49 protein-coding genes and 2 pseudogenes (2 of these 51 only partly in view) are annotated in these 57,671 nt (G+C 59.1%); 32 read left to right on the top strand and 19 right to left on the bottom strand.

Annotation, left to right across the window (positions count from 1 at the left end):
* From rlmF to JQ845_RS02345, 5 genes are all read right to left on the bottom strand, one after another.
* Window positions 1-872, bottom strand: the 5' portion of a protein-coding gene (gene rlmF / locus JQ845_RS02365) for a 23S rRNA (adenine(1618)-N(6))-methyltransferase RlmF (protein ID WP_003440138.1). The gene continues 145 nt to the left of window position 1, outside the view; 872 of the gene's 1,017 nt are visible here — the first part of the coding sequence; its start codon is at window positions 870-872; its stop codon lies beyond the left edge, outside the window.
* Between the two features lie 98 nt (window positions 873-970).
* Window positions 971-3,817, bottom strand: a complete 2,847-nt coding sequence (locus tag JQ845_RS02360; RefSeq protein ID WP_003440140.1) for a valine--tRNA ligase — start codon at window positions 3,815-3,817, stop codon at window positions 971-973.
* A 173-nt stretch (window positions 3,818-3,990) separates the two neighbouring features.
* A complete protein-coding gene (locus JQ845_RS02355; protein WP_003440142.1) occupies window positions 3,991-4,374 on the bottom strand; it encodes a hypothetical protein in 384 nt (127 codons plus the stop codon).
* 7 nt (window positions 4,375-4,381) lie between these two features.
* A complete protein-coding gene (locus JQ845_RS02350; protein WP_003440143.1) occupies window positions 4,382-4,822 on the bottom strand; it encodes a DNA polymerase III subunit chi in 441 nt (146 codons plus the stop codon).
* Between the two features lie 62 nt (window positions 4,823-4,884).
* Window positions 4,885-6,375, bottom strand: coding sequence for a leucyl aminopeptidase (locus tag JQ845_RS02345; protein WP_203008091.1), 1,491 nt, complete (start codon window positions 6,373-6,375; stop codon window positions 4,885-4,887).
* Window positions 6,376-6,693: 318 nt separating this feature from the next.
* Between JQ845_RS02345 and lptF the strand changes: the two genes are divergently transcribed.
* The 8 genes from lptF (at window position 6,694) to pdxJ (ending at window position 15,712) form a co-directional block, all read left to right on the top strand.
* Window positions 6,694-7,812, top strand: a complete 1,119-nt coding sequence (lptF, locus tag JQ845_RS02340) for an LPS export ABC transporter permease LptF (protein ID WP_003440150.1) — start codon at window positions 6,694-6,696, stop codon at window positions 7,810-7,812.
* Entirely contained in the window at window positions 7,805-8,866 is a 1,062-nt protein-coding gene (gene lptG / locus JQ845_RS02335; RefSeq protein WP_003440153.1) for an LPS export ABC transporter permease LptG, read from the top strand. Before lptF ends, lptG begins: the two co-directional genes overlap by 8 nt.
* 162 nt (window positions 8,867-9,028) lie before the next feature.
* On the top strand, window positions 9,029-10,828 hold the full coding sequence (gene lepA / locus JQ845_RS02330) for a translation elongation factor 4 (protein ID WP_029612404.1): 1,800 nt from the start codon (window positions 9,029-9,031) through the stop codon (window positions 10,826-10,828).
* 5 nt (window positions 10,829-10,833) lie between these two features.
* On the top strand, window positions 10,834-11,688 hold the full coding sequence (lepB, locus tag JQ845_RS02325) for a signal peptidase I (RefSeq protein ID WP_010655992.1): 855 nt from the start codon (window positions 10,834-10,836) through the stop codon (window positions 11,686-11,688).
* A 261-nt stretch (window positions 11,689-11,949) separates the two neighbouring features.
* Complete coding sequence (rnc, locus tag JQ845_RS02320) at window positions 11,950-12,639, top strand: ribonuclease III (protein ID WP_003440162.1); 690 nt, start codon at window positions 11,950-11,952, stop codon at window positions 12,637-12,639.
* Complete coding sequence (era, locus tag JQ845_RS02315) at window positions 12,632-13,534, top strand: GTPase Era (RefSeq protein WP_010655991.1); 903 nt, start codon at window positions 12,632-12,634, stop codon at window positions 13,532-13,534. Before rnc ends, era begins: the two co-directional genes overlap by 8 nt.
* Before the next feature lie 694 nt (window positions 13,535-14,228).
* The gene (gene recO, locus JQ845_RS02310; RefSeq protein WP_010655990.1) at window positions 14,229-14,918 is read left to right on the top strand and encodes a DNA repair protein RecO; all 690 of its coding nucleotides are present in this window, start codon (window positions 14,229-14,231) and stop codon (window positions 14,916-14,918) included.
* A gap of 50 nt (window positions 14,919-14,968) precedes the next feature.
* Window positions 14,969-15,712, top strand: a complete 744-nt coding sequence (gene pdxJ / locus JQ845_RS02305) for a pyridoxine 5'-phosphate synthase (RefSeq protein WP_003440201.1) — start codon at window positions 14,969-14,971, stop codon at window positions 15,710-15,712.
* Window positions 15,713-15,749: 37 nt separating this feature from the next.
* Here pdxJ and mltF read toward each other — a convergent pair whose 3' ends face one another.
* Window positions 15,750-17,207, bottom strand: a complete 1,458-nt coding sequence (mltF, locus tag JQ845_RS02300) for a membrane-bound lytic murein transglycosylase MltF (RefSeq protein ID WP_010655989.1) — start codon at window positions 17,205-17,207, stop codon at window positions 15,750-15,752.
* Window positions 17,208-17,492: 285 nt separating this feature from the next.
* Between mltF and purL the strand changes: the two genes are divergently transcribed.
* Window positions 17,493-21,389 (top strand): phosphoribosylformylglycinamidine synthase, encoded by a 3,897-nt coding sequence (gene purL / locus JQ845_RS02295; protein WP_010655988.1) that lies wholly within the window; start codon window positions 17,493-17,495, stop codon window positions 21,387-21,389.
* A 4-nt stretch (window positions 21,390-21,393) separates the two neighbouring features.
* Complete coding sequence (locus JQ845_RS02290) at window positions 21,394-21,705, top strand: YqfO family protein (RefSeq protein ID WP_003440210.1); 312 nt, start codon at window positions 21,394-21,396, stop codon at window positions 21,703-21,705.
* Between the two features lie 111 nt (window positions 21,706-21,816).
* Here JQ845_RS02290 and nagE read toward each other — a convergent pair whose 3' ends face one another.
* The 7 genes from nagE to JQ845_RS02255 form a co-directional block, all read right to left on the bottom strand.
* Complete coding sequence (nagE, locus tag JQ845_RS02285) at window positions 21,817-23,520, bottom strand: N-acetylglucosamine-specific PTS transporter subunit IIBC (protein WP_202210993.1); 1,704 nt, start codon at window positions 23,518-23,520, stop codon at window positions 21,817-21,819.
* A gap of 31 nt (window positions 23,521-23,551) precedes the next feature.
* A complete protein-coding gene (gene ptsP / locus JQ845_RS02280; RefSeq protein WP_203008089.1) occupies window positions 23,552-26,068 on the bottom strand; it encodes a phosphoenolpyruvate--protein phosphotransferase in 2,517 nt (838 codons plus the stop codon).
* A 36-nt stretch (window positions 26,069-26,104) separates the two neighbouring features.
* Window positions 26,105-27,115: an SIS domain-containing protein gene (locus JQ845_RS02275; protein WP_010655985.1), complete on the bottom strand. Its 1,011-nt coding sequence runs from the start codon at window positions 27,113-27,115 to the stop codon at window positions 26,105-26,107.
* 13 nt (window positions 27,116-27,128) lie between these two features.
* Complete coding sequence (gene nagA / locus JQ845_RS02270; RefSeq protein ID WP_003440214.1) at window positions 27,129-28,226, bottom strand: N-acetylglucosamine-6-phosphate deacetylase; 1,098 nt, start codon at window positions 28,224-28,226, stop codon at window positions 27,129-27,131.
* Window positions 28,227-28,253: 27 nt separating this feature from the next.
* On the bottom strand, window positions 28,254-28,985 hold the full coding sequence (locus JQ845_RS02265) for a GntR family transcriptional regulator (protein WP_003440215.1): 732 nt from the start codon (window positions 28,983-28,985) through the stop codon (window positions 28,254-28,256).
* Window positions 28,986-29,267: 282 nt separating this feature from the next.
* The gene (locus JQ845_RS02260; RefSeq protein WP_003440216.1) at window positions 29,268-29,834 is read right to left on the bottom strand and encodes a L,D-transpeptidase family protein; all 567 of its coding nucleotides are present in this window, start codon (window positions 29,832-29,834) and stop codon (window positions 29,268-29,270) included.
* 35 nt (window positions 29,835-29,869) lie between these two features.
* On the bottom strand, window positions 29,870-30,427 hold the full coding sequence (locus JQ845_RS02255; protein WP_003440217.1) for an NUDIX hydrolase: 558 nt from the start codon (window positions 30,425-30,427) through the stop codon (window positions 29,870-29,872).
* A 144-nt stretch (window positions 30,428-30,571) separates the two neighbouring features.
* On the opposite strand from JQ845_RS02255, the gene JQ845_RS02250 reads away from it, so the two are divergent.
* The 5 genes from JQ845_RS02250 to purT all read left to right on the top strand — a co-directional run bounded on the left by JQ845_RS02250 (window position 30,572) and on the right by purT (window position 33,879).
* Window positions 30,572-31,174 (top strand): CoA pyrophosphatase, encoded by a 603-nt coding sequence (locus JQ845_RS02250; protein WP_003440220.1) that lies wholly within the window; start codon window positions 30,572-30,574, stop codon window positions 31,172-31,174.
* 40 nt (window positions 31,175-31,214) lie between these two features.
* A complete protein-coding gene (locus tag JQ845_RS02245) occupies window positions 31,215-31,736 on the top strand; it encodes a gamma carbonic anhydrase family protein (protein ID WP_003440222.1) in 522 nt (173 codons plus the stop codon).
* Window positions 31,736-31,942, top strand: coding sequence for a DUF1289 domain-containing protein (locus tag JQ845_RS02240; RefSeq protein ID WP_203008087.1), 207 nt, complete (start codon window positions 31,736-31,738; stop codon window positions 31,940-31,942). The genes JQ845_RS02245 and JQ845_RS02240 overlap by 1 nt, the downstream gene beginning before the upstream one ends.
* Before the next feature lie 204 nt (window positions 31,943-32,146).
* Window positions 32,147-32,623 carry a 7-cyano-7-deazaguanine/7-aminomethyl-7-deazaguanine transporter gene (locus JQ845_RS02235; RefSeq protein WP_003440227.1) on the top strand — a complete coding sequence of 159 codons (477 nt, stop codon included), beginning with the start codon at window positions 32,147-32,149 and terminating at the stop codon, window positions 32,621-32,623.
* 74 nt (window positions 32,624-32,697) lie between these two features.
* Entirely contained in the window at window positions 32,698-33,879 is a 1,182-nt protein-coding gene (gene purT / locus JQ845_RS02230; RefSeq protein WP_003440230.1) for a formate-dependent phosphoribosylglycinamide formyltransferase, read from the top strand.
* A 90-nt stretch (window positions 33,880-33,969) separates the two neighbouring features.
* Here purT and JQ845_RS02225 read toward each other — a convergent pair.
* The 3 genes and pseudogenes from JQ845_RS02225 to JQ845_RS02215 all read right to left on the bottom strand — a co-directional run bounded on the left by JQ845_RS02225 (window position 33,970) and on the right by JQ845_RS02215 (window position 37,269).
* Window positions 33,970-35,287: pseudogene (locus JQ845_RS02225) on the bottom strand (MFS transporter).
* A gap of 278 nt (window positions 35,288-35,565) precedes the next feature.
* Window positions 35,566-36,255: pseudogene (locus JQ845_RS02220) on the bottom strand (transporter associated domain-containing protein); the annotation flags it as partial.
* A gap of 201 nt (window positions 36,256-36,456) precedes the next feature.
* On the bottom strand, window positions 36,457-37,269 hold the full coding sequence (locus JQ845_RS02215) for a cytochrome C assembly family protein (RefSeq protein WP_003440240.1): 813 nt from the start codon (window positions 37,267-37,269) through the stop codon (window positions 36,457-36,459).
* 208 nt (window positions 37,270-37,477) lie between these two features.
* Between JQ845_RS02215 and ffh the strand changes: the two genes are divergently transcribed.
* The 6 genes from ffh (at window position 37,478) to JQ845_RS02185 (ending at window position 41,568) form a co-directional block, all read left to right on the top strand.
* Window positions 37,478-38,854: a signal recognition particle protein gene (gene ffh / locus JQ845_RS02210; RefSeq protein WP_003440242.1), complete on the top strand. Its 1,377-nt coding sequence runs from the start codon at window positions 37,478-37,480 to the stop codon at window positions 38,852-38,854.
* 249 nt (window positions 38,855-39,103) lie between these two features.
* A complete protein-coding gene (rpsP, locus tag JQ845_RS02205) occupies window positions 39,104-39,355 on the top strand; it encodes a 30S ribosomal protein S16 (RefSeq protein ID WP_003440261.1) in 252 nt (83 codons plus the stop codon).
* Between the two features lie 5 nt (window positions 39,356-39,360).
* A complete protein-coding gene (rimM, locus tag JQ845_RS02200) occupies window positions 39,361-39,900 on the top strand; it encodes a ribosome maturation factor RimM (protein ID WP_003440264.1) in 540 nt (179 codons plus the stop codon).
* Window positions 39,901-39,902: 2 nt separating this feature from the next.
* The gene (trmD, locus tag JQ845_RS02195; RefSeq protein WP_003440270.1) at window positions 39,903-40,655 is read left to right on the top strand and encodes a tRNA (guanosine(37)-N1)-methyltransferase TrmD; all 753 of its coding nucleotides are present in this window, start codon (window positions 39,903-39,905) and stop codon (window positions 40,653-40,655) included.
* Window positions 40,656-40,700: 45 nt separating this feature from the next.
* On the top strand, window positions 40,701-41,051 hold the full coding sequence (rplS, locus tag JQ845_RS02190) for a 50S ribosomal protein L19 (RefSeq protein ID WP_003440273.1): 351 nt from the start codon (window positions 40,701-40,703) through the stop codon (window positions 41,049-41,051).
* 94 nt (window positions 41,052-41,145) lie between these two features.
* Entirely contained in the window at window positions 41,146-41,568 is a 423-nt protein-coding gene (locus JQ845_RS02185; RefSeq protein WP_003440275.1) for an acyl-CoA thioesterase, read from the top strand.
* 38 nt (window positions 41,569-41,606) lie between these two features.
* On the opposite strand, the gene JQ845_RS02180 is transcribed toward JQ845_RS02185, so the two are convergent.
* Window positions 41,607-43,406, bottom strand: a complete 1,800-nt coding sequence (locus JQ845_RS02180) for a cation:proton antiporter (RefSeq protein ID WP_203008085.1) — start codon at window positions 43,404-43,406, stop codon at window positions 41,607-41,609.
* 120 nt (window positions 43,407-43,526) lie between these two features.
* On the opposite strand from JQ845_RS02180, the gene xerD reads away from it, so the two are divergent.
* The 5 genes from xerD to JQ845_RS02155 all read left to right on the top strand — a co-directional run bounded on the left by xerD (window position 43,527) and on the right by JQ845_RS02155 (window position 48,853).
* Window positions 43,527-44,423: a site-specific tyrosine recombinase XerD gene (gene xerD, locus JQ845_RS02175; protein WP_003440282.1), complete on the top strand. Its 897-nt coding sequence runs from the start codon at window positions 43,527-43,529 to the stop codon at window positions 44,421-44,423.
* A 147-nt stretch (window positions 44,424-44,570) separates the two neighbouring features.
* Complete coding sequence (locus tag JQ845_RS02170) at window positions 44,571-45,302, top strand: thioredoxin fold domain-containing protein (protein WP_003440287.1); 732 nt, start codon at window positions 44,571-44,573, stop codon at window positions 45,300-45,302.
* 136 nt (window positions 45,303-45,438) lie between these two features.
* Window positions 45,439-46,743, top strand: a complete 1,305-nt coding sequence (locus JQ845_RS02165; RefSeq protein ID WP_003440289.1) for a homoserine dehydrogenase — start codon at window positions 45,439-45,441, stop codon at window positions 46,741-46,743.
* 106 nt (window positions 46,744-46,849) lie between these two features.
* Window positions 46,850-48,259 (top strand): threonine synthase, encoded by a 1,410-nt coding sequence (thrC, locus tag JQ845_RS02160; protein ID WP_003440291.1) that lies wholly within the window; start codon window positions 46,850-46,852, stop codon window positions 48,257-48,259.
* A 186-nt stretch (window positions 48,260-48,445) separates the two neighbouring features.
* On the top strand, window positions 48,446-48,853 hold the full coding sequence (locus JQ845_RS02155) for a response regulator (protein WP_203008252.1): 408 nt from the start codon (window positions 48,446-48,448) through the stop codon (window positions 48,851-48,853).
* Between the two features lie 262 nt (window positions 48,854-49,115).
* On the opposite strand, the gene JQ845_RS02150 is transcribed toward JQ845_RS02155, so the two are convergent.
* Together JQ845_RS02150 and JQ845_RS02145 are read right to left on the bottom strand one after the other, a co-directional pair.
* Window positions 49,116-49,898 (bottom strand): TIGR02285 family protein, encoded by a 783-nt coding sequence (locus JQ845_RS02150; RefSeq protein WP_003440294.1) that lies wholly within the window; start codon window positions 49,896-49,898, stop codon window positions 49,116-49,118.
* Between the two features lie 38 nt (window positions 49,899-49,936).
* Entirely contained in the window at window positions 49,937-51,136 is a 1,200-nt protein-coding gene (locus tag JQ845_RS02145; RefSeq protein WP_003440296.1) for a CaiB/BaiF CoA transferase family protein, read from the bottom strand.
* 172 nt (window positions 51,137-51,308) lie between these two features.
* On the opposite strand from JQ845_RS02145, the gene JQ845_RS02140 reads away from it, so the two are divergent.
* The 6 genes from JQ845_RS02140 to JQ845_RS02115 form a co-directional block, all read left to right on the top strand.
* Window positions 51,309-51,851: a YaeQ family protein gene (locus JQ845_RS02140; RefSeq protein ID WP_003440298.1), complete on the top strand. Its 543-nt coding sequence runs from the start codon at window positions 51,309-51,311 to the stop codon at window positions 51,849-51,851.
* A gap of 178 nt (window positions 51,852-52,029) precedes the next feature.
* Window positions 52,030-53,739: a single-stranded-DNA-specific exonuclease RecJ gene (gene recJ, locus JQ845_RS02135; protein ID WP_003440300.1), complete on the top strand. Its 1,710-nt coding sequence runs from the start codon at window positions 52,030-52,032 to the stop codon at window positions 53,737-53,739.
* Window positions 53,740-53,883: 144 nt separating this feature from the next.
* Window positions 53,884-54,990: an NADH:flavin oxidoreductase/NADH oxidase gene (locus tag JQ845_RS02130; protein ID WP_003440303.1), complete on the top strand. Its 1,107-nt coding sequence runs from the start codon at window positions 53,884-53,886 to the stop codon at window positions 54,988-54,990.
* Between the two features lie 36 nt (window positions 54,991-55,026).
* On the top strand, window positions 55,027-55,746 hold the full coding sequence (locus tag JQ845_RS02125; protein ID WP_010655980.1) for a tellurite resistance TerB family protein: 720 nt from the start codon (window positions 55,027-55,029) through the stop codon (window positions 55,744-55,746).
* Window positions 55,747-55,923: 177 nt separating this feature from the next.
* Window positions 55,924-57,546 carry a methyl-accepting chemotaxis protein gene (locus tag JQ845_RS02120; RefSeq protein WP_202210990.1) on the top strand — a complete coding sequence of 541 codons (1,623 nt, stop codon included), beginning with the start codon at window positions 55,924-55,926 and terminating at the stop codon, window positions 57,544-57,546.
* A protein-coding gene (locus tag JQ845_RS02115) for a chemotaxis protein CheW (RefSeq protein WP_003440313.1) crosses the window boundary here: on the top strand, window positions 57,546-57,671 show its beginning. 390 nt of this gene lie beyond the right edge of the window; 126 of the gene's 516 nt are visible here — the first part of the coding sequence; the start codon lies at window positions 57,546-57,548; its stop codon lies off the right edge, out of view. The genes JQ845_RS02120 and JQ845_RS02115 overlap by 1 nt, the downstream gene beginning before the upstream one ends.

Genomic DNA, 57,671 nt, shown 5'->3' with positions numbered 1-57,671 from the left:
GCCGGCAGGTTGGACGCCTTGGACACCAGTACGCTGAACCACAGGATCTGACGGGCCACATGCACGCTTTCGCGGATCAGTTGGGTCACAAAGCGCTGCTCGCCGCCTTCACACCACAATTCGGCCGCCTGGCCACCAAAGTTCAGAACCGGCAGCTTGCGCTTGGGATCTGCCTTGCCCAGTGCGCGCCATTTACGCTCACTGCCGCGTGTAGCTTCGTCCAGGGAGGCGTGGAACGGCGGGTTGCACATGGTCAGGTCGAAACGCTCAGTGCTCTCCAGCAGGTCCAGCAGGATCTTCTGCGGGTTAGGTTGCAGGCGCAGGCTGATGGCTTTGTTAAGACCGTTGGACTGCACAATCGCCTTGGCCGCCTTGACTGCAGTCGGATCGACTTCAGTACCCAGGAACTGCCAGCGGTACTCGCTATGGCCGATCAGCGGGTAGACGCAGTTGGCGCCCATGCCGATGTCCAGCACGCGAACGTTCTGCCCGCGGGGGATTTCGCCGTCGTTCATGCTGGCCAGCAGGTCGGCCAGGAAGTGCACGTAGTCGGCGCGTCCCGGAACCGGCGGGCACAGGTAGTCGGCCGGGATGTCCCAGTGGGCAATGCCGTAGAACGCCTTGAGCAGGGCGCGGTTGAACACGCGTACCGCGGTCGGGTTGGCAAAGTCGATGCTCTCTTTGCCGTACGGGTTGATGATGACGAATTCGGCCAGTTCAGGGCAGACCGAAATCAGTTGCGGGAAGTCGTAACGGCCCTGGTGACGGTTGCGCGGGTGCAGGCTGGGCTTGACGCGCGGCTCGGCCGGTTTGGCCTCGGCAGCGGACTTGGGCTTGTGGCGTGTGGCTTTGGAAGTGCGTGGGGTCGTCATGTTCAATTCATTCCACAAAAGCAATCGCGGGCAAGGCCGCCCCAGCAGGGTTGAACCCTGCGGGAGCGGCCTTGCCCGCGATCAGGTGCGCAGCGTTATTACAGGCTGGAAATCCGCGCGTGCTGTTCTGCCAGTTTGCTCAAGGCCTGTTCGGCTTCGGCCAACTTGGCACGTTCTTTCTCGATGACTTCGGCCGGAGCCTTGTCAACGAATGCGGCGTTCGACAACTTGCCGCCAACGCGGGCAACTTCGCCGTGCAAGCGCTGGATTTCCTTGTCCAGGCGCGCCAACTCTGCATCTTTGTCGATCAGGCCGGCCATTGGCACCAGCACTTCCATCTCGCCAACCAGAGCGGTGGCGGACAGCGGTGCTTCGGCGCCGTCTTGCAGCACGGTGATGGATTCGAGTTTAGCCAGCTTTTTGAGCAGGGCGTCGTTCTCGGTCAAACGGCGCTGATCTTCGCTGCTGACGTTTTTCAGGTACAGCTGCAAAGGCTTGCCAGGACCGATGTTCATCTCGCCACGGATATTGCGCGTGCCGAGCATCAGGCCCTTGAGCCATTCGATATCATCTTCGGCAGCCTGGTCGATGCGGGCTTCATTCGCCACCGGCCATGGTTGCAGCATGATGGTCTTGCCTTCGACACCGGCCAGCGGCGCGATGCGCTGCCAGATTTCTTCGGTGATGAACGGCATGAACGGGTGTGCCAGGCGCAAGGCCACTTCCAGTACCCGCACCAGGGTGCGACGCGTGCCACGCTGGCGTTCAACCGGAGCGTTTTCGTCCCACAGCACAGGCTTGGACAGTTCCAGGTACCAGTCGCAGTACTGGTTCCAGATGAACTCGTACAGGGCTTGAGCGGCGAGGTCGAAGCGGAACTGGTCGAGGTGACGGGTCACTTCGGCTTCGGTGCGCTGCAGCTGCGAGATGATCCAGCGGTCAGCCAGCGACAGTTCGTAGGCTTCGCCGTTCTGGCCGCAGTCTTCGCCCTTGTCCAGCACGTAGCGCGCGGCGTTCCAGATCTTGTTGCAGAAGTTGCGATAGCCTTCAACGCGGCCCATGTCGAACTTGATGTCGCGACCGGTGGATGCCAGCGAACAGAAAGTGAAGCGCAGGGCGTCGGTGCCGTAGCTGGCGATGCCGTCAGCGAATTCGTCACGGGTCTGTTTTTCGATCTTCTTCAGCAGTTTTGGCTGCATCAGGCCGGTGGTGCGTTTGGCCACCAGGTCTTCGAGCTCGATGCCGTCGATGATGTCCAGCGGGTCCAGGACGTTGCCCTTGGACTTGGACATCTTCTGGCCCTGACCGTCACGTACCAGGCCGTGTACATACACGGTCTTGAACGGAACTTGCGGGGTGCCGTCTTCATTTTTCACCAGGTGCATGGTGAGCATGATCATCCGGGCAACCCAGAAGAAAATGATGTCGAAGCCGGTAACCAGCACGTCAGTTGAGTGGAAGGTTTTCAGCGCGTCGGTTTTTTCCGGCCAGCCCAGGGTGGAGAACGTCCACAGACCCGAACTGAACCAGGTGTCGAGCACGTCGTTGTCCTGTTGCAGCGCAACATCCGGGCCCAGGTTGTTCTTGGCCCGGACTTCGGCTTCGTCGCGGCCTACATAGACCTTGCCCGACTCGTCGTACCAGGCCGGAATCCGGTGGCCCCACCACAGCTGACGGCTGATGCACCAGTCCTGGATGTCGCGCATCCACGAGAAGTACATGTTTTCGTACTGCTTGGGTACGAACGCGATGCGGCCATCTTCAACGGCGGCAATGGCCGGTTCAGCCAACGGCTTGGTCGATACGTACCACTGATCGGTCAGCCACGGCTCGATGATGGTGCCCGAACGGTCGCCCTTCGGTACTTTCAGCGCGTGATCGTCGACGCTCACCAGCAGGCCTGCGGCCTCGAAGTCGGCGACGATTTGCTTGCGCGCTTCGAAGCGGTCCAGACCGGCGTACTTGGCCGGCAGGGTGCCGTCGATGGTTTCGTTCAGTTTGCCGTCGAGGTTGAACACCTGGGCGGCAGGCAGTACCACCGCGTTTTTGTCGAAAATGTTCAGCAGCGGCAGGTTGTGGCGCTTGCCGACTTCGTAGTCGTTGAAGTCGTGGGCCGGCGTGATTTTCACACAGCCAGTGCCGAATTCAGGATCGCAGTAATCGTCAGCAATGATCGGGATGCGACGGCCAACCAGTGGCAGCTCGACGAATTTGCCGATCAGGGCCTTGTAGCGTTCGTCTTCCGGGTTTACCGCAACGGCAGCATCGCCGAGCATGGTTTCCGGACGGGTGGTTGCAACTACCAGGTAGTCCAGGCCTTCAGCGGTTTTGGCGCCATCAGCCAGCGGGTAGCGCAGGTTCCACAGGAAACCTTTCTCGTCGTGGTTTTCCACTTCAAGGTCGGAAATGGCGGTGTGCAGCTTGGTGTCCCAGTTGACCAGGCGCTTGCCGCGATAGATCAGGCCGTCTTCGTGCAGGCGCACAAAGGCTTCCTTCACGGCTTCGGACAGACCGTCGTCCATGGTGAAGCGTTCGCGGCTCCAGTCTACGGACGAGCCAAGGCGACGAATCTGACGGCTGATGTTGCCGCCGGACTGATCTTTCCATTCCCAGATCTTGTCCAGGAACTTCTCGCGGCCCAGGTCGTGGCGGTTCAGACCTTGTGCTTCGATCTGACGCTCAACCAGCATCTGGGTAGCGATACCCGCGTGGTCGGTGCCCGGCTGCCACAGGGTGTTGCGACCCTGCATGCGGCGGAAACGGATCAGGGCGTCCATGATCGCGTTGTTGAAGCCGTGGCCCATATGCAGGCTGCCGGTGACGTTCGGCGGCGGAATCATGATGGTGTACGGGTCGCCCGCGCCTTGCGGGGCGAAATAATTCTGTTCTTCCCAGGTTTTGTACCAGGAAGTTTCAATGGCGTGCGGCTGGTAGGTCTTATCCATGCGCGGCGGGACCCTATTGGCATTAATTCAGGAAAGCCGGCAAGTATAGCGGGGCGGGAGGCAGAGGGCGAGTTGTGCAGGGAACCTATTGCTTCTGCGGGAACGCTGCAGGGTAAAACCTGTGGGAGCTGGCAAGTCAGCTCCCACAGGAGCGGCATGTGCTACATCGCCGATCAGCTCTGATGCTGGGCGAGCAAGCGCTCCATATGTGCATCGAGGCGGCGTTTGATTTCGGTTTCGATGTGCGGGGCGAAGTCGTTGATCACGTCTTGCATGATCGCTTGCGCCGCAGTGCGCAGCTCTTTGTCCAGATGAACCAGCAGTGCGTCCGGCGCTTTTTCGGCTTTGGGGGCTGGCGCTATGCCGGCCAGCGGTATTTGCGCAGGTTCGGGCTCTTCGCTGATCACTTCAGAGAGCAACGGAATTTGCGCTTCTTCGCCACCCACCATTTCAGTCAGCAGGGGAGGTTGCAGATCTTCATCTCCCAGCAGCTGGCGAATGGATTCAAGATCATCGAGCAGGTGTGCGGCTTTTTGCGGCGAATTGGAGGTGTCCATCGTGTGCTCAGAGTCGTTGTAGCTTGTGGTCTTGCAGAGGATAGCCCTGTTCACGGTAGAAGCGGAAACTCTCCCGTGCGGCCAGTCGGACGGCGGGGTCTTCGACCACGACTTCAGCCACGCGGGCGAAGCGTTTGAAGAATTCGGGGACTTTAAGGTCCAGGTTGATCAGTAAGTCCTGATGGCTGGCTGGTGCCTCGCCCAGGCCCATCAGTATCACGCCATCGGGCTGGTCTTCAGCGTTGCTGTGGGGGACGAAGCTTTCGCCCTTGAAGCGCCACAGACGCTCATCCAGATCCTGGCGTTGCGCTGCATCGCTGCAGTGCAGGTACACCCGGTGCCCGAGGCGCCAGGCTTTGTCCGCGAGTTTGCAGGCAAAATCCAGGCGTGCCGAAGGGTCGGCGCTGGGAAGGATATAAAAGTCGACTTTGCTTAATTCTGGGGTCATTGCAATTCCTGAATCGGGGCCGCGCCGCTATTAATAAGCAGCGCAGCCTTCGATTGTCAGCTTCAAGCGTTGGCGCGATCCAGCAGGTACTGAGTCAGCAGTGGCACAGGGCGGCCGCTGGCGCCCTTGTCCTTGCCGCCGCTGACCCATGCGGTACCGGCGATGTCCAGGTGCGCCCAGTGGAAGGCCTTGGCAAAGCGCGACAGGAAGCAGCCGGCAGTGATGGCGCCGGCCTTAGGGCCGCCGATGTTGGCCATGTCGGCAAACGGGCTGTCCAGTTGTTCCTGGTACTCGTCGAACAACGGCAGCTGCCAGGCGCGATCGTCGGCTTGCTTGCCGGCTTCCAGTAGCTGGCCGATCAGTTCGTCGTTGTTGCCCATCAGGCCCGAGGTGTGAGCACCCAGTGCAACCATGCAGGCGCCGGTCAGGGTGGCGATGTCGATCACGGCCTGGGGCTTGAAGCGTTCGGCGTAGGTCAGGGCATCGCACAGCACCAGACGGCCTTCGGCGTCGGTATTGAGGATTTCCACGGTTTGCCCGCTCATGGTGGTCACGATGTCGCCCGGACGAGCCGCGCCGCCGCTTGGCATGTTTTCGGCGCAGGCCAGAATGCACACCAGGTTGATCGGCAGTTTCAGCTCGAGCACGGCGCGCAGGGTGCCGAACACGCTGGCAGCACCGCCCATGTCGTACTTCATTTCATCCATGCCGGCACCCGGCTTGAGGCTGATGCCGCCGGTGTCGAAGGTGATGCCCTTGCCGACCAGTACAAACGGCTTCTCGGATTTCTTGCCGCCCGAGTAGTTCATCACGATCAGGCGTGGCGGCTGGTCGCTGCCCTGGCCGACGGCGTAGAACGCGCCCATGCCCAGGTCCTTGATTTTTTTCTCGTCAAGGATCTCTACTTTCAGGCCTTTGTGTTCCTTGCCCAGCTCTTTGGCCTGTTCGGCCAGGAAAGTCGGGTGGCAGATGTTGGGCGGCAGGTTGCCCAGATCGCGGGTGAACGCCATGCCGCTGGCAATGGCCTGGGCGTGGCTCACGCCACGCTGAACTTCAGCCTGTGCAGCCTTGATGGTCAGCAGGGTGATCTTTTTCAGGGCGCGGGGTTCTGCTTTCTGGCTTTTGAAACGGTCGAAGCTGTATTCGCCGTCGGCCAGGGTTTCTGCCAGCAGGCGGGTTTTGCCGTAGCTGTCGCGACCCTTGACCACCAGTTCGTCGAGCGCCAGCACGGCATCACTGCCGCCCAGGCCTTTGAGTACGTTAAGTGCGGTGCTGATGATTTTGCGGAACGGACGGTCGCCCAGTTCTTCATCCTTGCCGGTGCCCAGCAACAAAACGCGTTCGGCTTTCAGGTTCGCCAGGCTGTGCAGCAGCAGGCTCTGGCCGGTTTTGCCGGTGATGTCGCCACGCTTGAGTACGGCGCTGATGGCGCCGCCGGTGAGTTCGTCAATGGCCTTGGCGGTGTGGTCGAGCTTGCGGCCTTCACCGATGGCGACCACGAGAGTGGCCGTTTTCAACGTTTCTGGGCTGACGCTTTTTACAACCAGTTCCATGTCCGGGTCCCTGAATCAAATGGTCAACGTGCGCACAAACGGCAGTGTTTGCTTGCCTGATAAATGAGGCGCCTCACCTGTGATCCAGGCGGGCGTCAAGGCAGGCAGTTTGAACCCCGTCAGTCGGGCCTGACAACCCTCGCTTGCGCGCATATTGCAGCTTTGAATACTTGGGTGAGCATGCGCAGTGACAGGCGGGGTCATTCACAGGATAATGCGCAATCTTTTTCAATGGCCCGGCTCATCCATTTGAGCCTGTGTCGACTGGTTATGTCGCTTGTTTGGCCGCCTTAGCCTGACGACCCTGGAGTGTCTGGTTTGATCGTCTTCCGTTATCTGTCCCGCGAAGTCCTGCTTACATTGAGCGCTGTCAGCGCTGTGCTGCTGGTCATCATCATGAGCGGTCGTTTCATCAAATACCTGGCCCAGGCTGCATCCGGGGCTATGGATCCGAGCTCGTTGTTCTTGATCATGGGCTTTCGTCTTCCGGGCTTTATGCAGCTGATTCTGCCTTTGGGGCTGTTTCTGGGCATTTTGCTGGCATACGGGCGCATGTATCTCGAAAGCGAGATGACCGTGCTGTCGGCCACCGGTATGAGTCAGCAGCGCTTGCTGGGCATTACCATGGTGCCGGCTGTCATCGTCGCCCTGATTGTGGCCTGGTTGAGCCTGAGTCTGGCCCCGCAAGGCGCCAATCAGTTTCAGCTGCTGCTGAACAAGCAAGATGCGCTGACCGAATTCGACACGCTGGAGCCGGGCCGCTTTCAGGCATTGAATGACGGTTCGCGGGTCACTTATACCGAACAGTTGACCAATGACCGGACCCACCTGAACGGGGTGTTCATTACGCAGAAGCCCGCGGCTCAGAACGGCAAGGATCGTGGCATTACCGTGCTGGTGGCAGAGAAGGGGCGTCAGGAAGTGCGTGCCGACGGCAGTCGCTGGCTGATTCTGGATAACGGTTACCGTTATGACGGTAACCCGGGGCAGGCCGACTACCGTGCCATTCAGTACGACACCTATGGTGTGTTGCTGCCCAAGCCTGATGTCAGCGATGAAGTGACCGACCGCGATGCGATGCCGACCATGGATCTTGTCGGTAACCCGGATATTCGTGCGCAAGCCGAACTGCAATGGCGTTTTTCCATGCCGCTGCTGGTCTTTATCGTGACGCTGATCGCGGTTCCGCTGTCTCGCGTCAATCCGCGTCAGGGGCGCTTCCTCAAGCTGTTACCAGCCATTCTTCTTTATATGGCGTATGTGACCGCTTTGATTCTGGTCCGCGGTGCCCTGGAAAAAGGCAAGATTTCACCGGCGCTCGGTTTGTGGTGGGTGCATGGCCTGTTCCTGATCATTGGCCTGTTGTTGTTTTACTGGGAGCCTTTGCGCTTGAAACTGGCGAATCGCCGTAGCGTGAAGGAGATGGCCCGTGGTTAAGCTCGATCGCTATATTGGTAAAAGTGTGTTCCTGGCGATCCTGGCGGTAACCGGGATCATTCTGGGGCTGGCGTCGCTGTTCGCGTTTATCGATGAGGTAAAGAGCGTCTCCGATACCTACACGATCATGGACGTTTTCAGTTTTGTCATGCTGACAGCGCCGCGCCGCATGTATGAAATGTTGCCGATAGCGGCGCTGATCGGCTGCCTGATTGGTCTGGGCAGTCTTGCGAGCAACAGCGAACTGACGATCATGCGTGCGGCCGGTGTGTCCACCGGGCGTATTGTCTGGGCGGTCATGAAGCCAATGCTGGTGCTGGTGCTGGCCGGCATCCTGATCGGCGAGTATGTCGCCCCGGCAACTGAAACCGTTGCCCAGGCCAACCGTGCACTGGCCCAGGGTGGCGGTGACGCACAAAGCTCCAAGCATGGTCTGTGGCATCGCCAGGGTGATGAGTTCATCCATATCAACGCTGTTCAACCAAACGGCATGCTGTTGGGCGTAACCCGCTACCGGTTTGATAAAGAACGTCATCTGCTGTCGGCGAGTTTCGCCAAGAAGGCCCAGTTCGATCAGGATCAATGGTTGTTGAGCGATATTGCAACCACGGTTTTCCATGAGCGCAGCACTGAAGTCATCAAGGTGCCTGAAGAGCGTTGGGATGTTTCGTTGAGTCCGCAGTTGCTCAATACCGTGGTCATGGCTCCGGATGCGCTGTCCATCAGCGGCCTGTGGAATTATATCCACTACCTGAAAGATCAAGGTCTGAACAACGGCCGTTACTGGTTGGCATTTTGGGTGAAAGTGCTGCAGCCACTGGTTACGGCGGCGCTGGTATTGATGGCCATCTCCTTTATTTTCGGGCCGTTGCGTTCCGTCACCCTGGGGCAGCGCGTGTTTACCGGTGTATTGGTGGGCTTTGCTTTCAAAATCGCGCAAGACTTGCTGGGGCCGGCCAGTCTGGTGTTTGGCTTCTCACCGCTGTTTGCGGTACTGCTGCCGGCCGGTATTTGTGCGCTGGCCGGTATCTGGCTGTTGCGCCGGGCACGTTGATGAACTGCTCTTGATGCAATCAAAAGCCTCTATCACGCGATAGGGGCTTTTTTGTGCGGGGCTATTGGCCTGCGGACGTGACGCTTGGCGCGCGGATCAGGTACAATTCCCGGCTATTTTTCGGCGGGCAGTCTGCCTGCGACTTTTTTTGAGTGTTGACCCGTGAGTGATTTGAGTCATATCCGCAATTTCTCCATCATCGCCCACATTGACCATGGCAAGTCGACGCTGGCCGATCGTTTTATTCAGATGTGCGGCGGCCTCGCCGAGCGCGAAATGGAAGCCCAGGTTCTGGACTCCATGGACCTCGAGCGCGAGCGCGGGATCACCATCAAAGCCCACAGCGTCACCCTGTATTACACGGCCAAAGACGGCAAAACCTATCAGCTGAACTTCATTGATACCCCGGGCCACGTTGACTTCACCTACGAAGTCAGCCGGTCTCTGGCGGCGTGTGAAGGTGCGTTGCTGGTGGTCGATGCCGGGCAGGGCGTAGAAGCCCAGTCCGTAGCCAACTGCTACACCGCCATCGAGCAGGGCCTTGAGGTTATGCCGGTCTTGAACAAGATCGACTTGCCCCAGGCCGATCCTGATCGCGTCAGGGATGAAATCGAAAAAATCATTGGTATCGATGCCACTGATGCCGTGACATGCAGCGCCAAAACCGGCCTGGGCGTCGACGAAGTGCTTGAGCGCCTGGTGCAGACCATTCCTGCGCCGACCGGCAACTACGAAGATCCGCTGCAAGCGTTGATCATCGACTCCTGGTTCGACAACTACCTGGGCGTTGTGTCCCTGGTTCGCGTGCGCCACGGCCGCGTGAAAAAGGGCGACAAGATCCTGGTCAAGTCCACCGGCAAGGTGCATCTGGTCGACAGCGTGGGTGTGTTCAACCCCAAGCACACCGCGACCACTGATCTGAAAGCCGGTGAAGTAGGCTTCATCATCGCCGGTATCAAGGACATTCACGGTGCGCCAGTGGGCGACACCCTGACCTTGAGCTCCACCCCGGATGTTGACGTACTGCCAGGTTTCAAGCGGATTCAGCCGCAGGTCTACGCGGGCTTGTTCCCGGTCAGCTCTGACGACTTCGAAGATTTCCGCGAGGCCCTGCAAAAGCTCACGCTGAACGACTCGTCGCTGCAGTACACCCCGGAAAGCTCCGACGCCCTGGGCTTCGGCTTCCGTTGTGGGTTCCTCGGCATGCTGCACATGGAGATCATCCAGGAGCGCCTTGAGCGCGAATACGACCTGGACCTGATCACCACGGCGCCTACCGTAATTTTTGAGCTGCTGCTCAAGACCGGTGAAACCATTTATGTGGATAACCCGTCCAAGTTGCCGGACGTGTCCTCCATTGAAGACATTCGCGAACCTATCGTTCGTGCCAATATCCTTGTGCCTCAAGAGCACCTGGGTAACGTCATTACCCTGTGCATTGAAAAGCGCGGCGTTCAGCATGACATGCTGTTCCTCGGCTCCCAGGTGCAAGTGACTTACGATTTGCCGATGAACGAAGTGGTTCTGGACTTCTTCGACCGTCTCAAATCCACCAGTCGCGGCTATGCTTCGCTCGACTACCATTTTGACCGTTATCAATCGGCCAACCTGGTCAAGCTTGATGTCTTGATCAACGGCGAGAAGGTTGACGCACTGGCTCTGATCGTTCACCGCGACAACGCTCACTACAAAGGGCGTGCGCTGACCGAGAAGATGAAAGAGCTGATTCCGCGTCAGATGTTCGATGTGGCAATTCAGGCTGCCATTGGTGGCCAAATCATTGCGCGCTCGTCTGTTAAAGCGCTCAGAAAAAACGTACTGGCCAAATGCTACGGTGGTGACGTTAGCCGTAAGCGCAAGCTGTTGGAAAAGCAGAAAGCCGGTAAAAAACGCATGAAGCAAGTGGGTAACGTGGAAATTCCACAAGAAGCCTTCCTTGCAGTGCTCAGGTTGGATAGCTAGGTCCTATGTCACTAAATTTCCCGCTGTTGCTGGTCATTGCTGTTGCCGTGTGCGGTTTGCTGGCGCTGCTCGATTTGGTCTTCCTGGCACCTCGCCGGCGCAAGGCCATTGCCAACTATCAAGCCAGTGTTACACCGGCTGATGCGCAGGTAATCGAAAAGCTCAACAAGGAACCGTTGCTGGTTGAATACGGCAAATCGTTCTTCCCTGTGTTGTTCATCGTGCTGGTATTGCGTTCGTTTCTGGTTGAGCCGTTCCAGATTCCGTCCGGCTCGATGAAGCCAACCCTGGATGTGGGCGATTTCATCTTGGTGAACAAATTTTCCTACGGGATCCGCTTGCCGGTTCTCGATACGAAAATCATCGAGGTGGGTGATCCGAAGCGGGGCGATGTGATGGTGTTTCGCTACCCTAGCGATCCGACGGTCAACTACATCAAGCGTGTAGTCGGCCTGCCGGGCGACAAGATTCGCTACACCAGCGACAAGCATTTGTACGTCAACGATCAACTGGTTGCCGAGCAACTGGTGGGAACGGAGCCGGGCACCCTGGGCAGCGCGGAGCTCTACAAAGAGAAGCTGGGCGAAGTCGAGCACATGATCCGCAAGGAAATGAGCCGTTATCGCGCGCCGCCTGACAAGGAGTGGACGGTTCCGGCCGGTCACTACTTCATGATGGGTGACAACCGCGACAACTCGAACGACAGCCGTTACTGGGATGATCCGAACATTCCCAAAGACGAACTGGGCATGGTTCCCGACAAGAATATCGTCGGCAAGGCCTTCGCTGTCTGGATGAGCTGGCCGGAACCCAAGACAAGCAACCTGCCGAACTTCTCGCGGGTTGGATTGATCAAGTAGCCAAGACGGCGCTGTTAATAACAGCGCCGAATGCTTTTCAGGCGTCCGAATAAATTCGGAGGTCAGCGGTTCTTAAGGTCGTCATGCCGCTTCAGGCATGCCGGCCAACAGTATTCAGGATGTGGATTTGAACAAAGCGTTAAGTGTGACGGCGGCGAACAGCCTGTTCCCTGTCCATTTGCTATGCGATAAACGAGCATCACTGATCCCTAATATCGGTCCGGTGGTGACATTCGGCCACGAACTCAGCGTGGGTAAATCGTGAGTTTTTCTTTAGAGCGTTTAGAGCGTCAGCTCGGCTATACCTTCAAAGACCAGGAGCTGATGATTCTGGCCCTGACACACCGCAGTTTCGCGGGGCGCAATAACGAGCGTCTCGAGTTTCTGGGGGATGCCATTCTTAATTTTGTAGCCGGCGAAGCGCTGTTTGACCGCTTTCCGCTGGCCCGGGAAGGCCAGCTGTCGCGCTTGCGTGCCCGCCTGGTGAAAGGTGAAACCCTGGCCGTCCTGGCCCGTGGTTTTGAACTGGGCGAGTATCTGCGCCTGGGCTCGGGTGAGCTCAAGAGCGGTGGTTTTCGCCGTGAGTCGATTCTGGCCGATGCCCTCGAAGCGCTGATTGGCGCCATTTACCTGGATGCGGGCATGGATGCCGCCCGTGACCGCGTACTGGCTTGGCTTGCCAGCGAGTTCGAGACCCTGACCCTGGTCGACACCAACAAAGATCCAAAGACCCGCCTGCAAGAGTTCTTGCAGTCACGTGCCTGTGATCTGCCACGTTACGAAGTGGTAGATATCCAGGGCGAACCGCATTGCCGCACATTCTTCGTTGAGTGCGAAATTGCCCTATTGAATGAAAAAAGCCGGGGTCAGGGTGTGAGCCGTCGTATTGCCGAACAGGTAGCGGCCGCCGCAGCACTGATAGCCCTTGGCGTGGAGAATGGCCATGACTGATTCAACTGCAACACGCTGTGGCTATGTCGCCATTGTTGGTCGACCAAACGTGGGTAAATCCACACTGCTGAACCACATTCTGGGTCAAAAGCTGGCGATCACTTCGCGCAAGCCACAGACCACCCGCCACAACATGCTGGGGATCAAGACCGAAGGCAACGTGCAAGCGGTCTATGTCGATACCCCGGGCATGCACAAAGGTGGCGAGAAAGCCCTGAACCGCTACATGAACAAAACTGCATCGGCTGCGTTGAAAGACGTTGATGTGGTGATTTTTGTCGTTGATCGCACCAAGTGGACCGACGAAGACCAGATGGTCCTCGAGCGTGTCCAGTACGTGACCGGTCCTTTGATCGTGGCCCTGAACAAGACCGATCGCATTGAAGACAAAGCCGAGCTGATGCCGCATCTGAGCTGGCTGCAGGAACAACTGCCGAACGCCCAGATCATTCCGATCTCCGCTCAGCATGGTCACAACCTTGAAGCCCTTGAGCGTGTGATTGCCGATCATCTGCCGGAGAACGAGCACTTCTTCCCGGAAGACCAGATCACTGACCGCAGCAGCCGCTTCCTGGCCGCAGAGCTGGTACGTGAGAAAATCATGCGCCAGATGGGTGCCGAACTGCCGTACCAGATCACTGTCGAGATCGAAGAGTTCAAGCAGCAGGGCAAAACCCTGCACATCCACGCATTGATTCTGGTTGAGCGTGATGGCCAGAAGAAAATCATCATTGGCGACAAGGGCGAGCGTATCAAGCGCATCGGTACCGAAGCGCGCAAGGATATGGAACTGCTGTTCGACTCCAAAGTCATGCTTAACCTGTGGGTTAAAGTGAAAGGCGGCTGGTCCGACGACGAACGCGCCCTGCGTTCCCTGGGCTACGGCGACCTGTAACAGGCTGTAATCTGCGGCGCGACAATCGCTGGCAAGCCAGCTCCCACAAAGACTTGCGTGGGTTGGCAGGTTAGCTCCCGCAAGGTCAGATCAAGGCCTGTGTGGGTTAGCAGGTCAGCTCCCACAAGGTCAGTTCAAGACTTGTGTGGGGTGGCAGCTCAGCTCCCACAAGGTCAGTTCAAGACTTGTGTGGGTTGGCAGGTCAGCTTTCACAAGGTCAGTTCAAGACTTGTGTGGGTTGGCAGCTCAGCTCTCACAAGATCAGTTCAAGACTTGTGTGGGCTGGCAGGTCAGCTCCCACAAGACAGGTTCAAGGCTTGTGTGGGTTGGCAGCTCAGATCCCACAAGACTGGTTCAAGACTTGTGTGGGTTGGCAGGTCAGCTCCCACTAGATAGGTTCAAGACTTGTGTGGGTTGGCAGCTCAGATCCCACAAGACTGGTTCAAGACTTGTGTGGGTTGGCAGGTCAGCTCCCACTAGATAGGTGTAAGACTTGTGTGGGTTGGCAGCTCAGCTCCCACTAGATAGGTTCAAGACTTGTGTGGGCTGGCAGGTCAGCTTTCACAAGGTCAGTTCAAGACTTGTGTGGGTTGGCAGCTCAGATTCCACAAGACGGGTTCAAGACTTGTGGGAGCTGGCTTGCCAGCGATGGCTCCCTGGAAGTCGTCCAGGGTTTTCAGGATTAAAACTGTCCATGTCCAGCAAAACCCCCATCCCGCAACTCGCTTACGTCCTGCACAGTCGCCCCTATCGTGAAACCAGTGCCCTGGTGGATTTCCTCACGCCCCAAGGCCGGCTGCGGGCGGTGCTGCGCAGTGCGCGCGGAAAGGCCGGGACTCTGGCGCGACCCTTTGTCCCGCTGGAGATCGAGTTTCGTGGGCGTGGCGAGCTGAAAAACGTCGGACGCATGGAAAGCGCCGGTATTTCAACCTGGCTCAATGGTGAAGCGCTGTTCAGCGGTCTCTACCTTAATGAGCTGCTGATTCGCCTGTTACCTGCTGAAGATCCGCATCCCTCGATATTCGATCATTACGCGGCGACCTTGTTGGCGCTGGCTGAAGGCCGGCCGCTGGAGCCTTTGCTGCGGGCCTTTGAATGGCGTTTGCTGGATGACCTGGGCTACGGCTTCTCATTGTCGCTGGATATCCATGGCGAGCCGGTGCAGGCAGACGGCCTGTATCGGTTGCAGGTGGATGCCGGGCTGGAGAGGGTATGGCTGCAGCAGCCCGGGCTGTTCCATGGCGAGCAATTGCACGCCATGGCTGAGGCTGACTGGAGTGCACCGGGGGCATTGCTGGCAGCCAAGCGCCTGATGCGCCAGGCATTGGCGGTGCATCTGGCAGGCAAGCCGCTGGCCAGTCGTGAGTTGTTTCGCAAGCCCTGAATAGACCGGTATGCTGTGCGCCGAATCTTCAACTCTTCAGGAGAGCCCTCGTGACTACCAGTAACCGCATTCTTCTCGGCGTGAATATCGACCACGTAGCCACGCTGCGCCAGGCGCGCGGCACCCGTTACCCTGATCCGGTCAAGGCTGCCCTGGACGCAGAAGAGGCGGGCGCTGACGGCATCACCGTGCACTTGCGCGAAGACCGCCGGCACATCCAGGAGCGTGATGTACTGCTGCTCAAGGATGTACTGCAAACGCGCATGAACTTCGAAATGGGCGTCACCGAAGAAATGATGGTATTTGCCGAGCGCATTCGCCCGGCCCATGTCTGTCTGGTGCCCGAGACCCGTCAGGAGCTGACTACCGAAGGTGGTCTGGACGTTGCCGGGCAAGAAGCGCGGATCAAGGCTGCCGTCGAGCGCCTGGCGAAAATAGGTTGTGAAGTCTCGTTGTTTATCGATGCCGATGAGCGGCAGATTGCGGCTTCAAAGCGCGTCGGTGCCCCTGCTGTCGAGTTGCACACCGGGCGTTATGCCGATGCGCAAACCCCGACCGAAGTGGCCGAAGAGTTGCAGCGGGTGGCTGATGGCGTGGCATTTGGCCTGGCGCAAGGGCTGATCGTTAATGCCGGTCATGGCCTGCACTACCACAACGTTGAAGCGGTGGCGGCGATCAAGGGCATCAATGAGCTGAACATTGGCCATGCCTTGGTGGCACACGCTCTGTTCGTTGGCTTCAAGTCGGCAGTGGCCGAGATGAAGGCACTGATTCTGGCGGCGGCAAAGGCTTAAACCCGGTCACGGCTCGACGGGTATTGGCGGTGCTGGCTTAAAGCTGCGGCTCTTCTTTAGGCTTGGTCTTGTTGATACCCGGTATGTGCAGCTTGCCGTCAGCGGCCTGGTCGCCCTCAAGCTGTGGCTGTGTGGCCCATGTCAGGATGTCGTAGTAACGACGGATGTTGGCCACAAAGTGCACGGGCTCGCCGCCCCGGGCGTAGCCATAGCGGGTTTTGCTGTACCACTGCTTCTGCGCAAGGCGAGGCAGCATTTTTTTCACGTCCAGCCACTTGTTCGGGTTCAGGCCTTCTTTCTTGGCCAGCTTTCTCGCGTCATCCAGGTGACCGCCGCCAACGTTGTAGGCCGCCAGTGCAAACCAGGTGCGATCAGGCTCTTCGATATCGTCGTCCAGTTCGCTCTTGATCAGTGCCAGGTACTTGGCACCGCCCATGATGCTTTGCTGCGCGTCCAGGCGGTTGGACACGCCCATGGCTTGTGCAGTGTTCTGGGTCAGCATCATCAGGCCGCGAACGCCGGTTTTGGAGGTGACGGTGGGCTGCCACAAGGATTCCTGATAGCCCATGGCTGCCAGCAGGCGCCAGTCGACCTGTTCCTTTTTGGCCGCATCCTTGAAGAATTTTTCGTATTTGGGCAGGCGCTGCTGCAGGTGCTGGGCGAAGGTATAGGCGCCGACGTAACCCAGTACGTCGACGTGGCCGTAGTAACGGTCCTTCAAGCGTTGCAGGGTGCCGTTCTTTTCGACCTTGTCCAGGTAGGCGTTGATCTCGTTGAGCAGGCTGTTGTCTTCACCGGCCATTACCGCCCAGCGCTGGCTGCGGGCATCACCCAGGTCAAAGGCCACGCGAACGTTGGGGAAGTACACCTGGTTCATTGCCACTTCGTTGGAGTCGACCAGGGTCAGGTCTATCTGCCCTTCATCGACCATGCGCAACAGGTCGACGACTTCGACAGCGTCGGACTCTTCGTATTCGATTCCGGGATATTGCTTCTTGAGTTCGGCAAGTTGCTCGGCGTGGGAGCTGCCTTTAAGCACCATGATGCGTTTGCCCACCAGATCGGCGGCATTGGTGGGGCGCGACTGACCGTTGCGGTAGATGATCTGGGGCGTGACTTCAAGGTACGGGTGAGAGAACTTGGCTTGCTGCAGGCGTTTCTCGCTGCTGACCAGACCGGCAGCAGCTAAAGCGGGACCGTCAGGTTTACCCAGCTGTATGAAGATGTCGTCCAGGTTGTCGGCTGTTTCGATCTTCAGTTCGACGCCCAGATCGTCGGCAAAGCGCTTCACCAGCTCGTATTCGAAGCCGGTTTCGCCGTTGCGATCTTCGAAGTAGGTGGCCGGGCTGTTACGGGTGATCACCCGCAGTACCCCATCCTCCTTTACGCGCTCAAGGGTACTGGGTTTTTCAACGCAGGCACCGAGCATCAGGAAGAGTCCGGTTACGAGTAGCCATCTGGCTCCACGCTGGCGGAATGCAGTTAGAGAAAACATTCGCGCAGTATACGCAAAGCAGCACGGGTGCCATATCTCGACAATTTACGGTCATTCTGATAACAGCTGCCAAAAACGACAAAACCCTTATGGAATGGGGTGTCGGGGGCTGTTTAAAGATCATGACCGCCCATCCACAAACGCTCTGATAGCTATAAAGAATAAGGCTTTGGTCGGTTAACGGCCTTTGGCGCACGTCAGGTGTGCCGTTTCGGGTGCCGTTAGCGCCGGTTTAGGCTAGAATGCCGGGCCTCAAAGCATACCCCTCCCGAGGCTGTCCCGAAGATGTTGATCCTGCGCGGCGCTCCTGCCCTTTCTGCCTTTCGCCACAGCAAACTCCTTGCACAACTGAGCCTGAAGGTTCCGGCTGTCACTGGTTTGTATGCTGAATTCGCCCACTTCGCCGATGTTACCGGTGAGCTGACCAGCGATGAACAGCAGGTCCTGGCTCGTCTCTTGAAGTACGGCCCTAGTGTGCCGGTCCAAGAGCCCAGTGGCCGACTGTTCCTGGTGTTGCCGCGGTTCGGCACCATTTCCCCTTGGTCGAGTAAGGCCAGCGACATTGCCCGTAACTGTGGCCTGGCTAAAGTCCAGCGCCTGGAGCGTGGCATTGCGTTTTACGTGGCCGGTCAGTTCAGCGACGCTGATGCAGAGCTGATTGCAGCGGCACTGCATGACCGCATGACGCAAATCGTGCTGGGCAACCTTGAGCAGGCTTGCGGTCTGTTCAGCCATGCCGAGCCCAAGCCGCTGACAGCGATTGACGTGCTGGGCGGCGGTCGCGCCGCGCTGGAAAAAGCCAACGTCGAGCTGGGCCTGGCTCTGGCTGAAGACGAAATCGATTACCTGGTCAATGCGTTCAACGGTCTTGGCCGCAACCCGCACGACATCGAACTGATGATGTTCGCCCAGGCCAACTCCGAGCATTGCCGTCACAAGATCTTCAATGCCAGCTGGGACATTGACGGCCAAAGCCAGGATAAAAGCCTGTTTGGCATGATCAAGAACACCTACGTGATGCACAGCGAAGGCGTGTTGTCGGCTTATAAGGACAACGCTTCGGTCATCGTCGGCAGCGTCGCAGGGCGTTTCTTCCCGGACCCTGAAACCCGCCAGTACGGCGCGGTGCAGGAGCCGGTGCATATTTTGATGAAGGTTGAGACCCACAACCACCCGACCGCCATTGCCCCGTTCCCGGGCGCGGCGACCGGCTCCGGTGGCGAGATCCGTGACGAAGGTGCTACCGGTCGTGGCGCCAAGCCAAAGGCCGGCCTCACCGGCTTCACCGTATCCAACCTGCAAATCCCGGGCTTTGAACAGCCATGGGAAGTGCCGTACGGCAAACCCGAGCGCATCGTTACCGCGCTGGACATCATGATCGAAGGCCCACTGGGCGGCGCCGCGTTCAACAACGAATTCGGCCGTCCGGCCCTGACCGGTTACTTCCGTACCTTCGAGCAGTCGATCACGACTCCCCGTGGCGAAGAAGTGCGCGGTTACCACAAGCCAATCATGTTGGCCGGCGGCATGGGCAACATCCGCGCCGAACACGTACAGAAAGCCGAAATCACCGTTGGCTCCAAGCTGATCGTGCTGGGCGGCCCGGCAATGCTGATCGGCCTGGGTGGCGGTGCAGCTTCCTCCATGGCCACCGGCGCGAGCTCGGCCGATCTGGACTTCGCTTCGGTACAGCGCGAAAACCCGGAAATGGAACGCCGTTGCCAAGAGGTCATCGACCGTTGCTGGCAACTGGGCGACAAAAACCCCATCAGCTTCATCCACGACGTGGGCGCGGGCGGTCTGTCCAATGCCTTCCCGGAACTGGTCAACGACGGTGAGCGTGGCGGTCGTTTCGAACTGCGCAATATTCCCAACGACGAGCCGGGCATGGCTCCGCACGAAATCTGGAGCAACGAATCCCAGGAACGCTATGTAATGGCGGTGGGCGTTGCCGATTTCGAGCGCTTCAAAGCGATCTGCGAACGTGAGCGTTGCCCGTTTGCCGTGGTCGGTGAAGCCACTGCCGAACCGCAGCTGACGGTTACCGATAGCCACTTCGGCAACAACCCGGTGGACATGCCACTGGAAGTGTTGCTGGGCAAGGCACCGCGCATGCACCGTTCGGCCGTCCGTGAAGCCGAACTGGGGGATGACTTCGATCCGTCCACGCTGGCCATCGGCGAGTGTGTCGAGCGCGTACTGCATCACCCGGCCGTGGCCAGCAAAAGCTTCCTGATCACCATCGGCGACCGGACCATTACCGGCCTGGTAGCCCGTGACCAGATGGTAGGTCCGTGGCAAGTGCCGGTTGCTGACGTTGCGGTCACCGCCACCAGCTTTGACGTATACACCGGTGAAGCCATGGCCATGGGCGAGCGTACTCCGCTGGCACTGCTGGATGCTCCGGCATCGGGCCGTATGGCCATCGGCGAAACCCTGACCAACATCGCGGCTTCGCGGATCGGCAAGATCAGCGACATCAAACTGTCGGCCAACTGGATGTCAGCGGCGGGTCACCCCGGCGAAGACGCCCGTCTGTACGACACCGTAAAAGCGGTCGGCATGGAGCTGTGCCCTGAGCTGGGCATCACCATTCCAGTGGGCAAAGACTCGATGTCGATGCAAACCCGCTGGAGCGAAGAGGGCACTGACAAGACTGTCACCTCGCCGCTGTCGCTGGTAGTAACCGGTTTTGCTCCGGTGCTCGATGTGCGTCAGACCATGACCCCGGTGCTGCGCATGGACAAGGGCCTGACCGATCTGATCCTGATCGACCTGGGCCGTGGCCAAAACCGCATGGGCGCCTCGATCCTGGCCCAGACGTACGGCAAGCTTGGTAAACACGCCCCGGACGTGGATGACGCAGAAGACCTCAAGGCCTTCTTCGCCGTGATCCAGGGCTTGAATGCCGATGGCCACCTGCTGGCTTACCATGACCGTTCCGACGGTGGTTTGCTGACCAGCGTGATGGAAATGGCGTTCGCCGGTCACTGCGGTGTCAACCTGGCACTCGACGGCCTGGCTGAAACCGCTGCCGACATTCCGGCCATCCTGTTCAACGAAGAGTTGGGTGCGGTGGTCCAGGTGCGTCAGGACTCTACTGCTGACGTACTCGCACAATTCAGCGCCGCCGGCCTGGGTGAGTGCGTGTCGGTAATCGGTCAGCCGCGCAATTGTGCAGACGTCACGATCACCTTCAATGGCGAGACCGTTTTCGCCGGTCAGCGCCCTCTGCTGCAACGTCAGTGGGCTGAAACCAGCTACCAGATCCAGCGTATGCGTGACAACGCAGACTGCGCCCAGCAAGAGTTCGACGTGCTGCTGGAAGAAGACAATCCGGGCCTGAGCGTTCAGCTGAGCTTTGATGTCAACGCCAACATCAGTGCGCCGTATATCAAGAAAGGCATTCGCCCACAGGTTGCCGTACTGCGCGAGCAGGGCGTCAACGGCCAGGTTGAAATGGCGGCGGCGTTCGACCGTGCCGGTTTCAACGCGGTCGATGTGCACATGAGCGACATTCTGGCCGGCCGTGTCGACCTCAATGACTTCAAGGGCATGGTTGCGTGTGGTGGCTTCTCCTACGGTGACGTACTGGGTGCCGGTGAAGGCTGGGCCAAGTCGGCCCTGTTCAACGCCCGTGCACGTGATGCGTTCCAGGGCTTCTTCGAACGTACCGACAGCTTCACCCTGGGTGTTTGCAACGGTTGCCAGATGATGTCCAACCTCAGCGAACTGGTCCCGGGCAGCGAGTTCTGGCCGCACTTTGTGCGTAACCGTTCCGAGCAGTTCGAAGCCCGGGTGGCAATGGTTCAGGTACAGGAGTCGAACTCGATCTTCCTGCAGGGTATGGCCGGTTCGCGCATGCCAATCGCCATCGCCCACGGTGAAGGCCATGCCGAGTTCGCCAGCCCTGAAGCCCTGCTGCAAGCCGATCTGTCGGGTTGCGTGGCACTGCGCTTCGTCGACAACCACGGCAAGGTTACCGAGAGCTACCCGGCCAACCCGAACGGCTCGCCGCGCGGGATTACCGGTCTCACCAGCCGTGACGGCCGTGTGACTATCATGATGCCGCACCCGGAGCGGGTATTCCGCGCCGTGCAGAACTCGTGGCGTCCTGAAGAGTGGAACGAAGATGCGCCTTGGTTGCGCATGTTCCGTAACGCGCGCGTGTGGGTCGACTAAGGGCATGTACAAGCTCAGCTTCTTCGTTCCTCCAAGCCATGTCGAAGTGGTCAAGGATGCTGTATTCGCTGCCGGTGGCGGACGGATCGGCAACTATGACCACTGCGCCTGGCAGGTATTGGGCCAGGGCCAGTTTTGCGCGCTGGACGGCAGTCAGCCGTTTATCGGGCAAACCGGTCAGGTCGAATATGTCGGGGAATGGAAAGTTGAGCTGGTCGTTGCCGATGATCTGATCCATGGGGTGGTGGCTGCGCTCAAGCACAGTCACCCCTATGAGACGCCCGCTTATGAAGTGTGGCGACTGGCGGACTTGTAACCCCCAAACACCAACCTGTAGGAGCGAGCTTGCCTCGCGATGCAAACAATGCGCGGTTTCTGAGAGAACGCATTGAGACCATCGTGAGGCAAGCTCGCTCCTACAGTTCGTTCAGCGTGCGTGATCTGGCCTGATCAATCGCGCCAGCGCTTCGCTCAACCCCTGCGCCTGTTCCCCCACCAATACATGCCAAACGCCATCGGCGTGCTGGCTGATGCCCTGGCTGCCCAGTGCCTTGAGCTGGCTCTGCGACAACGAACGCTGGTCTCCCAGCTTGATCCGCAAGCGGGTGAGCGCTACGCACTCGACGTGCAATACATTACTGCTGCCGCCCAGCGCGCCCAGCCATTTGTTGGCGGCCTCGTGCCCGACCTCGTGCGCCGGTTCCACCGCAGGGGCTTGAGCCTTGCTGACGGCGGGCGAACGGCTGACCCGGGTTAGCGCCAAGCGTATTTCATCGGCAATGCTGTCGGCCATCGGCCCGACCACTACTTGCAGGCTGCCCGCGCGGCCGGGGCGCATCACCCCCATGGCGCCGAGCGCCTTGAGTTCGCTGTCCTGAGCCTTGTTGCGATCGGCCAGCTCCAGGCGCAGGCGCGTGGTGCAGGCGCCGACGGTGAGCAGATTGTCCGGGCCACCCAGCGCCTGGATATAGCCATCGGCCCGCTGGTTCTCGGTGAGGTCGGCGGTTTCTGCCACCGGGTTGTCTTCACGGCCCGGGGTTTTGAGTTTGAAGCGGCGGATGCAGTAATCAAACACCAGGTAATAAATGGCAAAGTAGACCAGCCCGACGGGAAAGATCATCCAGCCATTGGTGGACTTGCCCCAGCCCAGCAGCATGTCGATGGCACCACCGGAAAAGGTGAAGCCCAAATGGATATTCAGCAGGTTGGTGATGGCCATCGACAGCCCGGTCAGCAACGCATGCAACAGATAGAGGAAGGGCGCGAGGAACATGAAAGCAAATTCGATGGGTTCGGTGACGCCGGTCAAAAACGCGGTCAGCGCCAGTGACAGGAAAATCCCGCCCATCAGTTTGCGCCGCTCCGGCAACGCATTGCGGTACATCGCCAGGCACGCAGCCGGCAGGCCAAACATCATCACCGGGAACATGCCGGTCATGAATTGGCCGCCCTTGGGGTCGCCCGCGAAGTATCGGGTCAGGTCGCCGGTCACCACTTGCCCGGCATCGGTGGTAAAGCTGCCGAACACGAACCACGCCATATTGTTAAGGATATGGTGCAGCCCGGTGACGATCAGGATGCGGTTCAGCACGCCAAAAATGAACGCCCCCAGGCTGCCGCTTTCGAGCAGCAACACACCCAGGCTATTGATGCCTTCCTGAATCGGTGGCCAGATCAGGCCGAACAGGGCCCCCAGGGCTACGGCGGCAAACCCGGTGACGATCGGCACAAAACGCCGGCCGCCAAAAAACGCCAGGTATTCCGGCAGTTTGATGTCCTTGAAGCGGTTGTACAGCGCCCCGGCCATCAGGCCGCTGACGATCCCGGCGAGCATGCCCATGTTGATATGGGGGTCCAGGGCCTTGAGGGTCGAGATCAGCACCAGATAACCGATGGCCCCGGCCAGGCCCGCAGTACCGTTGTTGTCGCGGGCAAAACCCACGGCAATGCCGATGGCGAAGATCAGCGCCAGGTTGGCGAAAATCGTGTTGCCGGCATCGTGGATGATTGCGATGTTGAGCAAGTCGGTGTCGCCCAGCCGCAGTAGCAGCCCGGCAATGGGCAAAATCGCAATCGGCAGCATCAACGCCCGGCCAAGCCGCTGCAGACCTTCGATGAAGTATTGATACATGAGAAATTCTCCGTCGTTGTTTTTGTTGTTGTCAGTCGGAAAGCGGCCAGTACTGATGACAGGCCTCGCGTACAGATTTTGCGTTGCTCATGTTCAGCAGTTTCTGGCTCAGTGTTTGACACATTCCGGCGTCCAGCTGGCGGACCCTGGCCTTGATTTCACCGATTTGCAGCGGGCTGACCGACAGCTCGCGAACCCCCAGGCCGATCAGCACCGGGGTGGCCAGAGGGTCGCTGGCCAGTGCACCGCATACGCCTACCCAGCGTCCGTGCTTTGCCGCACCGGCACAGGTATGGGCGATCAGGCGCAGCAGCGCCGGATGCAGGGCATCGACCCGTGAGGCCAGCCCTGCATGGTCGCGGTCCATGGCCAGGGTGTACTGCGACAGGTCGTTGGTGCCGATGGACAGAAAGTCCGCGTGCTCGGCCAATTGTTCTGCCATCAGGGCCGCTGCCGGCACTTCAATCATCACCCCCAGTTCCGGGCGCTGGCTCAGGCCCATTTCACCGCGCAAGGCCTCCAGGCGACGGCGGATATGCAGCAGCTCGTCGACCTCGGTGATCATTGGCAACAAGATGCGGCAGCGTTGTACCGGGCTGACCTGCAGCAGGGCGCGCAGTTGCTGATCGAGGATGTGCGGATGCATCTGTGCCAGGCGGATGCCGCGCAGGCCCAATACCGGATTGGCTTCGGCGGGCAGCGGCAGATAATCAAGTTGCTTGTCGCCGCCCACATCAATGGTGCGAATGATCACCGGCTTGTCACCCATCGCATCGACCACGCCCTGGTAGGCCGCAATCTGCTCCTGTTCATTGGGAGCAGTGCTGCGATCGACAAACAGGAACTCGGTGCGCAGCAGTCCGACGCCATCTGCGCCATTGGCATGGGCGCCGGCCGCTTCGTGGCTGGAGGCAACGTTGGCGGCAATTTCGATCTGCAGCCCGTCACCGGTCACTGCCGGTTCGTGGGCGTGCAATTGCTGCCGGGCAAAGCGTTGCTGACGGGCGAGAATGCTGTTTTGCACCTGTTCGATGCGTTCGGCGCCGGGGCTCAGTTCCAGGCGGGCGCTGTCGGCGTCGAGAATCACCTGTTGTCCGGCCGGCAAGTCCAGCAACCCTGAGCCCAGGGCCACCAGGCAAGGCAGGCCTTTGCCCCGGGCCAGAATCGCGACATGGGAGGTGGCCCCCCCTGCGGCCATGCATAAACCGGCAACTTGCTGTGCGCTGAGCATCAGCAGGTCGGAAGGGGTCAGCTCGTGTGCGGCAACAATGGCTCCGGGCGGCACCTGGCACTGGGCACTTTCCCCCAGTAATGCTCTGAGAACCCGTTGTTGCAGGTCATGCAAGTCGTTGGAGCGTTCAGCCAGCAAGGTATTGCCCAGTTGTTGCAGAATCGCGCATTGCTGCTCGATCGCATCACTCCAGGCGTGGGCCGCATTGCGGCCCTGGGCGATGGCGCCGTGGCTGGCCTGCAGCAGCTCGCTGTCTTCGAGCAAGGCCAGGTGAGTGTCGAAAATGGCTTCTTCGTCGAGGTTGCCCTCGGCCCGGGCCTGGATCAGGGTCAGGCGGATCTCGGCGCGCACCTGCTCCAGCGCCGAATGCAGCGCCTGCATTTGCTCCTCGGGGAGGTGATTGCCGAGGTCGGGTGGCAGTTGCACGGTGCTTAAAAAATACAGCGCACCACTGGCCAGGCCGGGGGCCGCACTCACTCCGTTCAATTGTCCTTCTTGATTGATGGGGCGAGCGACGGCCGGCAGCACTTTCAGCGTGGTGGCGGCCGGTCTGACCTGATCTTTGGCCAGTGCGGCCAGAATGGCCTGCAGCGCGGCGTCGGCATCCTCGCCGTCACAGCTGACTTGAACTTCATCGTGCTCGCTGATGCCCAGGGCCAGCAGCCGGACAATACTGTCGCACGGAGCCGAATTGGCGCCGATGTGCAGCCGGCAAGTGCTTTTGAAACCCAGTGCTGTTTGCCGTATCAGCGCAGCCGGACGTGCATGCAGGCCACCGTGGTGAGTTATGCGCACGCTGCCTTGGGCCAGCCCCTGAGAACTGTCGGTCGCGGTAACGGCGGCCTCGATCTGGCGCGCGGCTATCTGCAGCAGTGGCTCGCCGGCCACGGCGGTGTCGTGTTGCAGCAGTTGCAGCGCGAACCGATCGCCATTGGTCAGCACCAGCAGGCTGATCAGGCTGGTGCAGCGCTGGGCGATGTAATCGGGGTCGAAGCGTACCAGGGGCTGGCCGTTGCTGATCTGCTCGCCGTTTTCCACCAGCAGTTGAAAACCTTCGCCCTGTAGATCAAAGGTGTCCAGCCCCACATGCAAAAGCACCTCGGCGCCATTATCGGCACGCAGGGTCAGGGCATGGGCGGTCTTGGCCACGTGCACGATCACCCCGTCACAGGGCGCATACAAACAGTCGTTCAATGGGTCGATGGCAATCCCGTCGCCCATTACGCCGCTGGAAAATACTTCATCCGGCACCAGGGCGAGTTTGATGATCGGCCCGCTGAGCGGCGCACTGAGGGTGAGCTTTTTATTATTGTGCATGGCGCGATACTCATTAAACCTGCGGGGGAAGACAACTCAGTGGGTACGGGTCACTTTGCTCAGGAACCGTGGCTGATCCGGGTCCAGCCCCCGGGCCTCGGCCAGACCCGCAGCCATCACGTAGAAACTTTGAATGGCCAGGATCGGGTCCAGATCCGGGTGTGCCGCCTGGCTCAACGTCAGGTCGCGCTCGGCCACATCATCCGGGGCCGCCAGCAGCACCCGGGCGCCGCGCTGGCGCATGTCACGGGCCAGGGTCAGCAAGCCCGCCTGTTCCACACCCCGAGGGGCGAAAATCAGCAGCGGGTAGTCTTCTTCGATCAGGGCCATCGGGCCATGGCGCACTTCGGCACTGCTGAAGGCTTCGGCCTGCAGGGTCGAGGTTTCCTTGAATTTGAGCGCGGCTTCCTGGGCGATGGCAAAGCCCGCGCCCCGGCCGATCACCAGCAATCGCTGGGCATCGCGCAAGGTCTCGATGGCTTTGCTCCAGTCCTGGGTGCAGGCGTCGCGCAAGTCGGCGGGCAGCAGGTGGCCGGCCTCAAGCAGGGCTTTATCATTGGCCCAGTGCGCAACCAGGCGGGCACCGGCACTCAAGGTGGCGATAAAGCTTTTAGTGGCTGCGACGCTGATTTCGGCGCCGGCACACAAGGGCAAGCTGTAGGCGCAGGCGGCTTCCAGTGGTGTGTTTTCGGCATTCACCAGCGCCACGCTCAGCGCCCCGCGTTCACGCAACAGGCTCAGGCTGTCGATGATGTCGGGGCTCTGGCCGGACTGGGAAAAGGCAAATACCGCCTGGCCCTGCACCCGCAGCGGGGACTGGCGCAAGGTCACCACTGACATCGGCAACGACGCCACGGGCACGCCCACATGCTGCATGGTCAGATAGGCAAAGTAACTGGCGGCATGGTCGGAGCTGCCACGGGCCAGGGTCATGGCTACGTCGGGCGGGCTGGCCCGCAGGTCGCGGGCAAGGTCGATCAGGCGCGACTCCAGGTTGAACAGTTGACGTTCGACCGCTTCGCTCGCGGACCGGGCCTCTTCCAGCATTTTTGACGGCTTGTTAGAAGACAAGTGCTTCCCCTTCGACCATGACAGCGGTGAGATTCAATGAACGGTCCAGGCGCACGCAGTCGGCCCAGCTACCGGGCTGCAAACGCCCGCGTTCGGTAATGCCGAGGTAGTCGGCCGGGTACTGCGACAGGCGTTGCGAGGCTTCGGCCAGTGGCAGGCCGATTTTCACCAGGTTGCGCAGTGCCTGATCCATGGTCAGCGTGCTGCCCGCCAGCGTGCCGTCTGCCAGGCGTACGCCGCCCAGGCATTTGGTGACGGTGTGGCTGCCCAGTTGGTATTCGCCATCGGGCATGCCGGTGGCTGCAGTGGAGTCGGTGACGCAATACAGGCACGGAATCGCACGCAAGGCTGCACGAATGGCGCCGGGATGCACGTGGAGCAAGTCGGGGATCAGTTCGGCAAAACGCGCATGGGCCAGGGCGGCACCCAGAATGCCGGGCTCGCGGTGATGCAGCGGGCTCATGGCGTTATACAAATGGGTGAAGCTGGTGGCGCCCGCATCCAGTGCGGCCACGCCTTCTTCATAACTGCCCAGGGTATGCCCCAGCTGCATGCGAATGCCCCGGGCGCTCAGGGCGCCGATCAATTCGATATGGCCGGCGATTTCAGGGGCGATGGTGATGACTTTGATCGGCGCCAGACTCAGGTAATCCTCGACTTCGGCCATCAGCGCGGTATGGGCGAAGTTGGGTTGAGCGCCGAGTTTGCCGGGGTTGATAAACGGGCCTTCGAGATGCACCCCCAGTACCCGGGCGCAGCCGGCCGGCCGTTGCTGACAAAACTCGCCGAGGGCACCGAGCACGCGGCTGATCTCGTGATTCGGCGCGGTCATGGTGGTGGCCAGCATTGCCGTGGTGCCGAAGCGCAAGTGGGTGCGGGCGATGGTGTCGAAGGCCGGTGCGCCTTGCATGATGTCTTTACCGCCGCCGCCGTGCACATGCAGGTCGATAAAACCGGGCAGCAGGTAAGGCAAGTCGTTGTCGGCCGGGTCACAAGGGCTGCCCTGGATGCCGAGGACTTTGCCGTTCTCGTGCAGCAGGCGGCCGCGGACCCAGCCTTGGGGCGTGAGGATGTTGTCTTCGGACATGTACAGCCCTCCGGGCGTGTTGTCGGGTCAGCGGCGCAGTTCGGCCACAAAATCGTAGAAATCGTTACGGCAGTAGGTATCGGTGACTTCGATGGGGGTGTTGTCTTCGAGGTAGCCGACCCGGGTCATCAGCAGCATGGCGGCCCCGGGTTCGATCCCCACCAGGGCGGCAAACTCTGCGCTGGCGTTGATCGCCTGAATATGTTGCAGGGCGCGGACCACCGGTTTGCCGATGCTGTCCAGATACTCGTAGAGCGAGTCGCCAAGCACCTGCGGCTGCGGGATCAGGGAAGCGGGCAGGGCGCTCATTTCGATGGCCATGACCGTGTCATCGGCTTTGCGCAGGCGCTTGAGGCGCGCGACTTTATCCGTGGGGGACAGCGCCAGGCGGATCAGCTCTTCATGGGTTGGCTGGGTGATTTCCCGCTGTAACCACTGAGAGCCAGGTACGAAGCCCTTGAGCCGGAGCATTTCGCTGAAACTGGACAGCCGCGACAAGGGTTGCTCAAGGCGCGGGGTGATGAAGGTTCCGGAGCCCTGGCTGCGGCGGATCAGGCCTTGTTCGAAGAGAATTTCCAGGGCTTTGCGGGCCGTGACGCGAGACAGGCCCAGTTGTTCGCTCAGGCTGCGCTCCGAAGGCAGCGCCTGCTCGGCTTTCCAGACCCCGGCATGGATCGCGGACTCCAGGTTGCGGGCCAGTTGCAGGTACAACGGCGTGGCCAGACGGTCATCCGGGCGCAGGTCGGCGAGGGTGGTCATAGGGCTGTTCATGGTGGTGGATCCGATGCGGTTATTGGAGTTTTGTCGCCCGGTAATGGCGCGAAAGTAATACCACTTCAATACCAAGTCAACGCATGCACAGGCGCGTTTCCCGCCGAAAACAGGGTGTTTGGCCGTTGTGATTTTATTTGGTGTTTAAGTGGTATTAGGAGTGCGCTGAAGGCGCCGAGATGCTGCGGGCCCGTTCGGGCCCGGCGACAGGTAAAGGTATTAGGAGTAGGCGGGAGGGCGTAACGGGGACAAAAGGTAATTTATTTTTGCTTAAGGCCGGATTTCAACCAGAGTGCCGTCCTTGACCAGGCTCCAGACTTCACGCATTTCGTAGTTTTTCATCGCGATACAGCCATCGGTCCAGTCCAGGGTATGGAACAGCTCTTCGGGATTCTCTTCGGAGTCCGGCGTACCGTGGATCATGATCATCGACCCGGGGTTCAGGCCTTGGCGCCGGGCTTGGGCCGCGTCACTGACGTTGGGGTAGTTGATATGCATCGCCAGGTTGAACTTGTCGCTTTTTTTGCGCCAGTCGACCCAGTAAAGGCCCTCCGGGGTGCGTTTGTCGCCCTCTTGCAGTTTTGGCCCCTTGGGTTGTTTGCCCAATGAAATGCGGTAGCTCTTGATCGGTTTGCCATCGCTGATCAGCTGCAGCTTGCGGGCCGACTTGAGCACCAGGATTTTTTCGATTTTTTGCCCGGCTTTGATCGTCTGTGTTGACTGGGCCGGTTTGAGGACCTGATTTTTATCGACGGGTTTGCCATTCACGGTAATGACAACGGAAGCTTGGCAAGTAACAGCAAACGACAGGCAGAGGGCAGCGAGCAACCAACGCATTAGAGGGATATTCCTGAATTACACGGCAAACAACATTATTGTTGGGGTTTGGTCAGGCCGGCCAGAGGCGCCACGGCCTCGCTGCGTACCGGGTAGAGGTTACCCGGGCGGTCGGCGAAAAAGCATTCTAAGGTACGGCTGACCGTGCGAAAAGCCAGCTCTGACCAAGGGATGTCGGCTTCATCGAAAAGCCGCACCTCAAGGCTTTCTTCACCTGCGGCAAAGTCCGGGGTCAGCAGCTCGGCGCGGTAGAACACATGTACCTGGTTGATGTGGGGTACATCGATCAGGGTATAGATAGCCAGGTTTTCGACCTTGGCACAGGCTTCCTCGAGGGTTTCGCGGCGAGCGGCCTGTTCAACGGTCTCGCCGTTTTCCATAAACCCGGCAGGCAGTGTCCAGTACCCTTTGCGCGGCTCGATGGCGCGTCGGCACAGCAGCACCTGAGTGCCCCAGGTGGGCAGGCACCCGGCAACAATATTGGGGTTCTGATAATGAATGGTCTGGCAGTGGTCGCAGACATAGCGCAGGCGCGAATCGCCTTGCGGGATATGCTGGCTGACAGAATGACCGCACTGGCTGCAAAATTTCATGCTGGGTTCTCTGATAAGGCGCTTATCTTGAGGCTGAGTCGGGCTGGCGGCAAGTGCCGCGGTGGTTGCTGCGACACTGCGGGGCTTGGGTGCCCGGTGCGATTTGGTGCATGATGCCCGATAAGTGACGGATCGAGATGACCTATGCTGGACGAGCTGCTTGGCCGTGTGAGCCGCTATACCCCACGGACTCTGGAAACAGATCGGCATTTTCCCGAGGCGGCAGTATTGCTGCCGGTGACGCGCAGTGCTGAACCCGAACTGATTCTGACCCTGCGTGCCAGCGGGCTGTCGACCCATGGTGGTGAGGTGGCTTTCCCAGGCGGGCGGCGCGATCCTGAAGACCCGGATCTGATCTTTACCGCTCTGCGTGAGGCCGAAGAAGAGATCGGCCTGCCGCCGGGCCTGGTGGAGGTGATCGGTCCCCTCAGCCCCTTGATCTCGTTGCACGGTATTCGCGTAACCCCCTATGTCGGACTGGTACCTGACTACGTTGAGTATCTGGCCAACGATGCCGAGATCGCTGCGGTGTTCAGCGTGCCCCTGGAGTTCTTCCGCCAGGACCCGCGCGAGCATACCCACCGCATCGATTACCAGGGCCGCAGCTGGTATGTGCCGAGTTACCGTTTTGGCGTGTACAAGATCTGGGGGCTGACGGCGATCATGATCGTCGAGCTGATGAATCTGCTCTACGACGACGTCAATATCAGCCTGCATACTCCGCCTGAACGCTTTATCAATATTTAGAGCTGTCAGCAGACAGCCGCTCAGCCTTGAGGACACTCCCATGAAATATCGCTTGGGCGACTCGCTCGTCGAAACCCATCCCGACAGCTGGACGGCCCCCAACGCCACCCTGATCGGCAAGGTACGGCTGCAAGAGGGTGCCAGCGTCTGGTTTAACGCTGTGTTGCGTGGCGACAACGAACTGATCCTGATCGGTAAAAACAGCAACGTGCAGGATGGCGCCGTCATGCACACCGACATGGGCTACCCATTGACCCTGGGCACCGGCGTGACCATTGGCCATAACGCCATGCTGCATGGCTGCACTGTGGGTGACTACAGCCTGATCGGTATCAACGCGGTGATCCTCAATGGCGCAAAAATCGGCAAGCATTGCATCATCGGCGCCAATTCGCTGATCGGTGAGGGCAAGGAAATCCCCGATGGTTCGCTGGTCATGGGCTCGCCCGGCAAAGTGGTGCGCGACCTCACCGACGAGCAGAAAAAACTGCTGGAAGCCAGTGCGGCGCACTATGTGCACAACGGCCAGCGTTATGCCCGTGACTTGCAGGTGCAAGAATAATGAGTGATACAGAACGCCCGGTGGCCTCACCCTGCGTGAATATTTGCGCGCTGGACGACGATGATCTGTGCACCGGCTGCCAGCGTTCGGTGGCCGAAATTACCCGTTGGAGCCGCATGACCAATCCTGAGCGCCGTGAGGTGCTGGCGTTGTGTCATGAACGCGCGAAATCCAGTGGCATGGTGTGGACGGTGGGCAACCTGTAGTCCCTGCCGCAGGCTGCGATATACCCTGTGGGCGCTGGCTTGCCCGGGATGCAGGCAATGGGCACTTCGAGGCTGACTGCGGGGCTGTAAATCCCCGGCAAGCCGGCTCCCGCGGTCGAACTGTCCAGCCTCGGTGTACACGCTACAAAATCAGGCATGACTCAAGTACCCTGTGCGCCTTATTCAGAGGTATCACCAGGTCCCATGTTGTTTCTAATCGCTTATATCGCCAGCGTCGTGCTGATCAACTACGCGTTTTCGACGGCGCCGCACCTCGATATCATCTGGTCGGCCTGGGGCGGGCTGGTGTTCGTGCTGCGGGACATGGTGCAAATCCGCTTCGGCCACGGCGCCATTCTGGCCATGCTGGCGGCGCTGGTGCTGTCGTACGTCACCTCTGATCCCTCTATTGCCCTGGCCAGCGCTACCGCGTTCGCTGTATCGGAGTGTATTGACTGGCTGGTGTTCTCCATCACCAAGCGCCCGTTGCATGACCGGTTGTGGATCAGCTCTGCGCTGAGCATCCCCCTTGATACCTTTATCTTTTTCGGCATGATCGACGCCTTTACCCCGGGCGTGATCCTCACTGCCATGGCCTCCAAGTTCGCCGGTGTCACCTGCGTATGGCTGGCCATGGCCTGGCGTCTGCGCAAAGCCGCTGAGCGCTCGCGGATCATGTAAAATGCCGGCCTTTCTTCCCAGCAGGCGCAAGCGTTGCGAGCGCCTTCGATGATTTGCTTCCTTGAGGACCTGAAATGACCCGTATCGGAACTCCACTGTCGCCTACCGCGACCCGCGTAATGTTGTGTGGCTGCGGCGAGCTAGGCAAGGAAGTCGTCATCGAATTGCAGCGTCTGGGGGTCGAAGTCATCGCTGTCGATCGCTACGCCAACGCCCCGGCCATGCAGGTGGCGCACCGTAGCCACGTGATCAACATGCTGGATGGTGCTGCCCTGCGTGCCGTGATCGAGCTGGAAAAGCCGCATTTTATCGTTCCGGAAATCGAAGCCATCGCCACTGCGACCCTGGTCGAGCTGGAAGCTGAAGGCTTTACCGTGATCCCTACGGCCCGTGCGACCTCGCTGACCATGAACCGCGAAGGCATTCGCCGTCTGGCGGCTGAAGAGCTGGACCTGCCAACTTCGCCGTACCACTTTGCCGACACCTTCGAGGATTACAGCAAAGCGGTGCAGGATCTCGGTTTCCCGTGTGTGGTCAAGCCGGTCATGAGCTCGTCGGGTAAAGGCCAGAGCCTGCTGCGCAGTGCCGACGATGTGAAAACCGCCTGGGACTACGCTCAGGAAGGCGGACGGGCGGGCAAGGGCCGGGTCATCATCGAGGGCTTTATCGACTTCGATTACGAAATCACCTTGCTCACCGTACGCCATATCGGCGGCACCACGTTCTGCGCTCCGGTTGGTCACCGCCAGGAGAAGGGCGATTACCAGGAGTCCTGGCAGCCCCAGGCCATGAGCCCGATTGCACTGGCTGAGTCTGAGCGTGTGGCCAAGGCCGTTACCGAGGCGCTGGGTGGCCGTGGTCTGTTTGGAGTCGAGCTGTTCATCAAGGGCGATCAAGTGTGGTTCAGCGAAGTTTCGCCGCGCCCCCATGACACAGGTCTGGTGACCCTGATTTCGCAGGATTTGTCGCAGTTCGCGCTGCATGCGCGGGCGATTCTGGGGTTGCCGATCCCGTTGATCCGTCAGTTCGGACCCTCGGCTTCGGCAGTGATTCTGGTGGAAGGGCAGTCGACCCGCACCGCGTTCTCCAACCTGGGAGCGGCCCTGAGCGAGCCGGATACCGCCTTGCGTCTGTTCGGCAAGCCCGAGGTCAATGGCCAGCGCCGCATGGGCGTGGCACTGGCCCGGGATGAGTCGATTGAAGCGGCACGGGCCAAAGCGACCCGTTCGTCCAAGGCGGTTGTCGTAGAGCTATAACCCCCCCCCCCCCCCGCAACAACCTGCTGTAGGAGCGAGCTTGCTCGCGAGCTTTTTGCACAGCTCGCGAGCAAGCTCGCTCCTACAGGTTTAGATGACCTTGTTCAGGTCTGCCTCTCTGGTTTCCTTCAAGCACAGTACAGCGATCAGGCTGAGTACCGCTGCGCCTGATACATAGCCGCCAACCCAGCTCAGACCGCCCATGCTCACCAGTTTCTGGGCGAAGAACGGTGCGGCCGAGGCGCCGACAATGCCCCCCAGGTTGTAGGCCGCCGATGCGCCGGTATAGCGCACGCGGGTGGGAAACAGTTCAGGCAGCAGGGCTCCCATCGGAGCAAAGGTCACCCCCATCAAGAACAGCTCGATGCACAGAAACAGTGCCACCCCCCCAGGTCGTGCCATGGGTGAGCAATGGCTCCATCAGAAACCCGGACAAAACTGCCAGTATGCCGCCGACAATCAATACCGGTTTACGTCCGTAACGGTCGCTGGCCAGGGCTGACAGTGGGGTGGCCGCGGCCATGAACAGCACGGCAAAGCACAGCAGGCCGAGGAACGTTTCGCGGGTGTAGCCCAATGTCGAAACGCCATAGCTGAGTGAAAATACGGTCGAGATGTAGAACAGTGCATAACACACCACCATCGACGCAGCGCCCAGCAGCATGGGTGCCCAGTACTGGCTGAAGAGCTCGACGATCGGCATCTTCACCCGTTCGTGCTGGGCTACGGCCTTGGCGAAGACCGGTGTTTCTTCCAGTTTGAGACGCACATACAGGCCGACCATCACCAGAGCAGCACTCAGCAGGAACGGGATGCGCCAGCCCCAGGAGCGGAACTGTTCATCACTCAGGGTCAAGGCCAGTGCCAGAAACAGGCCGTTGGCTGCGAGAAAACCAATCGACGGACCCAGTTGCGGAAACATGCCGAACCAGGCGCGCTTGCCTTTGGGGGCGTTTTCGGTGGCCAGCAAAGCTGCGCCGCCCCATTCCCCGCCGAGCCCAAGCCCTTGGCCAAAGCGCAGCACGCAGAGCAGGATCGGTGCCCAGGCGCCAATGGTGGCGTAGCCCGGCAAAACGCCGATCAGGGTGGTACACACCCCCATCAACAGCAGGGAAGCGACGAGGGTGGACTTGCGTCCTACCCGGTCACCGAAATGGCCAAACAGAAATGAACCCAGCGGGCGTGCGAGAAAGGCTATGCCGAAGGTCAGGAACGCCGACAGCATCTGTGCTGTGCCGGATGTCTGCGGGAAAAAGACCGGGCCGATAACCAGCGCGGCGGCGGTGGCATACACATAAAAGTCGTAGAACTCGATGGCGGTGCCAATAAAGCTGGCTGTAGCGACACGGGCTGTGGAGTTGGCCGGCTTCTCGGGCGAGGCTTCGCTGTAGGTGGTGCTGGTGGTCATGCGCATATCCCTGACAGTTATAAGCTCGTTGACCTTTATCAGCCTTGGCGGCGGACAGGGCAGAGCGTTTTTTATGGTCGTTTGGCCAGTGGGGGCAAATGCCAGTCAGTCAGGCGAGCGCAGTCTCAAGCGGGGAGATAAACCGGTGGGAACTGCTCAGCCAGCTCCCACTGAAGATATGCGGTGTTTTAATCGACTGGCTTTACCCCGCAAGCGGGGTGTAAGCGGAAATGATTATAGGGAGGCCTGTTCGAATGTAACAAGACCTTACGCGGCGATTAAACCGCGGGTTTGACGCTGTTGTGCCAGATCAGTACGCGGCTGACGCGGTTTTCTTCGGTTTCGAGAATTTCCAGGCGATAGCGGCCGATCTTCAGGCAAACAGTGGTTTCGGGAATGGTTTCCAGTGCTTCGGTGACCAGCCCGTTAAGGGTTTTCGGACCGTCGCAAGGCAGGTGCCAGCCCAGGGCCTTGTTCAGTTCGCGGACCGAGACTGCGCCATCAACCACAAAGCGTCCGTCGGGCAGGGGATCGATCAGCGGGTTATCGATGTTTTGCTCGTCCTCGAACTCACTGACGATCTCTTCGAGGATGTCTTCCAGGGTCACGATTCCCAGTACTTCTCCGTATTCATCGACCACGACGCCCAGTCGGCGTTGTTGCTTGTGGAAGTTGAGCAGCTGCAGCTGCAGGGGCGTGCTTTCAGGAACGAAGTAGGGCTCGGTGCAGACGGCCAGCAGCGCTTCCTTGGTGAGGCTGGCATCCGTCAGCAGGTGCTGGACGTGGCGGGTATTGAGGATGGCTTCGACCTGGTTGATGTCGTTATGAAACACCGGCAGGCGTGTGCGCTTGGTCTGGCGCAGTTGCTCGATCAGATCTTCGATGGAGTCGTCGAGGTTCAGGCCTTCGACTTCGCTGCGCGGGATCAGGATGTCGTTGACCGTGATGTTGTCCAGCGCATGGATGCCGGAGAGCAGTTGCGGCCGGCTGGCGGAGAGTTCGTCGTCTTGCTGGGCAGGTGTGTGGCGCGTCTGCGGCACCTCGGCACGAAGGACCTTCCTGTTGTTTGTGCCCCATAGAAAACCGGCGAACAGCCCGGCTGCTGCGATCAAAAATGCCAGAACTGCCAGCATCGGCCCGGGGGGCAAGCTATCCATAATCATCGCCCGTCAGATATGCAGAATGTATTCACGAACCAGCTTGCTGCCAAAGTAGGCCAGCATCAGCAGGCAGAAACCGGCAAACGTCCAGCGTATGGCTTTGTGTCCGCGCCAGCCGAGGTGGTGACGCCCCAGCAGAAGTACGCTGAATACGATCCATGCCAGGCAGGCCAGCAAGGTTTTATGAACCAGATGCTGGGCAAACAGATTGCCCAAAAACATCCAGCCGGAGATCAATGACAGTGACAGCAGCGACCAGCCGGCCCACAGGAAGCCGAACAGCAGGCTTTCCATGGTTTGCAGGGGCGGGAAGTTCTTGATCAGGCCTTTGGGGTGCTTGTTCTTGAGCTGGTAGTTCTGCAGGGTCAGCAGCAACGCCTGAAACACCGCGATGGTGAACATGCCATAGGCCAGGAGCGATAACAGGATGTGGGCGAGGATGCCGGGTTCTTCATCTATTACCTGAACCGTACCGGGCGGGGCGAACTGCGACAGCAGCACCGTGAGCATTCCCAGCGGGTATAGAAGCAGCAACAGGTTCTCGACGGGGATCCGGACACATGCCACCAGCGTTACGCCAATGACTGCTGCGGCAATCAGGCTGGCAGCACTGAAGAAGTCCAGTTCAAGACCCGCCGGGGTCATCAGGTGGGTGAACAGGCTCATGGCGTGGGCGATTACGGCGAGAATGCCGAGTGTCACCAACAGGCGTTTGTTCGCCTTTGCGCCTTGGCGCAGGCAAGTGCCTTGATAGAGGGTCGCAGCGGCATATAAACAGGCGGCGGCGAGGCTGGGTAGCAAACTCGGTGACAAGGGGAGCATAAATCCTGTTAGGCAAGCCCGAAAGGGCTGAGTTTGGCATACAACCGCCCATGCACGAAAGACTACATAAGCCGACGGCAAGGTGTCGTATGCGGCCAGTCTTCGCTATAATCCGCGACCTGCCCACGCCGCAGGCTCGCCGAGCATCAGTTTTACACGGGCTGGGCCGCAATAACCCCGGTCTACTTTGGGCCTGAAAGGATCGCGCATGTTTGAAAATTTAACCGATCGTCTCTCGCAGACGCTGCGCCATGTTACCGGCAAGGCCAAGCTGACCGAGGACAACATCAAAGACACCCTGCGTGAAGTGCGCATGGCGTTGCTGGAAGCCGACGTGGCTTTGCCAGTGGTCAAGGACTTCGTCAACGCGGTCAAAGAGCGCGCTGTCGGCACTGAAGTGTCGCGCAGCCTGACGCCGGGCCAGGCGTTTGTGAAGATCGTCCAGGCCGAGCTTGAAAGCCTGATGGGTGCTGCCAACGAGGACCTGGTCCTCAATGTCACGCCGCCTGCAGTAGTTTTGATGGCCGGTTTGCAAGGTGCGGGTAAAACCACCACCGCCGGCAAGCTGGCGCGCTTCCTTAAAGAGCGCAAAAAGAAAACAGTGATGGTGGTCTCGGTCGACGTTTATCGTCCTGCGGCAATCAAGCAGCTGGAAACCCTGGCGGCGGAAGTGGGGGTTACGTTCTTCCCGTCCGATATCAGCCAGAAGCCGGTGGCCATCGCGCTGGCGGCCATTGCTGAAGCCAAGCTCAAGTTCATTGATGTAGTCATTGTCGATACCGCGGGTCGTTTGCATATCGACGCCGAGATGATGACCGAAATCCAGGAACTGCACGGCGCCGTCAAGCCGGCAGAAACCCTGTTTGTGGTCGACGCCATGACCGGCCAGGATGCCGCCAATACGGCCAAGGCCTTTGGCGATGCGCTGCCGCTGACCGGTGTGATCCTGACCAAGGTTGACGGCGATGCCCGTGGCGGTGCGGCATTGTCCGTGCGCTCGATCACCGGCAAGCCGATCAAGTTTATCGGTATGGGCGAGAAGAGCGACGCTCTGGAACCGTTCCACCCGGATCGTATCGCTTCGCGCATTCTGGGCATGGGCGACGTGCTCAGCCTTATCGAACAGGCCGAACAGACCCTCGATAAAGACAAAGCCGACAAACTGGCGAAGAAACTCAAGAAAGGTAAGGGCTTCGATCTCGAAGACTTCCGCGATCAGCTGCAACAGATGAAGAACATGGGCGGCCTTGGCGGCCTCATGGACAAGCTGCCGAACATGGGTGGCGTGAATCTGGCGCAAATGGGCAACGCCCAGGGCGCGGCAGAAAAGCAGTTCAAGCAAATGGAAGCCATCATCAACTCCATGACTCCGGCCGAGCGCCGTGACCCTGACCTGATCAGTGGTTCGCGCAAGCGTCGTATTGCCATGGGTTCCGGCACCCAGGTGCAGGACATCGGTCGCTTGATCAAGCAGCACAAGCAGATGCAGAAAATGATGAAGAAGTTCTCCGCAAAAGGCGGAATGGCCAAAATGATGCGCGGCATGGGCTCCATGATGCCTGGTGGCGGCATGCCGAAAATGTAAATTACCTGCCTGAGCGCTCGCGCTTGGGCGACTCGCAGTGATGCGAGATACCCGGCAAACCCGCACGTGCGGGAGCCGACCTGTCGCCATTCGTGGCGGCCTTATAGCAAATCTTTATGGCATGTCGACTAGGCGCCAGAAAAAGACATTTGCAAAAGTCCGGATATTCCTTAGAATATGCGGCCTTTCGGGCACCTATGCCCGCTGTGCATTTAGATTTGCAGCACCGACTACAGGAACGATGTTCACATGCTAACAATCCGTCTTGCCCTTGGCGGCTCCAAAAAGCGCCCGTTTTACCACTTGACCGTTACCGATAGCCGTAACCCACGTGACGGTTCCCACAAGGAACAAATTGGCTTCTTCAACCCGGTTGCCCGTGGTCAGGAAGTTCGTTTCTCCATTAAAGAAGACCGCCTCGCCTACTGGTTGGGTGTTGGTGCACAAATGTCTGAGCGCGTTGCTCAGCTTGTGAAAGAAAACGCTAAGGCTGCGGCCTGAGCAATATGAGCGTGACGCCTGATCTTGCTGATGATTTGATCGTTATCGGCAAAATTTATTCAATTCATGGCGTTCGCGGCGAAGTGAAGGTTTATTCCTTTACGGATCCAATTGATAACCTGTTGGACTACAAAAAGCTGACGCTTCGGCGCGGTAATGAAGTACGACAGGCAGAGCTGGTCAGTGGCCGTTCTCATAACGGCAAGTTTCTGGTCGTGAAGCTCAAAGGTCTTGATGATCGTGACGAAGCTGGTCTTCTGCGCGAATTCGAGATCTGCGTGCCACGCAACCTGTTTCCTGAACTGACCGATGGCGAGTACTACTGGTACCAGCTGCAGGGTCTTAAAGTGACCAACCTCGAAGGGCAATTGCTCGGCAAGGTTGTTGATCTGATGGAAACTGGCTCGAACGATGTCATGGAAGTCAAACCTTGCCCAGGCAGCCTGGATGATCGTGATCGCTTGTTGCCCTATACAGAGCAATGCGTGTTGAGCATCGACCTGGAAGCTGGCGAGATGAAGGTGGATTGGGATGCGGACTTCTAAGCGTGGCTAAATTGCGCGTAGAAGTGATCAGTTTGTTTCCCGAAATGTTTTCCGCCATCAGCGACTACGGCATCACTAGTCGTGCGGTGAAACAAGGGCTGTTGCAGCTCACCTGTTGGAACCCGCGTGACTACACAACGGACCGGCATCACACTGTGGACGATCGCCCATTTGGCGGTGGTCCGGGCATGGTGATGAAGATCAAGCCTCTGGAAGATGCACTGGTTCAGGCCAGAGAAGCAGCCGGAGAGGCGGCGAAGGTAATTTACCTGTCGCCCCAAGGCCGTCAACTGAATCAGTCGGCGGTACGCGAACTGGCGAATGAGGAAGCATTAATCCTCATTGCAGGTCGCTATGAAGGCATTGACGAGCGTTTTATAGATGCTTATGTCGATGAAGAGTGGTCGATTGGTGACTATGTACTTTCCGGTGGCGAGCTGCCGGCGATGGTTCTGATTGATGCGGTTACACGACTGCTGCCTGGAGCTTTAGGGCATGCGGACTCCGCGGAGGAAGATTCCTTCACGGATGGTTTGCTGGATTGCCCGCACTACACCCGACCGGAGGTGTATGCGGATCAGCGTGTTCCCGACGTATTGCTTAGTGGCAATCATGCACATATCCGGCGTTGGCGTTTACAGCAGTCCCTTGGGCGGACCTTTGAACGACGCGCCGATCTTCTGGAAAGCCGCTCGCTTTCTGGAGAAGAGAAGAAGCTGCTCGAGGAATATATCCGCGAGCGGGACGATAGTTAACAACGTATCGATGGTAGATCAGACGATCTACCTTAGGAGCACAGCATGACTAACAAAATCATCCTTGCACTCGAAGCAGAGCAGATGACTAAAGAGATCCCTCCTTTTGCCCCGGGCGACACCATTGTCGTTCAGGTGAAAGTGAAGGAAGGCGATCGTTCGCGTCTGCAAGCTTTCGAAGGTGTAGTGATTGCCAAGCGTAACCGTGGCGTGAACAGTGCTTTCACTGTTCGTAAAATCTCCAACGGTGTTGGCGTAGAGCGTACTTTCCAGACCTACAGCCCGCAAATCGACAGCATGGCAGTCAAGCGTCGCGGTGACGTTCGTAAAGCCAAGCTGTACTACCTGCGTGACCTGTCCGGTAAAGCAGCTCGCATCAAGGAAAAACTGGCTTAAGTCCAGCTTCCCGATGCAGAAAAAAGCAGCCTTCGGGCTGCTTTTTTGTGCCTGAAATTTGTCAGTTTTTTGTTTGGTTGCAGGTAGTAAAATCATGGCTTCGCGTGAGCAAGAGATTCAACGTCGTACCGAATTGTCCGTAACCCGTATTACTAAAGCGGTATTCCCGTCCACCACCAATCATCACAACACCTTGTTCGGCGGCACTGCACTGGCCTGGATGGACGAGGTCTCGTTTATCGCCGCGACCCGTTTCTGCCGTTTGCCGCTGGTGACTGTGTCCACCGACCGGATCGACTTCAACCACCCGATTGCGGCCGGCTGCATAGTCGAGCTGATCGGGCGTGTGGTTAAAGTCGGCAATACCAGCCTCAAGGTTGAGGTTGAGGTGTATGTCGAAAGCATGAGCTGTGATGGTCGCGAGCTGGCGATCCAGGGCCTGTTCAGCTTTGTCGCCATTGATGATGACAAGCGCCCGGTACCGGTATTGCCAGGCTTTGCCCGGCAAGGCGAGTAATAACCAACACAGGTTGGAGCCAGCCTGGCTCCAACAGGCTAGGCGTCCTGCCTGATCAAGGCCAATAGTGTCCAGCCGGCTCCCGGCTTCAAATCGCTGTCTGGCGTCACCACATGCACCCAACTGTTGTGGTCGCGGGCAAACAGCAGTGTGGCGCGCTCGCCATGCAGGGCCTGGTAATCCTCCCAAGTGAAGTTTTCAGTCAGCTGAGTGCTGTATATCTCGGCACCGTTGTGCAGTTCACTGGCCAGTTGGGTATAGGTCAGGACCGGGTTGCCCAGTGATTGCCCGCGATGCTCATGACTGGCGCGATGTTTGTCGGTACGGCGGATTTCCTGACCACTGGCCAATGTATACAGGCGCCTGGGGCCAAATTCATGGCGAAAGCGGATTGCGGCCAGGGTATTGAGCTCACCCGATGGCGACAGTGCAAGCAGGTGCCCGAGGCCCACCAGGTCCAGATGCACCTCGGCGTGTTGCGAGGCCGGGTTGCCAAAGTAGGTCGGCAGGTTCTCCATGCGCGCTGCGCGGATATTTTCCCAGTTGGAGTCGGTCAGCAATACGCGACTGCCCAGTTGTTGCAGGGCTTTGCCAATGCCCCGGGCCGGACCGTTGGCGCCGACGATCAGAAAGCCGCTGGGGGCTGGCTCGGCGACCTTGAGCAGGCGTGCCAGGGGGCGAGCGGTGGCACTCTGCAGTACAACGGTGCCAATGATCACGGCAAACGTCAGTGGCACCAGCAACAGCGCCCCTTCATGTCCGGCCTGATCCAGGCGAATTGCAAAAATGGCCGACACCGCCGCCGCAACAATGCCCCGCGGTGCGATCCAGGCCAGCAGCGTGCGCTCACGCCAGTTGAGTTTTGAGCCGAAAGTCGATAGCAGTACGTTCAGCGGGCGAGCAATGAATTGAATGATCAGCAGCAACACCAGCACCACGGGCCCCAGCGCGATCATGGCATGCAGATCCAGGCGTGCCGCCAGCAAAATGAACAGGCCCGAAATCAGGAAAATACTCAGGTTTTCCTTGAAGTGCAGAATGTTGCGTACATCAACGCCCTTCATATTGGCCATCCATATGCCCATCAGCGTGACGGCCATCAGTCCTGACTCATGCATCACCGTATTGGAGGCAATGAATATGGCCAGCACTGTCGCCAGTGTGGCCAGGCTGTGCAGGTATTCGGGCAGCCATTGCCGGCGCAGGATATGCCCCATGACCCAGCCGCCCACGATGCCAAACAGGCTGCCGCACACAATCACTCCGCCAAAGGTCAGCAGGCTGTGGCTCAGGCCTTCGCCTGAAGCGCGGGTAATGATGAAGCTGTACACCACCACTGCCAGTAACGCGCCAATGGGGTCGATGACAATGCCTTCCCAGCGCAGGATATTGGCGATCGATGCCTTGGGTCGCACCACGCGCAGCATGGGCACAATCACCGTTGGCCCGGTAACCAGTGTCAGGGTGCCGAACAGCAGCGCCAGCAGCCAGTCAAAGCCCAGCAGCCAATGCGTGGCCAGGGTAATCACCGCCCAGGTCGAGAGGGCCCCGATGGTAACCAGGCGGCGCACTACGCTGCCTATTTCGCCCCATTCGGACAGGTGCAGGGTCAGGCTGCCTTCAAACAGGATCAGCGCCACTGACAGCGAAACCAGAGGCATCAGCAGAGGGCCGAACAGCTCTTGCGGATCAAGCCAGCCCAGAACGGGCCCTACGAGAATCCCGGTCAGGAGCAAAAACAGGATGGCTGGCAGTTTCAGGCGCCAGGCGAGCCACTGAGAGCCCAGGGCGGCGATGCCGATTCCTCCCAACGCCAGCAGAATCTGTTGTTCATTCATAAGGGGCTCCTGTGAGAACCTGTGGTTTATGGCATCAGCCGGCCATGAAAGACTAGCGGCCACTTTTGCAGTTCACTTTTTATTTATGCGCGGCCTGCGGGCTGCGCTTTTCGAGCGCCAATGCCTGCTATAGACAATCCACTTATCGACCGTTTCCTGGATGCCCTGTGGCTGGAAAAGGGGCTGTCGGACAACACCCGTGACGCTTATCGCAGCGATTTGGCGTTATTCAATGGCTGGTTGCAGGAGCGCGGTCTTGAGCTGGCCGGTGCCGGCCGCGAGCTGATTCTGGATCACTTGGCATGGCGCCTGGAGCAGGGTTACAAGCCTCGCTCCACAGCGCGTTTTCTTTCCGGAGCCCGTGGCTTCTATCGCTATTTATTGCGCGAAAAGCTGATTGCAGTCGATCCGACCTTGCAGGTCGATATGCCGCAATTGGGCAGGCCGCTGCCCAAGTCCCTGTCAGAGGCGGATGTCGAGGCGTTGCTCGCCGCCCCGGATCTGGCAGAGGCCATTGGTCAGCGTGACCGGGCGATGCTCGAGGTGCTTTATGCCTGCGGCCTGCGGGTTACCGAGTTGATCAGCCTGACTCTGGAGCAGGTCAACCTGCGTCAAGGGGTGTTGCGGGTAATGGGCAAGGGCAGCAAGGAGCGGCTGGTGCCAATGGGGGAGGAGGCGATTGTCTGGGTTGAGCGCTACATGCGCGATGCCCGCCATGAGCTGCTGAACGGCCGCCCCAGCGATGTCATGTTCCCCAGTCAGCGCGGTGAGCAAATGACCCGTCAGACCTTCTGGCACCGTATCAAGCATCAGGCTCAAGTGGCCGGGATCGACAAATCCCTGTCGCCCCACACCTTGCGTCACGCCTTTGCGACCCACTTGCTCAACCATGGTGCCGATTTGCGGGTGGTGCAGATGCTGCTGGGCCATAGTGATCTGTCCACCACCCAGATTTACACCCATGTGGCGCGTGCCCGCCTGCAAGAAATGCATGCCCTTCATCACCCCCGTGGCTGAGCTGTTTATAGATGCTTGCGTCGGCTGGAGTCGGCCACGCAAGCCAACTGTGGTAGGCTTTGCCGGTTAATAAAGCGCGCCGCCGGAATCCTTTTTTTCAGATCGTGATTTTCCGGTTTGGCCGCTTGTCCGCCCTCAGGAGTTCCCATGCGCGTGACCCGAATTTTTGCCGCCGCAGCCATTGCGTTGGTCAGTACCTTTTCTTTTGCCGATAGCGGTGCCGAACAAGCGATTCGCAAGAGCCTGGAAACGCTGCAACTGGATGTTCCGGTCGAGAGCATCAGCGCCAGCCCAATGGCCGGCCTGTACGAAGTCAAACTCAAGGGCAGTCGCGTGCTGTATGCCAGTGCCGATGGACAGTTCATCGTCCAGGGCTATATGTTTCAGCTCAAGGACGGCAAGCCGGTCAATCTGACCGAGCAGGCCGAACGCATTGGCGTCGCCAAGTTGATCAATGGTATCCCGGTGGCAGAAACCGTGGTTTACCCGGCAATCGGTGAAACCAAGTCGCATATCACGGTCTTTACCGACACCACTTGTCCGTACTGCCACAAATTGCACGCCGAAATCCCTGAGCTGAACAAAATGGGGATTGAAGTGCGCTATGTTGCTTTCCCGCGTCAGGGCCTTGGCTCGCCGGGTGACAAGCAACTGCAGGCGGTCTGGTGTTCCACGGACAAGAAAGCTGCCATGGACAAGATGACGGATGGCAAGACGGTAGAGGCGCCTAAATGCGCCAACCCGGTTGCCAAACAGTTCGCCATGGGCCAGTCCATTGGTGTAAATGGTACGCCGGCGATTGTTTTGGCAGATGGCCAGGTCATTCCGGGCTATCAGCCTGCTGCGCAGGTTGGCAAGCTGGCACTCAGTGTTAAATAATCCTGCATCGTCACGGTAAGCCTTTGACGATCATGGCGGGGCGGTTCAGTGGCCCGGCTATTAATAGAGAACCGTGGCAATCCACGGTTGTTTTCCACGGCCGACCTTGAGTCGGCCGTTTTATGGGGAGTTCAGCGTGAATCCGGTCAAAGTAGGTATCTGTGGGCTCGGGACCGTCGGTGGCGGCACCTTCAACGTACTAAAGCGTAACGCCGAGGAGATTGCCCGCCGTGCCGGGCGTGGTATCCAGGTTGCGCAAATTGCCATGCGTACGCCAAACCCTCAGTGCGACATTACCGGTACCCCCATTACCAACGATGTATTCGCTGTTGCGACCAACCCTGAGATCGACATCGTTATCGAGCTGATTGGTGGTTACACCATCGCTCGCGAACTCGTACTCCTGGCCATCGAAAACGGCAAGCACGTGGTTACTGCCAACAAGGCGCTGATTGCGGTTCACGGCAACGAAATTTTTGCCCGGGCACAAGAGAAGGGCGTGATCGTTGCGTTCGAAGCGGCAGTTGCTGGCGGGATTCCGGTGATCAAGGCCATCCGTGAAGGCCTGTCGGCCAACCGCATCAACTGGGTTGCGGGCATCATCAACGGTACGGGCAACTTTATCCTCACCGAGATGCGTGAGAAGGGCCGCACCTTTGAAGACGTGCTGACTGAAGCCCAGGCCCTGGGTTACGCCGAAGCCGATCCGACGTTTGACGTCGAAGGCATCGACGCCGCACACAAATTGACGATTCTGGCTTCGATTGCGTTCGGCATCCCGCTGCAATTCGACAAGGCCTACACCGAAGGCATCACCAAGCTGACCACGGCTGACGTGAATTACGCCGAGGCGCTGGGCTATCGCATCAAGCACCTGGGTGTGGCACGCAGTACTGCCAGCGGTATCGAGTTGCGGGTGCACCCGACACTGATCCCGGCTGACCGTTTGCTTGCCAACGTCAACGGTGTAATGAACGCAGTCATGGTCAATGGTGACGCAGCAGGCTCAACCCTGTTCTACGGCGCCGGCGCCGGCATGGAGCCAACCGCTTCGTCGGTGGTGGCAGACCTGGTGGACGTGGTGCGTGCGATGACCTCCGATCCCGAGAATCGCGTCCCGCACCTGGCCTTCCAGCCGGATTCGCTGTCCGATCACCCGATTCTGCCAATCGAAGCCTGCGAAAGCGCTTATTACCTGCGCATCCAGGCCAAGGACCATCCGGGCGTACTGGCCCAGGTGGCCAGCATCTTGTCGGAGCGCGGGATCAACATCGAATCGATCATGCAGAAAGAAGTTGAAGAACATGACGGTCTGGTGCCGATGATTCTGCTGACCCACCGTGTGCTCGAGCAGCACATGAACGATGCGATCGCAGCGCTTGAAGCACTGCAGGGCGTTGTGGGTCCGGTGGTTCGCATCCGCGTTGAGCATCTTATTTAATTAAGCAGCGGCAAGCGCCAGGCTGCAGGCTGCAAGTCAAGCCAATGCGCTTTTACTTGCAGCTTGTCGCCAGACAGCTTGCCGCTCAAACCGAAGGTTTGAAACCATGCGCTATATCAGCACCCGTGGCCAGGCACCGGCCCTGAACTTTGAAGATGTCCTGCTGGCCGGTCTGGCCAGCGACGGTGGTTTGTACGTACCGGAAAACCTGCCGCGCTTTACCCAGGAAGAAATCGCTTCCTGGGCCGGCCTGCCGTATCACGAACTGGCTTTTCGGGTCATGCGCCCGTTTGTCACCGGCAGCATTCCTGACGCCGATTTCAAAAAGATTCTCGAAGAGACCTACGGCGCGTTTTCCCACGCAGCTGTAGCACCACTGCGCCAGCTCAATGGCAACGAGTGGGTCCTGGAGCTGTTCCATGGTCCTACGCTGGCGTTCAAGGACTTTGCCCTGCAACTGCTCGGACGCTTGCTCGACTATGTGCTGGAAAAACGTGGCGAGCGCGTGGTTATTGTCGGCGCTACTTCCGGAGACACCGGGTCTGCGGCCATTGAAGGCTGCAAGCACTGCGAAAATGTCGACATCTTTATCCTGCACCCCAACAACCGGGTGTCCGAGGTACAGCGTCGCCAGATGACCACGCTGTTCGGCGACAACATCCACAACATCGCCATCGAAGGCAACTTCGATGACTGCCAGGAGATGGTCAAGGCCAGCTTTGCCGATCAGGACTTCCTCAAGGGCACACGCCTGGTGGCAGTGAACTCGATCAACTGGGCGCGGATCATGGCCCAGATCGTTTACTACTTCCACGCAGCCCTGCAACTGGGCGGCCCGCACCGCTCGGTTTCGTTCTCGGTGCCTACCGGTAACTTCGGCGATATTTTTGCCGGCTACCTGGCGCGCAACATGGGTTTGCCGATCAATCAGTTGATCGTTGCCACCAACCGTAACGACATTCTGCACCGCTTCATGAGCGGCAATCAGTACGCCAAGGACACCCTGCACGCGACCCTGTCGCCGTCGATGGACATCATGGTGTCCTCCAACTTCGAACGCCTGCTGTTCGATCTGCACGGCCGTAATGGCGCGGCAGTTGCGGGTCTGATGGAAGCCTTCAAGCAAACCGGCAACTTCAGCGTTGAAGATGATCGCTGGACCGAAGCGCGTCGTTTGTTCGATTCGCTGGCAGTCGATGATGAGCAAACCTGCGAAACCATCGCCCAGGTGTTTGCCGAAACTGGCGAAGTGCTGGACCCGCATACCGCTATCGGGGTCAAGGCCGCCCGTGAGTGCCGTCGCAGCCTGGATATTCCGATGGTTATTCTGGGCACTGCGCATCCGGTCAAGTTTCCTGATGCGGTAGAAAAGGCCGGTGTCGGGAAAGCGCTTGAGCTACCAGCGCATCTTGCTGATCTGTTTGCGCGGGAAGAGCGCTACACCGTTCTGGCCAATGACTTGAAAGCCGTACAAGCTTTTGTCAGCCAGCATGGCAATCGCGGCAAGCCACTCTAAGTCTTGCGTATGTTGAAGCCCGTCATTTGACGGGCTTTTTTATTTGTGGCCGATAACGTGCTGCCGGCCCGGTCTGCCACCAAGAAGTTTCCTGTCGGTATTTAGGAATCATCCGATGTTTATTGCTGGCCATCCGCTCTAGAGTCGACTCCCCTGCGCCAAGTACGCGTTATGCTCCAAAGGCCCATGATGCGCTCCCTGAAAGTTTTGATTGTTGACGACAACCCTTTCCAGCTGATGTCGTTGCATCAGATGTTGAATGCCTATCACATATTCGATGTCCTGGCGGCTGACAACCTAGAGTCTGCCCGGGGCTCGCTGGCCAGGCGCGGGGCCATCGATGTGGCCATTTGTGATTTGTATCTGGAAGCCGCCGACGCACTGCAGCTGATCCATGAAATGTCCGCCAAACCTGAGGCGCCGGCATTGATTTTTGTCGGCGGGGCCGAGTCCCATGTCCTGGCAAGTGCGGTAAGCACAGCCCGCAAGGATGGTCTCAGGGTGTTGGGATATTTGCCCAAGCCGGTGACTGTAACCGGCTTGGGGCTTTTGCTGGACTCCTATCAGCAGAGCCGCGCAGTGGCCGGGGCTTGATAGTGCGAATTGATTGCATATGCCGGGGAACCTTTCCCGCAGGCGCTATGTCAGATTCAGCATCAACAGGATCAAGCTTATTGCTCCGATGCTTGTAGCCTGTTGAGTGGGTCTTCACGACCTTGTTAAATCCCGGGTTGTCTCCCCACTGCCCGGGATTTTTTTTGTGCTTTTTTTGTCATTGCCCCTGGCCGTCCCGGGGTTCTGGCAGTCGCCGGTGTGGCCGGCCCCGGGGCATATCCCCGCCGGGGCGTGCAGTCCCTCATGGCCGATCAGCCAGTATGGCGTTGACTCTGCGAATGACTTCGCGCCCTTCAGGGGTATTGGTACAGCCGATGTAAATGGGCTGGTAGGCGGGGGCACCGAGGATGCGGTAGAAAATCAGCGACTCAGGATTGAGCCCTTGTTGTCTTGCCTTGGATTGAATCTCCGGCCAATAGCCCAGCAGTGCCTGAACCCGGCCGGCACTCTGCATGTGCAGCAAACTGCCCAGCGGATCGTTGCCGTAGTGGATGAAGAGCTGGTGTTTGCGGCCCTGTGACACTTGAGCATCAATCCATGGTCCGTAGCTGCGCTTGGCGATGACGCCGAGCTTCAAGGTTTGAGCGTCGAGCATGGCCGTCAGGTCTACCGCCTTGTCGCGGACAAAGGGCTCAATCAGTTTTTGATCTTCGCGTCGAATCACCAGGCCATTGCCATGCAAGCCGATGACCGGGCTGGAATAGACAATTGAGTGGGCGCGCCTGGGGTTCCATACCAGTGCCGGGTCGCAGGCCAGCGAAGCTTCTTCGAGCATCCGAATGGCCCGGGCCCGATTGACCGGCAAGATGACGTGCTGATATTGCGGCATGCCTGTCATCAATGCGGGCATCAGCTGGTCAATGAGCCCCTGACCTTTTTGCGGGCCATCGCGCACCGTCAATGGCGGCAGATCGCGCATCAACCAGATGAGCTTTGGAGCCGCCAGAGTCTCTGGGGGCCAGGCAAGCAATGCCAGCGTGACCAGACCTGCGCAAATGCCGCGCCACTTTGAGTGCCGGGTCATGGTGCTGATCTTTTCCCGTAGCAACTAACAATCACCGGTCAAATGGCACCTGCCAGCTTGAGCTCAGCGATGGCTGCAGCGTCGTAGCCCAAACCGCTCAGCACTTCATGATTGTGTGCACCCAGCTCCGGGCCCACCCAGTCGGCGGAACCCGGGGTCTCGGATAGCCGCGGTACGATCCCCGGCATCTTGAAGTCTTTACCGTCAGGCAGTTTGGCTTGCAGAAACATTTCACGGGCCAGAAATTGCGGGTCGGTGAACATGTCTTCTGCCGAAAAAATGCGACTGGCCGGGACCTGGGCAGAGCTCAGTTGCTCGAGCACGGTCTGCAGCGGCAATGAGGCCACCCAGCGATCAATCACGCCGTACAGCTCGTCACGGCGGGCGTCGCGTCCGTCGTTGCCGGCAAGTTCAGGGTCATTGGCCAGGTCATCCCGGCCGATGATGAGCATGAACCGTTTGAAGATGGCATCGCCGTTGGCGCCAATTTGTACGTGCTTGCCGTCCTGGCTGGTGTGGATCGAGGAGGGGGTAATGCCGGGCATGATATTGCCGGTGCGCTCGCGAATAAAACCGAACACATCGAACTCGGGCACCATGCTTTCCATCATTGCGAAAATCGCCTCGTACAGTGCGACGTCAACCACTTGCCCCTGGCCGCCGTTAACCTCGCGATGACGCAACGCCATCAGGGCGCCAATCACACCCCACAGCGCGGCAATCGAGTCACCAATGGAAATGCCGGTACGTACCGGAGGGCGATCCTCAAAGCCGGTGATATACCGCAGCCCGCCCATGGATTCACCGACGGCACCAAACCCCGGCTGGTCTTTCATCGGCCCTGTCTGGCCAAAGCCCGAGAGGCGCACCATCACCAGCTTCGGGTTCAGGGCATGCAGTACATCCCAGCCCAGGCCGAGTTTTTCCAGAACCCCGGGGCGGAAGTTCTCGATCAGGATATCGGCGTCTGCCAGCAATGCCTTGAGCACGTTGAGGCCGTCAGGATGCTTGAGGTTCAAGGTCAGGGATTTTTTGTTGCGGGCCTGGACGAACCACCACAACGAGGTACCTTCGTACAGCTTGCGCCATTTGCGCAGCGGATCACCGCCGTCGGGGGATTCAACCTTGATCACCTGGGCGCCAAATTCGGCGCAGATGCGCGACGCAAAAGGCCCCGCTATCAGGGTACCCAGTTCGACGACTTTGAGGCCTGAAAGGGGTTTGGTGGCGAGTGGCATGGGTAGTCCTTGTCCAGGGCGAGCGAGTAGAGCCTTTTAACATAGGTGGCAGCACCTGTCTTATCTGTGCGTTTAGCCCTCTTGCACAAGCGTGCCCTTACAGTTGAATTGAGCGCAGGCGGGGGTGTATCGGTTAGACTTGGCGCCTTTCTCCGTATCAAGAAGCCCGTTCATGGCCCAGCCGTCCACGACTTACAAGTTTGAACTGAATCTCACCGATCTCGATCGCGGGGTGTATGAAAGCGTCAAGCAGACCATCGCCCGTCACCCGTCTGAAACTGAAGAACGCATGACCGTGCGTCTTCTGGCGTATGCCTTCTGGTACAACGAGCAGCTGGCTTTTGGTCGTGGTCTTTCGGATGTCGACGAGCCGGCACTGTGGGAAAAAAGCCTGGACGACCGCGTTCTGCACTGGATCGAAGTCGGCCAGCCCGATGCCGATCGTCTGACCTGGTGTTCGCGCCGTACTGAACGCACCAGTCTGCTGGCCTATGGCAGCCTGCGCGTTTGGGAAGGCAAAGTGATCCCGGCCATCAAGAACCTGAAGAACGTCAATATCGCGGCCGTTCCGCAAGAGATTCTTGAAGTCCTGGCCAAAGACATGCCGCGCGTTATCAAGTGGGACGTGATGATCAGCGAAGGCACGATTTTCGTGACCGACGATCGCGGCCAGCACGAAGTCCAGTTGCAGTGGCTGCAGGGCGATCGCGGTTAACAGAGCACATGAAAACTGCTGCGCTCGACAATACTGCGTTAAAGGCAGGCCCGGACTGCTCATTTACACCCCGTAAACTGCGCGTCCTCGCCTGCTTTTGCCTTGTCTTGCCTTCGCTCGCGACGTTTTCAAGCGACCTGTACAAGTACATTTTTCAATAAGAGCCTCCATCCAGCTTATGCGCATCGAACCTCGTCCACTGCCCGAAATCCTGCCTTTTCTGGGCGAAATGCCGACATTGCTGACGCGTCTTTACGCCGCCCGTGGCGTGCAGTCGCAAGCGGAACTGGACAAGAGCCTGGCGCGGCTGATTCCGTATCAGCAGCTCAAGGGCATCGATGCCGCCGTGGATTTGCTGGTGGTGGCCCTTGAACAGCGCCAGCGCATCCTGATAGTCGGAGACTTTGACGCCGACGGCGCCACGGCCAGTACCGTCGGCATGCTCGGTTTGCGTCTGCTGGGCGCGGCCCATGTCGATTACCTGGTGCCTAACCGTTTCGAATATGGCTACGGCCTGACCCCGGAAATCGTCAAAGTTGCATTGACCCGCACGCCACAGTTGCTGATCACCGTCGACAACGGCATCTCCAGTATCGAGGGTGTGGCCGCGGCGAAAGAGGCCGGGTTGAGCGTTCTGGTCACCGACCACCACTTGCCGGGCAACGAGCTGCCGGCGGCTGATGCCATCGTCAATCCCAACCAGCCGGGCTGCGAGTTTCCGAGCAAGGCACTGGCGGGTGTCGGGGTGATCTTCTATGTGCTGATCGCTTTGCGTGCTCGCCTGAACAGCCTGGGCTGGTATCAAAACAGCAAGGCGCCAAACATTGCCGAGCTGCTGGACCTGGTGGCCCTGGGCAGCGTGGCGGACGTGGTGCCGCTGGACGCCAACAACCGGATTCTGGTGCATCAGGGGCTCGAACGCATTCGGGCCGGGCGTGCGCGGCCGGGGCTCAAGGCCATTCTTGAAGTGGCCAAGCGTGACCACTCGCGTATTACCTCCACCGATCTTGGATTTATTCTTGGGCCGCGCCTGAATGCCGCCGGTCGTCTGGACGACATGAGCCTGGGTATCGAATGCCTGCTCACCGACGACGCCAATGCCGCGCGGGAAATGGCCGCGCAGCTCGACGAAATGAACCAGGATCGCAAGTCCATTGAGCAAGGCATGCAGCGTGAAGCGCTGGCCCAACTCAAGGAGCTGCCGGTTGAAAGCATGCCGTTTGGTTTGTGCCTGTTCGATCCGGAGTGGCACCAGGGGGTGATCGGGATTCTGGCTTCGCGCCTCAAGGAGCGTTACTTCCGCCCGACGTTCGCGTTTGCCGATGCGGGTGACGGCATGCTCAAGGGCTCCGGTCGTTCGGTGGCGGGCTTTCATATTCGCGATGCGCTCAGCGTGGTGGCTGCCCAGCACCCGGACCTGATCAGTAAATACGGCGGCCACGCCATGGCCGCAGGCCTGACCCTGCCCGAGGCGAACTTCGCGGTGTTTTCCCGTGCGTTCGATGCCGAAGTGCGGCGTCAACTGCGTGAAGAGGACCTGACGGGGCGATTGATGTCGGACGGCAGTCTGGCGGTAGAAGAGTTCCATCTGGAACTGGCGCGGGCCCTGCGCAATGCCGGGCCATGGGGGCAGCACTTCCCTGAGCCGCTGTTTCATGGGGTGTTTCAGTTGGTGGAGCAGCGAATTGTCGGGGAGCGCCACTTGAAAGTGGTGCTCAAAACCGAGTGCGGCAGCGTCAAGCTGGACGGCATTGCCTTCGGAGTTGACCGCGAAGTGTGGCCGAATCCGACCATTCGCTGGGTTGAACTGGCCTATAAACTCGACCTCAACGAATTTCGCGGCAACGAAACCGTACAACTGATGATTGCCCACATCGAACCGCGTTAACCCCGGCGCTCAACCCTTGCGGGAGCTGGCAAGCCAGCTCCCGCAATCTGTACAAAAGATGAACCCCACCTCTTGCAGGGTTGTCGACTAGGCTCTAGGTACGCTTGTTCCCTGGAGCCTGCCCACTGTCATTAGAGGTGACCCATGAGTCTGCTGCTAGAGCCCTATACCCTGCGTCAACTGACCCTTCTCAACCGCATTGCGGTCTCGCCAATGTGTCAATACTCCAGCGTTGACGGGCTGGCCAATGACTGGCATCTGGTGCATCTGGGCAGCCGTGCTGTTGGCGGCGCCGGTCTGGTTTTTACTGAAGCTGTGGCGGTAACCCCTGACGGGCGTATCACCGCGCAGGACCTTGGCTTGTGGAACGACGAACAGATCGAGCCCCTGCAGCGCATTACCCGCTTTATCCGGGCCCAGGGTGCCGTGGCCGGTATTCAGCTGGCCCATGCCGGGCGCAAGGCCAGCACCTATCGTCCCTGGCTGGGCAAGCAGGGCAGCGTCAAAGTGGAAGAGGGCGGCTGGGTGCCGGTCGGTCCTTCGCCCATAGCCTTTGACCCGCGGCACACTGCCCCGACCCAGCTCGACGAAGCCCAGATCAACGACCTGATTCAAGCCTTTGTCGATGCCGCCAGGCGGGCGCTTGTGGCTGGTTTCTCGGTGGTTGAAATTCACGCTGCCCATGGCTACCTGCTGCATCAATTCCTGTCCCCGCTGAGCAATCAACGGCGCGACCAGTACGGTGGCTCCTTCGACAACCGTATTCGCCTGGTGCTGCAAGTCACCAAGGCCGTACGTGACATCTGGCCTGAAGAGCTGCCGCTGTTTGTCCGGGTATCGGCGACCGACTGGGTGGAAGATGGCTGGAACCCGGACGAAACCGTGGAGCTGGCGCTGCGCCTCAAAGCGCTGGGGGTCGATCTGGTGGATGTGTCTTCGGGGGGCACCGCCGCCAATGCCGAGATCCCGGTCGGGCCGGGGTATCAAACCCGTTTTGCCGAGCGTGTACGCAAAGAGGCAGGCATCGCCACCGGCACTGTAGGCATGATTACCGAGCCGGCTCAGGCAGAACATATTCTGCGTACCGGTCAGGCCGATTTGATCCTGCTGGCCCGCGAGCTATTGCGTGACCCCTACTGGCCGCTGCACGCCGACGATGATCTGGGCGGCCAGAAGGCGATTTGGCCAGCCCAGTACCAGCGTGCCACTCACCGCGACCAACCGATACACGAGTCGGATCTGCGTGACTGAGTTTCTCCCCTGCCACCCATTTACGAGAGGTGTTTAATGAATACGCGTGGATTGCTCGATCAGTTGCTCAAGTCCGGTCAACAGATGTTGCAGAATAAAACCGCGGGGCAAAGCACCCCCTCCGGCTCAGACAAAGGTGGACTGGGCGGCCTGCTGGGAGGCTCCGGCGGGTTGGGCGGGTTGCTTTCAGGTGCCGGTGGCGGTGCGCTGGCGGCAGGTGTGCTGGGGATGTTGCTGGGCAACAAGAGTGCCCGCAAATATGGCGGGCAGGCCCTGAGCTATGGCGGTCTGGCCGCGTTGGGGGTACTGGCCTACAAAGCCTACGGCAACTGGCAGGCCAACCAGGGTACGGCGCCGCAAACAGAACCGCAGACGATCGACCGGGTAGCGCCCCAGCAGGTAGAGCAACACAGCCAGGCGATTCTCAAGGCGCTGGTTGCAGCGGCCAAAGCTGATGGTCATATCGACGAGCGTGAGCGCCAGCTGATTGATGGCGAGTTCAGCAAGCTGGACGGTGACCCGGCCCTGCAGCAATGGCTGAAAACCGAAATTGACAAGCCACTGGACCCGGCTGAAGTGGCGAGTGCTGCCAGCACCCCGGAAATCGCTGCCGAAATGTACATCGCCAGCCTGCTGCTGGTGGATGAAGAGAGCTTTATGGAAAAGGCCTATCTGCAAGAACTGGCCAAGCAACTCAAGCTCGATCCGGGCCTGAAGGCTGAGCTGGAGTCCCAGGTTAAACAGGCGGCGGAGTAACCCTTTACTGCAGGAGCGGGCATTTTCAAATGCCGGACAGCTCGCGATCAAGCTCGCTCCTGCAGCTTTATAAATATTTTTGCAGATTGCTGTGAGATCAGTCTCAGCGCCCATACGAATCCTCGCGTACCCTCGGCTATACTCCCCATCATTTGAATGGCTCCCCGAGGATTGACTGTGAAGAACTGGACGTTGCGCCAACGCATTTTGGCGAGCTTTGCGGTAATCATCGCCATCATGTTGTTGATGGTCGTTGCGGCTTATTCTCGCCTGCTTTCAATCGAAAGCAGCGAAGAGACAGTCCGGGCCGACTCGATTCCCGGGGTCTATTACAGCTCGATGATTCGCAGTGCCTGGGTGGACAGTTACGTCTTGACCCTGCAACTGGTGGGCTCGTCCGACCAGCGCGACCTGAACAATGAAGACCGCAAACTGTACGCCAGCTACGAAGAACGCCTGAAGCTTGAGCTGGAGAACTATCGCGGCACCATTTTCGATAAAAACGATCGCGCCGCGTTCGATGAGTTTGAGCGGCTGCATCAGCAATACGCGCAGATTCTGGCGAACGTGCTTGAGCTGTACCAGGCCAAGCAATTCGCCCAGGCCCATACCATGGTCACCGAGCAATTGGCGCCGGCCTGGATGGCTGGACGCAAACAGCTCAACAGCGTAATTGACGCCAATCGCTCCTCGGCTTCCGAAGCCACCGAAAACATTGCTCATTCAGTCATGACCGCCAAAGTCAGCATGCTGGTCTCGCTGCTGATTGCCGTACTCGCCGCCGCCCTCTGCGGCTATCTGTTGCTACAAGCGATCATGTCGCCCATGAAACGTATTGTTTCGATTCTGGAAGTGATGCGTTCCGGTGACCTGAGTTCGCGCCTGAACCTGGAGCGTAAAGACGAGTTCGGCGCGGTAGAAACCGGCTTCAACGACATGATGACCGAGCTGACCTCTTTGGTGTCACAAGCCCAGCGCTCCTCGGTACAGGTCACCACCTCGGTCACCGAAATTGCCGCGACCTCCAAGCAGCAACAAGCCACCGCGACTGAAACTGCGGCCACCACCACGGAAATTGGCGCGACTTCCCGCGAAATCGCAGCCACTTCCCGTGATCTGGTACGCACCATGACCGAAGTCACCTCGGCTGCCGATCAGGCGTCGATCCTGGCCGGCTCCGGGCAGCAGGGTCTGGCGCGCATGGAAGAAACCATGCATCAGGTCATGGGCGCCGCCGATCTGGTCAACGCCAAACTGGCGATCCTTAACGAGAAGGCCGGCAACATTAACCAGGTGGTAGTGACCATCGTTAAAGTGGCCGACCAGACCAACCTGTTGTCTCTGAACGCTGCCATCGAAGCAGAGAAGGCTGGTGAGTATGGCCGTGGCTTCGCCGTGGTCGCCACTGAAGTCCGCCGCTTGGCCGATCAGACAGCCGTGGCCACTTACGATATCGAACAGATGGTGCGCGAGATTCAGTCAGCGGTCTCGGCGGGCGTAATGGGCATGGACAAATTTTCGGAAGAAGTCCGCCGCGGCATGTTCGAAGTGACCCAGGTGGGTGAGCAGCTATCGCAGATCATCCATCAGGTTCAAGCGTTGGCCCCGCGGGTGCTGATGGTCAATGAGGGCATGCAGGCCCAGGCCACAGGCGCGGAGCAGATCAACCTTGCACTGGTACAACTGGGGGATGCCAGCAGCCAGACCGTCGAGTCTCTGCGTCAGGCCAGCTTTGCGATCGATGAGCTCAGCCAGGTTGCCGTCGGGCTGCGCAGCGGCGTTTCGCGTTTTAAAGTCTGATGAGCGATCCTCGGGCCAAATCCAGCGGTGGGGGAGCGCCGAACAATCGCCTGTTCCTGGTGTTTCATATCGGCGATGAACGTTATGCCTTGCCGGCCACCGATGTGGTCGAAGTGCTGCCGCTT

The organism is Pseudomonas paraversuta (genome assembly GCF_904063065.1).
GTDB classification, from domain to species: Bacteria; Pseudomonadota; Gammaproteobacteria; order Pseudomonadales; family Pseudomonadaceae; genus Aquipseudomonas; species Aquipseudomonas paraversuta.
This window is presented reverse-complemented; position numbering and strand designations above follow the sequence as displayed.

Coding starts and splice junctions, on each gene's coding strand:
- JQ845_RS02360 (WP_003440140.1), bottom strand. CDS start 3,817: ATGGATAAGACCTACCAGCCGCACGCCATTGAAACTTCCTGGTACAAA.
- JQ845_RS02355 (WP_003440142.1), bottom strand. CDS start 4,374: ATGGACACCTCCAATTCGCCGCAAAAAGCCGCACACCTGCTCGATGAT.
- JQ845_RS02350 (WP_003440143.1), bottom strand. CDS start 4,822: ATGACCCCAGAATTAAGCAAAGTCGACTTTTATATCCTTCCCAGCGCC.
- JQ845_RS02345 (WP_203008091.1), bottom strand. CDS start 6,375: ATGGAACTGGTTGTAAAAAGCGTCAGCCCAGAAACGTTGAAAACGGCC.
- lepB (WP_010655992.1), top strand. CDS start 10,834: ATGTCACTAAATTTCCCGCTGTTGCTGGTCATTGCTGTTGCCGTGTGC.
- era (WP_010655991.1), top strand. CDS start 12,632: ATGACTGATTCAACTGCAACACGCTGTGGCTATGTCGCCATTGTTGGT.
- recO (WP_010655990.1), top strand. CDS start 14,229: ATGTCCAGCAAAACCCCCATCCCGCAACTCGCTTACGTCCTGCACAGT.
- mltF (WP_010655989.1), bottom strand. CDS start 17,207: ATGTTTTCTCTAACTGCATTCCGCCAGCGTGGAGCCAGATGGCTACTC.
- purL (WP_010655988.1), top strand. CDS start 17,493: ATGTTGATCCTGCGCGGCGCTCCTGCCCTTTCTGCCTTTCGCCACAGC.
- JQ845_RS02290 (WP_003440210.1), top strand. CDS start 21,394: ATGTACAAGCTCAGCTTCTTCGTTCCTCCAAGCCATGTCGAAGTGGTC.
- nagE (WP_202210993.1), bottom strand. CDS start 23,520: ATGTATCAATACTTCATCGAAGGTCTGCAGCGGCTTGGCCGGGCGTTG.
- ptsP (WP_203008089.1), bottom strand. CDS start 26,068: ATGCACAATAATAAAAAGCTCACCCTCAGTGCGCCGCTCAGCGGGCCG.
- JQ845_RS02275 (WP_010655985.1), bottom strand. CDS start 27,115: ATGCTGGAAGAGGCCCGGTCCGCGAGCGAAGCGGTCGAACGTCAACTG.
- nagA (WP_003440214.1), bottom strand. CDS start 28,226: ATGTCCGAAGACAACATCCTCACGCCCCAAGGCTGGGTCCGCGGCCGC.
- JQ845_RS02265 (WP_003440215.1), bottom strand. CDS start 28,985: ATGACCACCCTCGCCGACCTGCGCCCGGATGACCGTCTGGCCACGCCG.
- JQ845_RS02260 (WP_003440216.1), bottom strand. CDS start 29,834: ATGCGTTGGTTGCTCGCTGCCCTCTGCCTGTCGTTTGCTGTTACTTGC.
- JQ845_RS02255 (WP_003440217.1), bottom strand. CDS start 30,427: ATGAAATTTTGCAGCCAGTGCGGTCATTCTGTCAGCCAGCATATCCCG.
- JQ845_RS02250 (WP_003440220.1), top strand. CDS start 30,572: ATGCTGGACGAGCTGCTTGGCCGTGTGAGCCGCTATACCCCACGGACT.
- JQ845_RS02245 (WP_003440222.1), top strand. CDS start 31,215: ATGAAATATCGCTTGGGCGACTCGCTCGTCGAAACCCATCCCGACAGC.
- JQ845_RS02240 (WP_203008087.1), top strand. CDS start 31,736: ATGAGTGATACAGAACGCCCGGTGGCCTCACCCTGCGTGAATATTTGC.
- JQ845_RS02235 (WP_003440227.1), top strand. CDS start 32,147: ATGTTGTTTCTAATCGCTTATATCGCCAGCGTCGTGCTGATCAACTAC.
- purT (WP_003440230.1), top strand. CDS start 32,698: ATGACCCGTATCGGAACTCCACTGTCGCCTACCGCGACCCGCGTAATG.
- JQ845_RS02215 (WP_003440240.1), bottom strand. CDS start 37,269: ATGCTCCCCTTGTCACCGAGTTTGCTACCCAGCCTCGCCGCCGCCTGT.
- ffh (WP_003440242.1), top strand. CDS start 37,478: ATGTTTGAAAATTTAACCGATCGTCTCTCGCAGACGCTGCGCCATGTT.
- rpsP (WP_003440261.1), top strand. CDS start 39,104: ATGCTAACAATCCGTCTTGCCCTTGGCGGCTCCAAAAAGCGCCCGTTT.
- rimM (WP_003440264.1), top strand. CDS start 39,361: ATGAGCGTGACGCCTGATCTTGCTGATGATTTGATCGTTATCGGCAAA.
- rplS (WP_003440273.1), top strand. CDS start 40,701: ATGACTAACAAAATCATCCTTGCACTCGAAGCAGAGCAGATGACTAAA.
- JQ845_RS02185 (WP_003440275.1), top strand. CDS start 41,146: ATGGCTTCGCGTGAGCAAGAGATTCAACGTCGTACCGAATTGTCCGTA.
- JQ845_RS02180 (WP_203008085.1), bottom strand. CDS start 43,406: ATGAATGAACAACAGATTCTGCTGGCGTTGGGAGGAATCGGCATCGCC.
- xerD (WP_003440282.1), top strand. CDS start 43,527: ATGCCTGCTATAGACAATCCACTTATCGACCGTTTCCTGGATGCCCTG.
- JQ845_RS02170 (WP_003440287.1), top strand. CDS start 44,571: ATGCGCGTGACCCGAATTTTTGCCGCCGCAGCCATTGCGTTGGTCAGT.
- thrC (WP_003440291.1), top strand. CDS start 46,850: ATGCGCTATATCAGCACCCGTGGCCAGGCACCGGCCCTGAACTTTGAA.
- JQ845_RS02155 (WP_203008252.1), top strand. CDS start 48,446: ATGATGCGCTCCCTGAAAGTTTTGATTGTTGACGACAACCCTTTCCAG.
- JQ845_RS02150 (WP_003440294.1), bottom strand. CDS start 49,898: ATGACCCGGCACTCAAAGTGGCGCGGCATTTGCGCAGGTCTGGTCACG.
- JQ845_RS02145 (WP_003440296.1), bottom strand. CDS start 51,136: ATGCCACTCGCCACCAAACCCCTTTCAGGCCTCAAAGTCGTCGAACTG.
- JQ845_RS02140 (WP_003440298.1), top strand. CDS start 51,309: ATGGCCCAGCCGTCCACGACTTACAAGTTTGAACTGAATCTCACCGAT.
- recJ (WP_003440300.1), top strand. CDS start 52,030: ATGCGCATCGAACCTCGTCCACTGCCCGAAATCCTGCCTTTTCTGGGC.
- JQ845_RS02130 (WP_003440303.1), top strand. CDS start 53,884: ATGAGTCTGCTGCTAGAGCCCTATACCCTGCGTCAACTGACCCTTCTC.
- JQ845_RS02125 (WP_010655980.1), top strand. CDS start 55,027: ATGAATACGCGTGGATTGCTCGATCAGTTGCTCAAGTCCGGTCAACAG.